Source organism: Paenibacillus sp. J22P218 (assembly GCF_056269195.1).
Genome location: NZ_JBWDNL010000002.1, coordinates 57,672 through 115,342 on the forward strand (window position 1 = coordinate 57,672; position 57,671 = coordinate 115,342).

The 57,671-nt window shown below is 49.1% G+C and carries 55 protein-coding genes and 1 pseudogene (2 of these 56 cut by a window edge); 46 read left to right on the plus strand and 10 right to left on the minus strand.

What is annotated here, in order from left to right:
* The 11 genes from yfkAB to AC0YN0_RS09075 all read left to right on the plus strand — a co-directional run.
* Window positions 1-1,114, plus strand: partial view of a radical SAM/CxCxxxxC motif protein YfkAB gene (gene yfkAB / locus AC0YN0_RS09025; protein WP_475820972.1) — the 3' portion only. Its footprint begins 56 nt before the window's first position; the window shows 1,114 of its 1,170 coding nt (coding positions 57-1,170); its start codon lies beyond the left edge, outside the window; it ends in the stop codon at window positions 1,112-1,114.
* Window positions 1,115-1,217: 103 nt separating this feature from the next.
* Window positions 1,218-2,249 carry a sporulation integral membrane protein YtvI gene (ytvI, locus tag AC0YN0_RS09030; protein ID WP_475820973.1) on the plus strand — a complete coding sequence of 344 codons (1,032 nt, stop codon included), beginning with the start codon at window positions 1,218-1,220 and terminating at the stop codon, window positions 2,247-2,249.
* A 113-nt stretch (window positions 2,250-2,362) separates the two neighbouring features.
* Window positions 2,363-3,526, plus strand: coding sequence for a glycosyltransferase family 4 protein (locus tag AC0YN0_RS09035; protein WP_475820974.1), 1,164 nt, complete (start codon window positions 2,363-2,365; stop codon window positions 3,524-3,526).
* Between the two features lie 206 nt (window positions 3,527-3,732).
* The gene (locus tag AC0YN0_RS09040; protein ID WP_475820975.1) at window positions 3,733-4,773 is read left to right on the plus strand and encodes a FecCD family ABC transporter permease; all 1,041 of its coding nucleotides are present in this window, start codon (window positions 3,733-3,735) and stop codon (window positions 4,771-4,773) included.
* Window positions 4,774-4,775: 2 nt separating this feature from the next.
* A complete protein-coding gene (locus tag AC0YN0_RS09045; protein WP_475820976.1) occupies window positions 4,776-5,807 on the plus strand; it encodes a FecCD family ABC transporter permease in 1,032 nt (343 codons plus the stop codon).
* A 177-nt stretch (window positions 5,808-5,984) separates the two neighbouring features.
* Window positions 5,985-11,870 carry a WIAG-tail domain gene (locus AC0YN0_RS09050; RefSeq protein WP_475820977.1) on the plus strand — a complete coding sequence of 1,962 codons (5,886 nt, stop codon included), beginning with the start codon at window positions 5,985-5,987 and terminating at the stop codon, window positions 11,868-11,870.
* A gap of 171 nt (window positions 11,871-12,041) precedes the next feature.
* Window positions 12,042-13,391, plus strand: coding sequence for a glycosyltransferase family 2 protein (locus tag AC0YN0_RS09055; protein ID WP_475820978.1), 1,350 nt, complete (start codon window positions 12,042-12,044; stop codon window positions 13,389-13,391).
* A 105-nt stretch (window positions 13,392-13,496) separates the two neighbouring features.
* Window positions 13,497-13,787 (plus strand): nucleoside-diphosphate sugar epimerase, encoded by a 291-nt coding sequence (locus tag AC0YN0_RS09060; RefSeq protein WP_442050647.1) that lies wholly within the window; start codon window positions 13,497-13,499, stop codon window positions 13,785-13,787.
* A gap of 22 nt (window positions 13,788-13,809) precedes the next feature.
* Complete coding sequence (locus AC0YN0_RS09065) at window positions 13,810-14,154, plus strand: alpha-helical endospore appendage domain-containing protein (RefSeq protein ID WP_475820979.1); 345 nt, start codon at window positions 13,810-13,812, stop codon at window positions 14,152-14,154.
* Window positions 14,151-14,534 (plus strand): hypothetical protein, encoded by a 384-nt coding sequence (locus AC0YN0_RS09070; RefSeq protein ID WP_475820980.1) that lies wholly within the window; start codon window positions 14,151-14,153, stop codon window positions 14,532-14,534. Before AC0YN0_RS09065 ends, AC0YN0_RS09070 begins: the two co-directional genes overlap by 4 nt.
* Entirely contained in the window at window positions 14,521-14,784 is a 264-nt protein-coding gene (locus tag AC0YN0_RS09075; protein ID WP_475820981.1) for a hypothetical protein, read from the plus strand. The genes AC0YN0_RS09070 and AC0YN0_RS09075 overlap by 14 nt, the downstream gene beginning before the upstream one ends.
* 5 nt (window positions 14,785-14,789) lie before the next feature.
* Here the strand turns inward: AC0YN0_RS09075 and AC0YN0_RS09080 are convergent, their stop codons facing one another.
* Complete coding sequence (locus tag AC0YN0_RS09080; protein WP_475820982.1) at window positions 14,790-15,812, minus strand: beta-ketoacyl-ACP synthase 3; 1,023 nt, start codon at window positions 15,810-15,812, stop codon at window positions 14,790-14,792.
* 162 nt (window positions 15,813-15,974) lie between these two features.
* On the opposite strand from AC0YN0_RS09080, the gene AC0YN0_RS09085 reads away from it, so the two are divergent.
* The 6 genes from AC0YN0_RS09085 to AC0YN0_RS09110 all read left to right on the plus strand — a co-directional run bounded on the left by AC0YN0_RS09085 (window position 15,975) and on the right by AC0YN0_RS09110 (window position 24,144).
* Window positions 15,975-16,703 (plus strand): YhcN/YlaJ family sporulation lipoprotein, encoded by a 729-nt coding sequence (locus tag AC0YN0_RS09085; protein ID WP_475820983.1) that lies wholly within the window; start codon window positions 15,975-15,977, stop codon window positions 16,701-16,703.
* Between the two features lie 178 nt (window positions 16,704-16,881).
* On the plus strand, window positions 16,882-20,706 hold the full coding sequence (locus AC0YN0_RS09090; RefSeq protein ID WP_475820984.1) for a glycosyltransferase family 39 protein: 3,825 nt from the start codon (window positions 16,882-16,884) through the stop codon (window positions 20,704-20,706).
* A gap of 22 nt (window positions 20,707-20,728) precedes the next feature.
* Window positions 20,729-21,745 (plus strand): glycosyltransferase family 2 protein, encoded by a 1,017-nt coding sequence (locus AC0YN0_RS09095; protein ID WP_475820985.1) that lies wholly within the window; start codon window positions 20,729-20,731, stop codon window positions 21,743-21,745.
* Window positions 21,738-22,178, plus strand: coding sequence for a GtrA family protein (locus tag AC0YN0_RS09100; protein WP_475820986.1), 441 nt, complete (start codon window positions 21,738-21,740; stop codon window positions 22,176-22,178). Before AC0YN0_RS09095 ends, AC0YN0_RS09100 begins: the two co-directional genes overlap by 8 nt.
* A gap of 33 nt (window positions 22,179-22,211) precedes the next feature.
* Window positions 22,212-22,901, plus strand: coding sequence for a class D sortase (locus AC0YN0_RS09105; RefSeq protein ID WP_442052946.1), 690 nt, complete (start codon window positions 22,212-22,214; stop codon window positions 22,899-22,901).
* A gap of 127 nt (window positions 22,902-23,028) precedes the next feature.
* Window positions 23,029-24,144: a hypothetical protein gene (locus AC0YN0_RS09110; RefSeq protein WP_475820987.1), complete on the plus strand. Its 1,116-nt coding sequence runs from the start codon at window positions 23,029-23,031 to the stop codon at window positions 24,142-24,144.
* Window positions 24,145-24,282: 138 nt separating this feature from the next.
* Here AC0YN0_RS09110 and AC0YN0_RS09115 read toward each other — a convergent pair whose 3' ends face one another.
* From AC0YN0_RS09115 to AC0YN0_RS09135, 5 genes are all read right to left on the minus strand, one after another.
* Window positions 24,283-25,098 (minus strand): UTP--glucose-1-phosphate uridylyltransferase, encoded by an 816-nt coding sequence (locus AC0YN0_RS09115; protein ID WP_475820988.1) that lies wholly within the window; start codon window positions 25,096-25,098, stop codon window positions 24,283-24,285.
* Between the two features lie 62 nt (window positions 25,099-25,160).
* Window positions 25,161-25,889 carry a glycosyltransferase family 2 protein gene (locus tag AC0YN0_RS09120; protein WP_475820989.1) on the minus strand — a complete coding sequence of 243 codons (729 nt, stop codon included), beginning with the start codon at window positions 25,887-25,889 and terminating at the stop codon, window positions 25,161-25,163.
* Between the two features lie 21 nt (window positions 25,890-25,910).
* Window positions 25,911-26,894: a polysaccharide biosynthesis protein gene (locus tag AC0YN0_RS09125; RefSeq protein WP_475820990.1), complete on the minus strand. Its 984-nt coding sequence runs from the start codon at window positions 26,892-26,894 to the stop codon at window positions 25,911-25,913.
* A 58-nt stretch (window positions 26,895-26,952) separates the two neighbouring features.
* The gene (gene wecB, locus AC0YN0_RS09130; RefSeq protein WP_475820991.1) at window positions 26,953-28,080 is read right to left on the minus strand and encodes a non-hydrolyzing UDP-N-acetylglucosamine 2-epimerase; all 1,128 of its coding nucleotides are present in this window, start codon (window positions 28,078-28,080) and stop codon (window positions 26,953-26,955) included.
* A 1-nt stretch (window position 28,081) separates the two neighbouring features.
* Window positions 28,082-29,251 (minus strand): glycosyltransferase, encoded by a 1,170-nt coding sequence (locus tag AC0YN0_RS09135; protein ID WP_475820992.1) that lies wholly within the window; start codon window positions 29,249-29,251, stop codon window positions 28,082-28,084.
* A 215-nt stretch (window positions 29,252-29,466) separates the two neighbouring features.
* Here AC0YN0_RS09135 and AC0YN0_RS09140 point away from each other — a divergent pair, with 215 nt between their 5' ends.
* Genes AC0YN0_RS09140 through AC0YN0_RS09165 form a run of 6 tightly spaced genes read left to right on the plus strand, consistent with a single transcriptional unit; the run spans window position 29,467 to window position 35,536 of the window.
* Window positions 29,467-30,573 carry a polysaccharide biosynthesis C-terminal domain-containing protein gene (locus tag AC0YN0_RS09140; RefSeq protein WP_475820993.1) on the plus strand — a complete coding sequence of 369 codons (1,107 nt, stop codon included), beginning with the start codon at window positions 29,467-29,469 and terminating at the stop codon, window positions 30,571-30,573.
* Between the two features lie 54 nt (window positions 30,574-30,627).
* Complete coding sequence (rfbF, locus tag AC0YN0_RS09145; RefSeq protein WP_475821878.1) at window positions 30,628-31,401, plus strand: glucose-1-phosphate cytidylyltransferase; 774 nt, start codon at window positions 30,628-30,630, stop codon at window positions 31,399-31,401.
* Between the two features lie 5 nt (window positions 31,402-31,406).
* Entirely contained in the window at window positions 31,407-32,498 is a 1,092-nt protein-coding gene (gene rfbG, locus AC0YN0_RS09150) for a CDP-glucose 4,6-dehydratase (RefSeq protein ID WP_475821879.1), read from the plus strand.
* Window positions 32,499-32,503: 5 nt separating this feature from the next.
* A complete protein-coding gene (locus AC0YN0_RS09155; protein WP_475821880.1) occupies window positions 32,504-33,412 on the plus strand; it encodes an NAD-dependent epimerase/dehydratase family protein in 909 nt (302 codons plus the stop codon).
* Window positions 33,413-33,431: 19 nt separating this feature from the next.
* Window positions 33,432-34,412 (plus strand): hypothetical protein, encoded by a 981-nt coding sequence (locus AC0YN0_RS09160; RefSeq protein ID WP_475820994.1) that lies wholly within the window; start codon window positions 33,432-33,434, stop codon window positions 34,410-34,412.
* A 2-nt stretch (window positions 34,413-34,414) separates the two neighbouring features.
* A complete protein-coding gene (locus AC0YN0_RS09165; RefSeq protein WP_475820995.1) occupies window positions 34,415-35,536 on the plus strand; it encodes a glycosyltransferase family 2 protein in 1,122 nt (373 codons plus the stop codon).
* 21 nt (window positions 35,537-35,557) lie between these two features.
* Here AC0YN0_RS09165 and AC0YN0_RS09170 read toward each other — a convergent pair whose 3' ends face one another.
* Window positions 35,558-36,355 (minus strand): sulfotransferase domain-containing protein, encoded by a 798-nt coding sequence (locus tag AC0YN0_RS09170; RefSeq protein WP_475820996.1) that lies wholly within the window; start codon window positions 36,353-36,355, stop codon window positions 35,558-35,560.
* Window positions 36,356-36,565: 210 nt separating this feature from the next.
* Here AC0YN0_RS09170 and AC0YN0_RS09175 point away from each other — a divergent pair, with 210 nt between their 5' ends.
* A complete protein-coding gene (locus AC0YN0_RS09175; protein ID WP_475821881.1) occupies window positions 36,566-37,309 on the plus strand; it encodes a sulfotransferase in 744 nt (247 codons plus the stop codon).
* Window positions 37,310-37,360: 51 nt separating this feature from the next.
* Here the strand turns inward: AC0YN0_RS09175 and AC0YN0_RS09180 are convergent, their stop codons facing one another.
* A complete protein-coding gene (locus AC0YN0_RS09180) occupies window positions 37,361-38,509 on the minus strand; it encodes a glycosyltransferase family 2 protein (protein WP_475820997.1) in 1,149 nt (382 codons plus the stop codon).
* A gap of 247 nt (window positions 38,510-38,756) precedes the next feature.
* Here AC0YN0_RS09180 and AC0YN0_RS09185 point away from each other — a divergent pair.
* The 4 genes and pseudogenes from AC0YN0_RS09185 to AC0YN0_RS09200 all read left to right on the plus strand — a co-directional run.
* Window positions 38,757-38,903, plus strand: a pseudogene (locus tag AC0YN0_RS09185) (LuxR C-terminal-related transcriptional regulator); the annotation flags it as partial.
* A 276-nt stretch (window positions 38,904-39,179) separates the two neighbouring features.
* Window positions 39,180-40,388, plus strand: a complete 1,209-nt coding sequence (locus AC0YN0_RS09190; RefSeq protein WP_475820998.1) for a Kelch repeat-containing protein — start codon at window positions 39,180-39,182, stop codon at window positions 40,386-40,388.
* A 669-nt stretch (window positions 40,389-41,057) separates the two neighbouring features.
* Window positions 41,058-41,393: a YolD-like family protein gene (locus AC0YN0_RS09195; RefSeq protein ID WP_475820999.1), complete on the plus strand. Its 336-nt coding sequence runs from the start codon at window positions 41,058-41,060 to the stop codon at window positions 41,391-41,393.
* Window positions 41,386-41,571 carry a hypothetical protein gene (locus AC0YN0_RS09200; protein WP_475821000.1) on the plus strand — a complete coding sequence of 62 codons (186 nt, stop codon included), beginning with the start codon at window positions 41,386-41,388 and terminating at the stop codon, window positions 41,569-41,571. Before AC0YN0_RS09195 ends, AC0YN0_RS09200 begins: the two co-directional genes overlap by 8 nt.
* On the opposite strand, the gene AC0YN0_RS09205 is transcribed toward AC0YN0_RS09200, so the two are convergent.
* Both AC0YN0_RS09205 and AC0YN0_RS09210 read right to left on the minus strand, forming a co-directional pair.
* Window positions 41,558-41,752 carry a hypothetical protein gene (locus tag AC0YN0_RS09205; protein WP_475821001.1) on the minus strand — a complete coding sequence of 65 codons (195 nt, stop codon included), beginning with the start codon at window positions 41,750-41,752 and terminating at the stop codon, window positions 41,558-41,560. The genes AC0YN0_RS09200 and AC0YN0_RS09205 overlap by 14 nt on opposite strands.
* Window positions 41,745-41,927, minus strand: coding sequence for a hypothetical protein (locus AC0YN0_RS09210; RefSeq protein ID WP_475821002.1), 183 nt, complete (start codon window positions 41,925-41,927; stop codon window positions 41,745-41,747). The genes AC0YN0_RS09205 and AC0YN0_RS09210 overlap by 8 nt, the downstream gene beginning before the upstream one ends.
* A 113-nt stretch (window positions 41,928-42,040) precedes the next feature.
* On the opposite strand from AC0YN0_RS09210, the gene AC0YN0_RS09215 reads away from it, so the two are divergent.
* The 18 genes from AC0YN0_RS09215 to AC0YN0_RS09300 all read left to right on the plus strand — a co-directional run.
* Entirely contained in the window at window positions 42,041-42,715 is a 675-nt protein-coding gene (locus AC0YN0_RS09215) for a hypothetical protein (RefSeq protein ID WP_475821003.1), read from the plus strand.
* A 431-nt stretch (window positions 42,716-43,146) separates the two neighbouring features.
* Entirely contained in the window at window positions 43,147-44,013 is an 867-nt protein-coding gene (locus AC0YN0_RS09220; RefSeq protein WP_475821004.1) for a discoidin domain-containing protein, read from the plus strand.
* Window positions 44,014-44,267: 254 nt separating this feature from the next.
* On the plus strand, window positions 44,268-44,810 hold the full coding sequence (locus AC0YN0_RS09225) for a hypothetical protein (protein WP_475821005.1): 543 nt from the start codon (window positions 44,268-44,270) through the stop codon (window positions 44,808-44,810).
* Complete coding sequence (locus AC0YN0_RS09230; protein ID WP_475821006.1) at window positions 44,797-46,650, plus strand: phage terminase large subunit family protein; 1,854 nt, start codon at window positions 44,797-44,799, stop codon at window positions 46,648-46,650. Before AC0YN0_RS09225 ends, AC0YN0_RS09230 begins: the two co-directional genes overlap by 14 nt.
* A 16-nt stretch (window positions 46,651-46,666) precedes the next feature.
* Window positions 46,667-46,903: a DUF6148 family protein gene (locus tag AC0YN0_RS09235; protein ID WP_475821007.1), complete on the plus strand. Its 237-nt coding sequence runs from the start codon at window positions 46,667-46,669 to the stop codon at window positions 46,901-46,903.
* A gap of 100 nt (window positions 46,904-47,003) precedes the next feature.
* Window positions 47,004-48,542, plus strand: coding sequence for a phage portal protein (locus AC0YN0_RS09240; RefSeq protein WP_475821008.1), 1,539 nt, complete (start codon window positions 47,004-47,006; stop codon window positions 48,540-48,542).
* Complete coding sequence (locus AC0YN0_RS09245) at window positions 48,535-49,650, plus strand: head maturation protease, ClpP-related (protein ID WP_475821009.1); 1,116 nt, start codon at window positions 48,535-48,537, stop codon at window positions 49,648-49,650. Before AC0YN0_RS09240 ends, AC0YN0_RS09245 begins: the two co-directional genes overlap by 8 nt.
* A 2-nt stretch (window positions 49,651-49,652) precedes the next feature.
* A complete protein-coding gene (locus tag AC0YN0_RS09250) occupies window positions 49,653-50,036 on the plus strand; it encodes a head decoration protein (protein WP_475821010.1) in 384 nt (127 codons plus the stop codon).
* Window positions 50,037-50,051: 15 nt separating this feature from the next.
* Window positions 50,052-51,107 (plus strand): major capsid protein, encoded by a 1,056-nt coding sequence (locus AC0YN0_RS09255; RefSeq protein WP_475821011.1) that lies wholly within the window; start codon window positions 50,052-50,054, stop codon window positions 51,105-51,107.
* A gap of 10 nt (window positions 51,108-51,117) precedes the next feature.
* The gene (locus AC0YN0_RS09260; RefSeq protein ID WP_475821012.1) at window positions 51,118-51,423 is read left to right on the plus strand and encodes a hypothetical protein; all 306 of its coding nucleotides are present in this window, start codon (window positions 51,118-51,120) and stop codon (window positions 51,421-51,423) included.
* 2 nt (window positions 51,424-51,425) lie between these two features.
* A complete protein-coding gene (locus AC0YN0_RS09265; RefSeq protein WP_475821013.1) occupies window positions 51,426-51,740 on the plus strand; it encodes a hypothetical protein in 315 nt (104 codons plus the stop codon).
* Window positions 51,737-52,333, plus strand: a complete 597-nt coding sequence (locus AC0YN0_RS09270; RefSeq protein ID WP_475821014.1) for a phage tail protein — start codon at window positions 51,737-51,739, stop codon at window positions 52,331-52,333. The genes AC0YN0_RS09265 and AC0YN0_RS09270 overlap by 4 nt, the downstream gene beginning before the upstream one ends.
* On the plus strand, window positions 52,330-52,764 hold the full coding sequence (locus AC0YN0_RS09275; RefSeq protein WP_475821015.1) for a hypothetical protein: 435 nt from the start codon (window positions 52,330-52,332) through the stop codon (window positions 52,762-52,764). Before AC0YN0_RS09270 ends, AC0YN0_RS09275 begins: the two co-directional genes overlap by 4 nt.
* On the plus strand, window positions 52,761-53,054 hold the full coding sequence (locus tag AC0YN0_RS09280; protein WP_475821016.1) for a hypothetical protein: 294 nt from the start codon (window positions 52,761-52,763) through the stop codon (window positions 53,052-53,054). Before AC0YN0_RS09275 ends, AC0YN0_RS09280 begins: the two co-directional genes overlap by 4 nt.
* Before the next feature lie 12 nt (window positions 53,055-53,066).
* Window positions 53,067-54,527 (plus strand): phage tail sheath family protein, encoded by a 1,461-nt coding sequence (locus AC0YN0_RS09285; RefSeq protein WP_475821017.1) that lies wholly within the window; start codon window positions 53,067-53,069, stop codon window positions 54,525-54,527.
* A 16-nt stretch (window positions 54,528-54,543) separates the two neighbouring features.
* Window positions 54,544-55,059 carry a phage major tail tube protein gene (locus AC0YN0_RS09290; RefSeq protein WP_475821018.1) on the plus strand — a complete coding sequence of 172 codons (516 nt, stop codon included), beginning with the start codon at window positions 54,544-54,546 and terminating at the stop codon, window positions 55,057-55,059.
* 15 nt (window positions 55,060-55,074) lie between these two features.
* The gene (locus AC0YN0_RS09295) at window positions 55,075-55,365 is read left to right on the plus strand and encodes a phage tail assembly protein (RefSeq protein ID WP_475821019.1); all 291 of its coding nucleotides are present in this window, start codon (window positions 55,075-55,077) and stop codon (window positions 55,363-55,365) included.
* A 156-nt stretch (window positions 55,366-55,521) separates the two neighbouring features.
* Window positions 55,522-57,671, plus strand: the 5' portion of a protein-coding gene (locus tag AC0YN0_RS09300; protein ID WP_475821020.1) for a phage tail tape measure protein. It continues 193 nt past the right edge of the window; only the first 2,150 of its 2,343 coding nucleotides appear in the window; its start codon is at window positions 55,522-55,524; the stop codon falls past the right edge of the window.

Genomic DNA, 57,671 nt, shown 5'->3' on the forward strand with positions numbered 1-57,671 from the left:
GTTAGCTGTTTTGCCTCCCTTGTCCCCGGTCAATGATCCGTGGGATCCGATCCGTTCCTTACGCCAGCATGGCCGCCATCGATTGACGAGCGTTGAGATGACGGTATCGAATTTATGCAATATGCGCTGCGAGCATTGCGCCGTTGGCGATACGCTTGTTATGGCGGAGCCGCAGAAGCTGCCGCTTAAGCAGATGCTGGAGAGGCTCGATGAGGTCGAGCATCTCGAGACCATAAGCATTACAGGCGGCGAGCCTTCCTTCTCCGACCGTACGGTTCGCGATTATATGGTGCCGCTGCTTCAATATGCGCGCAGCCGCGGCATTCGGTCCCAAATCAATTCCAATGTTACTTTGCCTTATAGCAGATATGAGCAGCTTGCGCCATATTTGGACGTTATGCACATTTCCTTCAACTATACGAATGCAGACGAATTTCACCAGATCGGCTTCGCCAAGGCGGGGCATGCTGTATCAAGGGAAGCTGCATCGAAGCTGTACGATCGTATGATTGACAACGCGCGTCGTCTAAGCGAGACGGGCGTACTCGTATCCGCGGAGTCGATGATAAATTATCGGACCTTCGATAAGATCGATGAAATTCATAGACTAATCGTTGAAATGGGCTGCAAGCGCCACGAGGTTCATCCGATGTATCCAAGCGCGTTCGCGAAGGATCTGCCTGTCATTACAAGAGAGCAGATGCGCCAATCGATCGAGCTGCTGCTTAGCAAGCGTGATCCATCGATATGGATGCTATTCGGCACTTTGCCCTTCTACCAATGCAGCGATAACCAAGAAGAACGCAAGCTGCTTGCGAGACTAGCCTCTGAGCCGAATGTTACGGTTAGGAACGATCCTGACGGACGCAACCGGTTGAATGTCAATCTATTCACGGGCGACGTTTTCGTAACGGACTTCTCCGACGTTCCAGCCTTCGGCAACATAGCTTCGTCCAAGCTGGATGACTTGTTCGACCGCTGGCTCGATCATTCGCTTGCGCGCAGCGTCGATTGCCATTGTCCGGCAGCCAGCTGCTGTGGTCCGAATCTGCTCGTCAAGGATATGTATTATAAGGATACAGACTTTCATACGAAGACGGCTTTGTTCGATTAAGGGACAATTTTTATATATTCCGATCGATATCGTAAAGCTAAAAGCTGAAACCCGCTCGTATACTATCCGTATAGAAGTTCAGACATCGGAGAGGAGGTAACATATGTCCATAAAAACGCTCGTATTTATAGCAGTAGGTCTATTGCTGCTGTATCTGTTATTTACAGTAGGCGCTCCTTTTCTGCTCGCGTTAATCGTAGCGATCTTCCTAGAGCCGCTTAATCAATTGTTTATGACGAAGTTCCGGATGAATCGGCTTGTTGCGGCTACGATATCCAGTACCATCTTCTCGGTCGGATTGATCGGGCTGATCGCGCTTCTTGGCGTTAAGATTGTAGCCGAGATTATCGCTTTTTTCAAAAAAGTGCCCAAATATTTCGAAGATGCGAACGGCATCGTACAGGAACTCATGGATCAAGCAGATTCGATCTATCAGCATTTGTCTCCTGACGCCGTATCGCAGGTCGAAAGCTGGCTGAAGGGGCTGACGGACAATTTGACGAGCATGGTTGGCTCTTTGTCCAACACCGTCATTTCGTTTGCGTCCAGCATTCCGGGCATGTTCATCTTTTTCATCGTCTTTTTGGTGGCGGTATACATGTTCAGCTTCAGCCTCAATACGATGAAGGCTTCGGTCTTGTCGTTGTTCGAGGAGAAGTCAAGACAACAAGTCGATGACGTGTTAGGCAATTTGCGCAAGTCGATATTCGGCTTTTTACGCTCGCAAATTATTTTAAGTGCCCTGACTTATGTCATATCGTTGATTGGCTTGCTTATTCTTGGCATCAAATACCCGCTTGCAATCGCGCTTTTGATTATTGTTGTTGATATTTTGCCGATACTCGGCACGGGCTCGGTTCTCGTTCCTTGGGGTACATACTTGGCGGTAACCGGCGATCTTTATACGGGGATCGGTCTATTCATCCTGTTCCTGGTCATTACTGTATTCCGTCGTATAGTAGAACCAAAAATACTTGGCGATGCGGTCGGCATCGGCTCGTTGTCTGCGCTCATTAGCTTGTATGTGGGCTTTAAGCTTGTTGGTGTAATCGGCGTTTTCTTAGGCCCGCTCGTTATCATCATCTATATGGCGGCGCGTAAGGCTGGCTTATTCCAAACGAAGCTAAAGCTTTGAATCCGATAGGCAGTAGAGAATACTTCTTGTTCTAGGTCACTTGTATAGGTCATCGATTCGTCCAAAGGCGTATAATACTGCATCATGCGTATGAGCAGGAGGCAGACGTACCAATGGCATCGATGAAAGTAGCGATCGTTACACCCGGATCTTACTCTATTCCTTCACCTATGAGCAGCTCCGTTGAGCGAGTCATAGAGAAGTTTGCTCCGCTGCTGCAGCCGCAGGCGGAACCACGAATATATGGCAAGCTATCCAAGAGGCTCCCCCGCAAGGGGGAGCTTCATGGCGTTGTGTACGAGCGTTTCTCCAAAACAAGCACAACTCGTTACCTTCGTTCCATCGGCAAGTCGATTAAACGATTCAATCCAGATGTCATCGATGTGGAGAATCGTCCTAAATATGTGCTCTCAATGAGACGTTCAAACCCGGGAAAGCGAGTCTGGCTATATTTGCATTCCTCCACGTTTATAAGTCCAAGGCGTATTGCGCCTCGCAACCTGCGCCACTGCCTGCGTGCCGCAGATCGAATAATCGTTAACAGCGATTATTTGCGGGTTGTTGTCGCAACTAAAGTGCCGGATATAGCAGCCAAGCTGCGAGTTATTTATCCCGGAGTCGATACAACTCGCTTCCTATCCCAGTATTCTCCAGAGGGAATGGTCCATCGAGAAGCGCTGCGCCAGAGAGAAGGGGTCGCTCACAGAAGCGTTGTACTCTTTATGGGCAGGCTCATTCCGCTTAAGGGAGTTCACCATCTGCTCAGAATCGTCCCCCAGCTTGCGCTGAGCAACCCTGAGGTGCTGGTCGTTATCGTCGGCAGTCCGTTCTACGGCTCTCACCGCAAGACGAGGTACGCGCTTGAACTCGAGAGACTTGGACGGTTATGCCCCGAGCATGTTCGGTTCGTCCCTTACGTCCCCTACACGGAGGTGGCGGATTGGAATCTGCTTGCGGATGTCGCAGTCGTCCCGTCCGTCGAGCGTGAAGCTTTTGGACTCGTGAATGTCGAGGCAATGTCATGCGGAGTACCCGTTGTGGCAACCAATGTAGGCGGCATGAGGGAAATTATTGAGCATGGCAGCACGGGCTTTTTGGTCGACCCTGCACGGGTTGAGGCGGAGTTGCTCGAGATGCTGCAATTGCTGCTAAGCAACCATGAGCTTCGCCTAGAATACGGTATGCGTAGCCGGGAGCGTGTAGAGCAGATGTTCACCTGGCAGCATACGGCAGACAGGTGGCTGCAGCTTCTTGAGACGGAGGGACAAATGCGCTAACGAATAACGAGAAAAGGCTCGACCAATTCTTCCATTGAAAAAAACGATCATTTCTGATATATTGAAAACGAGAATCGTTATCACTGTATCGGGTTTGTCGTTTTTTTTTTGCTGAAAATATGGTTTATACCATTTGTTAACGATTATAATGATCATCGTTATGTTGTCGGCAGTACAAAAGTTTACATACAGAGAGGTAGTTTCAGATGTCTTCCAAGTCGCAAACCAACGAGCAGCAAGCAGTATCGCTGCGCACGAGGCCGCTGGCGGCCACCGTAATCTTTTTTGGCGGAATAGCCGTATTGCTGTTCTCGCTGGCACTGTCCATCTCTGTTGGCGCCGCCGATATTAATCTATCGACGGTATGGGATTCTATCTTCCACTTTGATGGGGAAAACGTGCAACATCTTATTATTAATGAGCTTCGCATGCCGCGTGCTCTCGCTGGCGCACTGGTAGGAGCTGCGTTTGCCGTTGCCGGAGCAGTCATGCAAGGAATGACACGCAATCCGCTAGCTGATTCAAGCTTGGTCGGCCTTAATGCCGGCGCTGGCTTAATGCTCGCGATTTGCTTTGCGTTCATCCCTGGGCTTTCTTACTTGGAAATTATGTTCATGTGCTTCGCTGGCGCGGCTGTTGCCCTTGGTATCGTATATGGTATCGGATCGATTGCCAAAGGCGGATTGACGCCGGTCAGGCTGACACTCGCAGGCGCTGCTGTTGGCGCGTTGCTGCTTGCCATTACTGAAGGAATTGCGATCTATTATCGGATTGGTCAGGATATGGCTTTCTGGTATGCCGGAGGCGTTGCAGGCACGAAGTGGGTGCAGATCAAAATTATCGCTCCTTGGATTATCGGCGGATTGCTCGGAGCAATCGCGATTTCCCGTCAGATTACAGTGCTTAGTATGGGCGACGAGGTTGCTCAAGGACTGGGCCAACGCACGGGCTGGGTTAAAGCGATATCGATTATTATCGTGCTGCTGCTTGCCGGAGCCGCCGTATCCGTGGTTGGAGCAGTCGGCTTCGTGGGGCTTGTCATTCCGCATATCGCGCGAATTCTCGTAGGCGTCGATTATCGATTCATTATTCCGTGCTCGGCGATATTAGGCGGTCTGCTTATGGTCGTTGCCGATATTGGCGCCCGGATGATTAATCCGCCGGTGGAGACGCCAGTCGGTGCGATTATTGCGTTAATCGGTGTTCCTTACTTCTTATATCTCGTGACGAAGATGAGGAGGGAATAACGATGAACGAATTGTATATTACCGCAACGGAGAAGAACAGGAGAAATCGAGCGATCATCGTCATGACCGTTCTCGGCATTCTCATTATTTCTTCCTTTATTATTAGTATGAACACAGGCTATATCCGATTATCGCCCCTCGATGTGCTGAAGACGGTGTTTGGCTCGGGAACGAGCAAGCAAGAGCTTATTTTGTTCGACTTCCGTCTGCCGCGGATCGTAATATCGGTATTGATCGGTGCAGGCTTCGCTGTATCGGGTGCGATTATTCAAGGCATATCGCGCAATCCGCTCTCTGATCCCGGGCTGCTCGGCATTAACGCCGGAGCGGGTCTAGCCGTTGTTCTCTATATTAGCTTCTACCCGGTCAATGAAGCGGCCCCCTTGTTCTTCATGCCATTCCTTGCGCTTGTAGGGGCTGGGGCGACAGCGCTGCTTATTTACTCGCTATCCTATAGAAGGCATTACGGCCTCATGCCGACTCGGATGATTCTGGTCGGTATCGCAGTTGCCGCAGGCATTAGCGCAGCGATGCTCGTGCTGACGATCAGACTAGATCCGAACGATTATCAATTCGTTTCGGTATGGCTGGCGGGCAGCATCTGGGGAACGAACTGGAAGTTCGTGCTTGCGCTGCTGCCATGGATTCTTATTTTGCTGCCGTATTCCTTCGCGAAGGCGAAGGTGCTCAATGCGCTTAATCTTGGCGACCAGCTAGCAATCGGTCTTGGCGCACGCGTGAACAGAGAGCGATTAGGTCTTATTGCTGCTGCTGTTGGACTAGCCGGCGCGTGTGTAGCGGTTGGCGGCGGCATCGGTTTCGTTGGCTTGATCGCGCCGCATCTGGCGCGTAGACTTGTAGGACCGCAGCATCAGTATTTACTGCCGGCATCGGCACTTATCGGAGCATTGCTGCTTATTGTAGCAGATACGCTTGCGAGATGGGCTTTCCAGCCTACCGATATTCCGACGGGTATTGTTGTAGCGGTTATCGGCGCGCCATACTTCCTTTACCTGTTGGCCAAAACGCGATAAATTACTCTTTTAAAATATAAGAAAGTATAAATTTCGCTGCTTAAACTGTTCTTATATTTCACGGCGATACCGCGGAGACAATTTGTCTCTGCGGTTTTTTGTCGTGTGCCGTGTAGCCAGCCCATGGGTAGTTGCATATATTACCTAAGACATTTCAGGTGGAAGAAGGAGAGGGCAATGGCAAAAAGCAGATCAGGGAAGAGCCCGAAGGGGCGAAAGCCGCTTTTTTATGTTGATAATCCGAATACTTCCGAATTAAAGTGGCTCGATGAGGCGGGAAGGCGCAAGGAAGCAGAGAGAACCTCGCCGTTCAAGCAAGTTGTTCCGGTTGCGAACACGGACGAGGATCAGGAACATGATCAGGATCAGGATGCGGTGAAAATAGCCGCAATGGAATCACCTGTACTGGAGCTTGAGGCAGAAGAAGCAACTGCTATCGATGCTGATCTCATAACGGAAATTGAAGCAAGCGCTAACGATGAAGCAGGCGAGCAATCGGAACAATTGGAGCAATTGGAAGAGTTGATTGATCAAATAAACGAAATCAGCTATGAAGATAAGCTGGAGAAGATTGAAGAGAAGAAAGGGCCAGAAGGTCCGCTGCCATTCATCTACACCGATGATTTGGCCGATCAGTCGATTACCGAAAGCAAGATTGCACCCGGCTCTATTAATAATTCCAAGATTCAAGCGGGCAGCATTGGTTCCGAGCTGCTTGCAGACTTCGCCATCAAAAACATTCATATTGCCGATGGTTCAGTTACTTCGACGAAGCTTTCTCCGGAATCGGTAACAGGTACGCATCTTGCTAACGGCTCCATCTCCGGCGCTAAGCTGCTCGACCATTCCATTGACGGCAGCAAGCTGCAGGACGGCAGCATCAGCTCTGAGAAACTTGCCGATCGCACGATAAGCGCTTATAAGCTCGCCGATCATTCCATCGAAGCGAAGCATCTGAAAGAGCTTATTATTACGACCGAGCTGCTAGGCGATCAATCCGTTACGGCGGATAAGATCGCGAGCGGCTCCATTCAAGCAGAGAACATTGCCAATGAAGCGATTAATAATTCCAAACTTGCCGAAGGGGCGATTACAAGCTCAAAGCTTCGCGATGGCTCCGTAACAGAAGATAAGATCGCTGAGCAAGCAGTTAGTTCAGCTCATGTGAAGCATGGCAGCATACAATCCGAGCATTTGTCCGATGGTATGATTGAAGGTCGCCATATCCTTGAAGCCTCTATTCAATCGCAGCACATTGCCATAGGGACGATTGGCTCCAGAGAGCTTCAAACCGGCGCTGTCAATTCGGGGCAAATCGCCGAGTCGGCTGTCGGCCCAACCCATCTGCAAGCGGGCGGCGTAACAAGTGCTCATATCGGGATTGGCCAAATTATGAGCGAGCATCTATCCGATCAATCGGTAACGACTACCAAGCTATCCGACCAATCGGTAACGACAATGAAGATCGTCGATCAATCGATCACCTTATCGAAGCTGTCTGATCAAAGCGTCAACGCTCAGAAGCTTTCTAATGAAGCTGTACTCAATCGCCATCTCGGGCGCTTCAGTGTTACGTCTGACAAAATTGCCGAATCGCAAGTGTTGCAATCCCATCTCGCTGCCGATTCCGTTTCTTCCAAGCAGGTTTCCGCACAGGCGATTGCGAGAAATCATCTGCAGAACGGCATCATTAATGATGAGAAGCTTGCAGCCAAATCCGTCCGCTTCGGGCATATCGATACAGCTGCCGTAGGGACGGGTCAACTCATCGACGCCTCCGTAACGACAGGAAAGCTGTTGGACCATGCAGTAACTTCCGCCAAGCTTGCCGCAGATGCTGTAGAAACGAAGCACCTGAACGATGATTCGGTAACATTCCAGAAGATCGCCCCTGGCTCTCTAAGAGCTTTCCATCTATCGAAGCAGGCTGTAACCGAGGAAGCGATAGCGCCGGGCTCTGTGAATGGAAGCCATTTGAAACCAGGTGTTGTTGACGTCTCCCATCTGGCAGACAATGTCATAACAACGGATAAGCTGCAGGATGGCTCCGTTACAAGCGGCAAGCTTGCGTTCGGTTCGATAACGGAGCGTTATATCGGGCCAGGCGTCGTACTCTCGCATCACTTGGCCGATCATATTGTGAACTCGCTTAAGCTATCGCCGGAAGCGGTAACGTCCGATAAGCTAGCTGACCTTAGCGTAACGGGAGCTAAGCTTGCGGACGGGAGTGTAACCCATTCCAAGATCGCGCCTGGGACATTGTTGCCCGAACATTTCGCTGACAACTCGGTGGAAGGAAAGCATATTCAACACGGAACGATTCACGCCAGCCATTTGCAACACCGCTCGATTGCTGCGGAGCATTTGTCAATCAAGTCGATCTCGGCAGAGGCGCTGCAGGATGGTGTCGTTACGAAGTCGAAGTTGGCGCAAGGCGCCGTTCACAGCGCGCATATCGTGGAAGAAGCGATAGCCAGCCGGCATTTGGCAGGCCAATCGGTACTCGGCATTCACTTAGGCGAGAACAGCGTTCATGGCTTTCATATGACCGATGGTTCGGTAACGAAGACGAAGCTGGCTGCTGGCAGTGTTGGGGAAGCCCATCTGATGGCGCGCTCAGTCGGAGCGGAAACGGTGCAAAAGGGCGCAATCGCTGGGGAGCACCTCGGACTAAACGTAGTCGCTTACGAGCATCTAACGAAATTATCCGTTGGCCCTGAGCATCTTCGCCCGCAGGCTGTTGAAGCCGAGCATTTGGCGCTCGCAAGCGTAGGCGCCGATGCCATTCAAGATGGGGCAATCGTCAGCGTGAAGCTGGCGCACGGCGCGATTGCCGGTGAGCATGTGCAGCTCGAGACGCTGGCCGGGAAACATCTGAAGGCTGATACGCTTCAAGGCTATCATATTCGCAAGGGAACGATTACAAACGCCCATCTAGCCGGAGACGTGCTCGCGTTCGACAAGATGGCTGACGATATCATTCCAGGCAGCAAGATTAAGATAGGTTCGATTGGATCGAGGCAGCTTGGGATTGACAGCATCGGCAGCGCACAGCTCATGGCAGGTTCCGTTATAAGCACGAAGCTCGCAAATGAAGCTGTTCTCGGCGGTCATATTAAATCGCAAGCAGTCGGAACGGAACAATTGGCGGATAACGGCGTAACGAGAGAGAAGCTTGCTCCGGGAAGCGTCGGAGAGGAACAATTAGCGGCAGGAAGCGTGACCGCACATATTCTGTCGCCCGGAAGTGTCGGATCCGAGCAGCTGCTGGCAGGCAGCATTGTGTCGAGCAAGCTTGCTTATGGCAGTATTCAGGCTGAGCATATCGCCGCAGGCAGCATTAGAACGGAGCAGCTTGCAAGCGAAAGCGTGACAAGAAGCAAGCTCGCTAACGGCAGCGTCGGAACGGAGCAATTGAACGAAGGCTGTGTCACAGCCGAGAAGCTGGCTGCGGGCAGTGTAGGCGAGAAACAGCTAGCGAGTGGCGGCGTAACGCAGGAGAAGCTGTCGCTTGGCAGCGTCGGAACGGAGCAATTGAGCGAAAGCAGTGTGACGGCAGAGAAGCTGGCAGCGGGCAGTGTAGGCGAGGTGCAGCTTGCGAGCGGCGGCGTGACGCAGGAGAAGCTGGCGACCGGCAGCGTCGGAACGGAGCAGCTGTTGAACGGCAGCGTCACATTGGAGAAAATCGCTTTGTCCAGCGTTCGAGAGGAACATCTTGCTAATGGCAGCGTAACGTCAAGTAAAGTTGCCCGCAGCAGCATTGGATCGGAACAATTGGCCGAAGGCGGCGTGACGACAGGGAAGCTGGCGCTTGGCAGTGTCGGAACAGCCCAACTGGCTGAAGGCAGCGTGACGTTGAATAAGCTTGCCGCAGATAGCGTCGGGACGGAGCAATTGCTGGCAGGCAGCGTTGATTCGAGCATACTTGCTTCCGAAAGCGTAAGAGCCGAGCATATTTTGAATGGCACTATCGGAAGCGATAAGCTTGCATACGGCAGCGTGACAACGAACAAACTTGCCTCTGGCAGTGTCGGAACGGATCAATTAGGCGAAGGCAGTGTAACGAATGAGAAGCTGTCGATTGCAAGCGTCGGAACGGAGCAATTGGCGAACCGCGGCGTGACGATGGAGAAGCTGGCAGCAGGCAGCGTAGGGCCAGAACAGCTCCTAGCGGGCAGCATTGTATCCAGTAAGCTGGCATACGGCAGCGTGGGAACGGAGCATATCGTACCCTACAGCATCATCGGGGCGGACCATATCGCGGCTGGAAGCATCGGAGCGGAGCAGCTTGCCAGCGGAAGCGTGACGGCGAGCAAGCTGGCATACAGCAGCGTGGGAACGGAGCACATCGCGCCAGACAGCATCTTTGGAACGGAGCATATCGTTGCCGGCAGCATTGGCGAGGATCAGCTCTCGGATAACAGTGTGACGATGAGCAAGCTGGCATACGGCAGTATCGGAGCGGAGCATATCTTACCGGAAAGTATCGTTGGAACAAAGCATATTGTCGCTGGCACTATTGATTCGGATCAGCTTGCCAAATTCAGTGTGACGACGAGCAAGCTGGCATACAGCATCATCGGAGCGGAGCATATCGTACCCGACAGCATCATTGGAACGGAGCATATCGTCGCCGGCAGTATAGGCGAGGACCAACTGGCAAGCGGGATTGTGACGGCGAGCAAGCTGGCATCCGGAAGTGTCGAAACGGAGCATATCGCCCAAGGCAGCATCATTGGAACCGAGCATATCGTGCCAGGCAGCATTGGATCGGAGCAGCTCGCAAGCAGCAGCGTTGGTACGGATCAATTAAGCCAGAGCAGCGTGACGAACGAGAAACTGGCGTTTGGCAGCGTAGGGCGAGAACAATTAATTAATTACAGCGTTACGACGGAGAAGCTTGCAGCAAGCAGCGTTGGAGCAGAGCAGCTCGCGGGCGGCAGTGTCGGATCGGAACAACTAAGCGATGGCAGTGTCACGATAGAGAAGCTGGCTTCCGCGAGCGTCGGAACAGAGCAATTAACTTATCACAGCGTCACGACGGAGAAGCTTGCTCCAGGCAGCATCGGCTCGGAGCAGCTTGCGGGCGGCAGTGTAACGACGAGTAAGCTGGCGCACGGAAGTGTAGAAGCCGAGCACATCGCAGAAGGCAGCATTATCGGAACTGTGCATATCGCAAGCGGCAGTATTGGATCGGAGCAGCTGGCAAATGGAAGCGTGACGACGAGCAAGCTGGCGCAACGAAGCGTAGGAGCCGAGCATATCGCGGCGGGCGGCATCATTGGCTCCGTGCATATCGCGAAGGGAACTATTGAATCGGAGCAGCTTGCGAGCGGCAGTGTAACGACGAGCAAGCTTGCCAACGGCAGCGTTGGGACGCAGCACTTGTATATAGCCAGCGTGACGTCGGAGAAGCTGGCGCCCGGAAGCGTAGGCGCCGAGCAGATTGCGAACGGCGGTGTAACGCTGAAGAAGCTTGCACTTGGCAGCGTCGGAACAGGGCAATTGCTGTACGCCAGCGTAACGACGGATAAGATTGCGCGCGGCAGCGTGGACACCGAGCAGTTGGCGGACGGCAGCGTTACGTTCGAGAAGCTGGCAGCCGAGAGCGTCGGAACGGAACATCTGGCTCCTGGCAGCATAACAGCCGATAAGCTTGCCCCGGGACTTTTCTTGGAAAGCGGCAGTCGAACATCAGCTCTGAAGCCGGAGGATATCGCCGATCATTCCATCGCAAGCCAGCACCTGCAGGCCGGTTCGGTCGGACTTTCCGCACTCAGCTTCACGCCGATTGTAGCGCCGAACAGCACGGGCATAACGAAGCAGCAATTCGGTCTTGAGCCTTACAGCTTCTCGATGCAAGAAGAGCAGATTGAAGTCACGATTACGTTCGATGAGCCTTTCGCAGGCGACAATTATGTGCTTGTTGCATCAACGGATAATACGGCTTGTTATGCGATTATCCAAGCAAAGACCGAAGAGCAAGCGATGATTACGATCGTTCGTACGCGATTCAGCCGAGTATTGAAAGGCAATATCAACTGGATAGCGATTGGGAAATAATCGTAAATGAATGAGAAGAGACGGTGCAGGTCTACCTGCATCGTCTCTATTTCTATTGCGAGAAAGGAAAGGGCGAACAGGTAGTTGTACAAATGCCGTTGCAGAGCGCTTCCCCGTACATACAATAACGTGTTACCCCTATCATAACTTGACGAATTGGAGAGAGTGCCGATGAGGCGCAAGAAAGATCAGTCCCGTCGTCCTAAACGCCGCCCTGATGCAAGAGGGTCGGTCGCTTCACCGAAAGAAAAGTACAGGCTGGGCTTGGCTAACGGCTATAAAGAAGGCTTGAAAGCGGGCTATGACAGCTACGGAAACTATTTTGACGGAACCAGTATTATCATTGCCTGTCGCAATGAAGCTGAATATTTGAAGCGGTGCATCGAAAGTATTATGGAGCATACGGAATTGCCCTATGAAGTAATCGTTATTGATAGCGGTTCTACCGATCACACGCAACAATACTTGAAGGGGTTGGATGGCCAAGTGAGATATTGTCTTCTTGGCAACGACGCTGGTTTTGTGATGTCTGCCAATCGCGGACTGATGATGGCGAAGGGAACGACAATGCTGCTGCTTAGCAATCGGATCATCGCAACCGAATATTGGCTGGAAAATATGTTGAATTGTTTGAATAGCGACAGCTCGATCGGTATGGTCGGTCCCGTGTCGAATGGCTGGCAAGGCAATCAGCATAAGGTTCTGCGCTGCGAGAAGCTGGAAGATATGCATGAGCAAGCAAGAATCAACAATGTCATAGATGCTGGTACTAGGAAGCGGACGGAGCGGCTGTCCAAGGAGTGTCTGCTGTTTAGACGCGAGCTGCTGGAGAAAACAGGTTACCTGGATGAGGCGCTTGAGCATGAAGCATTCTGCGAAGAGGATTATAGTCTGCGAGTGAGGCTGCAAGGATACACGCTCTTGTACACGGAAGAGGCCTATGTACATTTCGAGCCTATCTATTCTGATCTGACAGAGCTGGTAGAGCACTATGAAGTGACGAGCGAGGCGAGCACGTCGTCGATGCTTTATTTTATGGACAAATGGTTGAATCCGAATCAAATAATGCGCTATCGAGAAGAACTCGGGTGGACGACGAACCTCGGAGAGGCTGCTTATTACCCCTTGCAGGCCGTGGTCAAAGGAACCGGCAATCGAATCTACTGGATCGAGGATCAGAAGAGACGGCTGATTGAGGGAGAGTGGGAGCGGGACGCTGTGCAGCTGTCGCAGCTCGATGTTAGACGATGGCAGTCAGGTGAAGCAATAACGGCAGAGGAGGCGGCCAAACGCCTTGATATTGTGCCTGGGGCGGCTTTGCACGGATTGGTCATACGCAGCAGCGAAGGGATACTCTATTATTTGGAAAATGGCAATAAACGAGAGGTGGCGGGTCCTGTTGCCGAGCAGGCTTGGCTCTTGCATCTATATCCGACCGCCAATCTATCGGAACAGCAAATAGAGGATCTGCCGTCTGGATTGCCGATTATTGCTCCATGCTCGCTTCGGCAAGCGCTGTAGCCTATAGAAGGTTCTCCGGCTGGAAAGCAAGGAGAGGTTGTGGCACTGCCGGGATCAGCGCATATGATGTAAGCAAAGTGAGTGGTTAGAGAGAGGTGACCTTTTGTGCAAAATTATATAAACGAAATGGTTGAGCATATGGCCCAGTCGAGCGCGGAACTGGCGCGCATCCTTGAGGCGGAAAAGCATGTCGCCGTTCGAATGTCGGATATCGTTCAGGTTATTCCAGATCTGAGGCCGAGCTTCGACGGCGGAGTATCGGCAATCGTAGAAAACTCGCTAGCGGTATCCCAAAATCTTGTCGCTTATTTGAACAGCATTGCGGATTTGCAAGAAACGATAGCTTCACATTTATCAATCATTATTCGAGAGCTTAAGGTAGCTGAAGAAGAATGATTAGCGGGGGCGGGGCGACTATATGAATCGTGAAGAAGCCTATTTAAAAATGGTTAGCTCGGCAGCCAGCATGCAGTGGAGCATTGCCTTCATTCTCCAGGCTAAGGCGACTGAAGCGGAGAAGCAGCAAGCTTGGGTCTTGAATCATGTCGAGAGCCGCATCTTTGACAGCCAACAGTCGCAATTGAATCAGTCTGTCCAATATCATGAGATGGTGCTGGAGACGATCGAGGGGATTACGAAGGTAAATCAGAGTATGGTTTCCATCCTGAAGGCAGTCCTCGATAAAGAAGAGGCAAGCGAAGGCTTCGCGGGTATGGAGGGCGGCTTCGGGAACAATTTAGCGTTCGGGGATAAAAGAAGATGAGTACATTATTGACGGAACAAGCGGCCAGAGCGTCTCTCATTAGTTCGATTGCAAAAAGCCAGCATGCCTTGGCGCGAATTTTGGATAGCATAGCGAACGTTGCCGAGCAATCACCCGAAACAGCCAAGCTGCTTCGGGATAATATTCGTATGCTGACCGATATGCAAAGAGCTATGGCAGAAGCAATATTAAGGACAGAGCAAAGCAATCGGGGTAAAAGCCGCAATACCGGTAATAGCCACTCCGGCAAGGCCGGGAAATCAACGGAATCAGAGATGAACCGGAGGAAGACGCTCTGGTCTCCGCACCCTGCTAGCCGCCGTGGAGCGAAGACAGGCAGCTCTCCAAGGAAGGCAGGCAGCCATCATGATAAGAAATAAACGCAAAGCTGCCGGCACTGGCAGAAAAACGTCGAGCCCGGCCTCCTCAGCTAAGCGGACCGGCTACGGAATGAAGGGCAGCCAACGAAAAAAGACGCTTCTACGACGCGCTACGGTGCGACGGAAGCGTCTATCTAGCGATGACAAGGAGTTAACGAGCCAAAAGCACTTCTATAATGAAGGATACAATTCCGGCTTCGCGAAAGGCTTCGAGGACGGTCATTTGAAGGCTTATGATGAGAAGCAGTAGCGATCCTACTGCATGGACCAGCGAATAAGTACGCCCGCCTGCGTCAGTCCTCCGCCGAATCCATACAGCAGCACGAGTTGGCCTGGTTTAACAAGGCCTTCTCGAACGGCGCTATCGAGCGCAAGAGGGATCGAAGCGGCTGATGTATTGCCGTAATCGCCCATGCTCGTAAGCGCGCGCTCCTTAGCAATGCCAGTTCTATCACAGATTGCATCTACAATTCGCATATTTGCGCTATGCGGCACGAACCAGTCGATGTCGTCTGGCTGCAGGCCATATTGGGTAAGCATATTCGTAATGCCTTCCGACACTTGTGTAATCGCCCACTTGTAAACTTCTTGACCGTTCTGCACCAATCTGCCGCTCTGCTGTAGCGGATGCTCACCAATCGAAGGTGCCAGTCCGCTTAAATAGACCTGATGCCCGAGCGAGCCGTCTGTAGTGGAATACATGGCGGTAACGTTACCGCTCCCCGCGGAGTCTTTCTCCATAAGAATAGCGCCAGCACCATCGCCGAACAGAATGCACGTCGCTCTGTCTGTGTAATCCGTTACTTTAGACAATGTTTCTCCGCCGATAACCAAAATTTTGCGGCACATCCCGGATAGGATGAGGCCGTTGGCAAGTTGAATCGACGAGGCGAAGCCTGCGCAAGCCGCTTGCACGTCCACCGCGCCGCAGCTGACGATACCGAACCTCGTTTGGACAAGCGAAGCGACACCGGGAACGACGGCATTAGGTGTCGTGGTCGCCACAATAATGTAGTCTACATCATCAACACTTACGCCGTACCGGTCAATCATATCTTGAACGGCAGCAATACATAAGTCGCTCGTGAATTCATGTTCGGCCGCTATCCGACGCTCATGAATACCCGTACGCCGAACAATCCATTCATCATTCGTATCCACCAATTTCTCCAAATCACTGTTCGTCATTCTGCGTTCTGGCACATAAGAGCCTATGGCCGTTATGGCGGCATTCGACTGAATTTGATTCGGAGCATGATACGCAGCAGCAGTGCTCATAGCTTAACCCTTCTTTCGGTTTAGTATCAGGTACTAATACTTGATACCAATTTATATTACCAATGAGATTTTGTCAACGGCAAGAATAGGTGTCGTCCGAAATGCTTATCCTAAAAATCGGGCCAACAGTGCTCGAAACTACAGGTTTGGGGGCGAATAAGCATGCGCAGCAAAATGGCAGCTTTGGCAGCCAGCGTTCTGCTCGGCACAATGCTGGCTGGTTGCGGTCAATATCAAGGCGATGTCGGCAACAAAAATATACGGCCTAATAGTGTTCGCTATGATGCAAACGGCAACCTTATAAAGGACAAGCGGTTCGCAAACGATCAAATGAATGAAATGAACCGGGTGAATGGCCGCAGGTTAAATAGCAATAATGTAGTCGGATCGCATAAAGTGTATCGGATGGAAATGAGCGACAAGATCGCTGAACGCATTACTTCTATGGATGCCGTCAAGTCATCGTATGTCATGCTTACGGATTCTAATGCGTATGTTGCCGTTTCGCTTGATGAAAGCGAGCCGAAAGGCAACTCCAAACTGATGAGCCGTTCGAATTACGGGTATATCGGCAAGGACGGAATTAAAATGAGTAAACGAATGAGCAGCCTGTCGACCGGAGAGGATAAGCTTACTGACGAGATCAAGGATCAGATCGCCAATGAGGTCAAGCGGTTGAGCCCAACGGTGGAGCATGTGTACGTATCCGCCAATCCGGACTTTGTCGGCAGGATGAATGGCTATATGAATGATGTGAGACTGGGACATCCTATCCAAGGTTTCGTAGCCGAGTTTAACGCGATGGCCGAGAGGATCTTTCCAGCGAAATCCGGAGACAGCAACGTACTGAACCTTAAAGGAACGAAGCCCAAAACAATCATTTACGATTAAGTTGCGCAATATGCGTTGACAGCCATAAGCCGGTTGAAGGGAAGCTCACCTTCGCCGGTTTATTTTTCAGTTGGATTGAAGTTTTTTTATTTGACCGAGCCGGCAATATCCGATAGAGTTAAACTGTATTTTCATGTAAAAAAAAGCGCTTATTTATCCCTATGAGGTGGAATATATAATGATTAGAACTCAGTCGCGTCGTGTCCTTATCGCTCTCTTTATGCTGCTTGCACTATTGCCTGTGACAACAGGTTATGCTGCGGACAATCTTCTCAAAAATGGCGGCTTCGAACAATTGTCTTCACTCAAGCCTGAAGGGTGGGATCAAGCTCAATATGTAACGGAGAGCGGGGTTACCGATTATGGCATTGCCGATGTAGGCGCCAAATCAGGCCAAGTTGCTGCTGTTATCGAGAACAAAGAAGAGAATCATTCCCGCTGGACGCAGCGCGTAGCTGTCGAAGCAGGGAAAACGTATAAGTTCTCGGGATATGTGAAGACAGAGGGTTTAATGCAGGACCGAACCGGCGCACATTTCTTCGTGGACGGAGTGGCCGCCCAGTACCCAAATAAGTCGGAAACGAATGGTCAATGGGAGTACTTGGAGTTCTATGGCAAGACGGGCAAGGATCAGAAAGAGATTATATTCGGCGCAAGTCTCGGCGGTTATGGAAGCTTGAACGCCGGCAAAGCGTACTTCGATGATGTTAGCATAGAAAAGGTTGACGCTGCTCCTAATGGATCGCAGGTGTTCGATCTGGTTGCGACCGCCCCAGCCCAGCCTGATGATGAGGCTGCGAAAGCCGAGCATCATGTATCCATTATGCCGCTCTTAATCTATTCCTTATTGTTCACGCTGTTGTTCATATTTATTTACAAAACGGTATTCCGTAACGATAAGCTAGACTTGAAAGGAAATTCACCTTACATATTGCTGTCGTTGCTTCTTATCTCCGCATTTGCTTTACGGGCGGCTATTGCGGTATCGACAAGCGGCTATGGAACGGATATTGCCTTATTTATCGCTTGGGCTGACCATGCCGTGTCGCAAGGCTTATCGGGGTTTTATAATTCCGGCGTATTCGTCGATTATCCGCCAGGCTATATTTATGTCCTGTACATGCTGGGTACACTCAAATCTTTGCTTGGCATTCAAGCTGGGACAGATGCAGCGCTGCTGTTGTTCAAGCTGCCTGCAATTCTCGCCGATCTTGGCGCTGCTTACTTTATTTTCCAGATTGCAAGAAAGAAGCTAAGCCCGGGGTTCGCGCTTGGACTAGCTGTTCTATATGCCTTCAATCCGGCAGTCATCGTAGATTCCGCTGCATGGGGGCAGGTCGATTCGATCTTTACGTTAGTTCTTGTGCTCTCGTTCTATAATCTGAGTGAAAGCAAAATCGAGCGGGCTTCTGTATGGTTCGCGATAGCGGCGCTTATCAAGCCGCAAGCGTTCATCTTCATGCCTGTACTGCTGCTGTACTTCATTCACCGCAGAGCATGGAAGCAGGTTCCGATCAGCGCTTTCTTCGGTTTCACTACATTCGGATTGCTCGCTGTTCCTTACTTCTGGGGCAATGGAGGCCTCAGCGCGCTTCTGGATTTGTATTCAGGCACTTTATCGTCTTATCCGTATGCTTCGCTTAATGCGTTCAATCTCTATACGCTGATCGGCGCGAACTGGAAAGCGCTTGACCAACAATGGATGCTGCTTCCATTCAAAACATGGGGCAATCTGTTCATTATTGCTGCGGTAGCTCTTGCCGTATACTTCTCATTCAGGAAAAAGAAGGACAATGGGGAGACGTCTGATCATTCTTTCTATCTCGCAGCGCTTCTCATTACCGTTGTATTTATGCTTGTAACGAAGATGCATGAACGATACTTGTTCCCTGTATTGTTGCTGAGCCTCGTATCGTTCATGCAGTCATTCGATCGAAGAATGCTTTATTTATATTTTGGCTTCAGTCTGACCAGCTTCATTAATGTCGCTTATGTGCTCGATTTCAGCAAAGCAGGCACTTTCGTACCGATGAACGGTATCCTGATGCTTACTTCCATGGCCAATATCGGATTACTGCTATACATGCTTTATATCGGATATGATATGTATAAGAGGGGAAGAACCGTCGGTATTGTTCCGTTTACTGAAGCAGATGCCAAGGCATCTGACTATGCCGCTGTAGCCGAGTTCAAACAACAGGCGGCAGAAGCAGGCGCTAAGACGTCGAAGCTTGCTTGGCTATCGCGGCGGGATTGGATATGGATGGGCGCCATCACCCTAATCTATGCTGTAGTTGCATTGGTTAATCTAGGCTCACATCATGCCCCTGTAACCGTGTGGCAGCCGAGTTCGTCCGGACAAAGCTTCTACGTCGACCTTGGAGAGAGCAAGCAGCTCACGATGATTAACAGCTTCGGAGGCGTTGGGACCGGCAAGTACAAATACGAGTTCAGCGACACGGCTGACGATTGGAGCGGCGCCGTAGAGGTCGAGAGCAGTCATGTGGCCGTATTCAAGTGGAATAGCCAACAGGTTGATGTTGCAGCCCGTTATGTTCGTCTAACGGCTGTTAATACCGGATTCTCGATGCATGAGCTTGCCTTCTTCGAGCAAGGCAGTGAGAAGCCGCTCCCTATCGCGGCAGTCCATGCGGAAGAAGCCGTTGATGCAAAGCGCGGCAGCGTACAGCAGCTGTTCGACGAGCAAGACGAAGTGAAGGTTAAGGAAACCTTCACGAACAGCTCTTACTTCGATGAAATCTATCATGCGAGAACAGCATACGAGCATCTGGAGCATATTGTGGCTTATGAAAATACGCATCCGCCGCTGGGTAAGCTCTTGATCGCGCTCGGAATCAAGCTGTTCGGTCTTAATCCGTTCGGCTGGCGCATAGCCGGCACACTCGTGGGAATCGCAATGCTTCCGCTTATGTATTTGATCGCAAGACGTTTGCTGGGCAGAACGACCTACGCGGCGACGGCAACGATATTGCTGGCTGCTGATTTCATGCATTTTACACAGACGCGGATTGCTACGATTGACGTTTATGGCGTATTTTTCATTATGTTAATGTTTTATTTCATGCATCGCTACAATGCGCTTAGCTTCTATAAGGTTAAGCTGCAAACGACGCTGCTGCCGCTGTTCCTTGCAGGACTTTTCTTCGGAATCGGCGTAGCATCGAAGTGGATCGTCTTGTACGGAGGCATCGGACTTGCCGTTATGCTTGCCCTGTCGTTATATGATCGGTACAGACAATATGCCGCAGCTAAGCGGCTGCTTGCGGCGAATCGTACAGAGGACTTGGATAAGGAACAATTGACGTTAATTGTGAAGGTGTTCCCGAAATATACGATCGTGACACTGGCCAGCTGCATCGGTTTCTATATTGTCATTCCGTTGCTTATTTACGCTCTAAGCTATATTCCAGTGCTTAACGTGATGGACAAAGGGTATACGGTTCAAAGCTTTATTGATTATCAGAAAAATATGTTCAACTACCACAGCAACTTAGTGTCAACGCATCCGTTCTCCTCGTCGTGGTGGGAATGGCCGTTCATGAAGCGTCCAGTCTGGTATTACTCGGGAGATGATATGACGGCCGGAATGGCATCGTCCATTGCTGCGCTAGGCAATCCGCTCATATGGTGGACGGGGATCTTTGCGATGGCAGGAGCGTTCTGGCTTAGCATTAAGCGCGGCGATCGGTCGGCTTTTATGATATGGATCGCCTTCCTGGCGCAATACGTGCCGTGGATGCTCGTCACCAGGCTGACCTTCCTGTATCATTATTTTGCAATGGTGCCGTTCATCATCCTGAGCATCGTCTACATCTTCAAAGCGATCGAAGAGAAGAAGCCAAACTTCAGTCGCATCAGAGCTATATTCACTGCGGTATCTGTTGCTTTGTTTATCATGTTCTACCCGGTTTTGTCCGGAATGACCGTAAGCAGCGATTACATTAGACATTGGCTGCGTTGGTTCAGTAGTTGGGTATTCTAGATCGTTCAATGGAGGCGAATGAATGAAAGCCGCTAAAGTCAAATACAGCATTATTATACCGATGTACAATGAACAGGAGGTCATCGAGCATACGTATGACCGTCTCAAGCAAGTTATGGACACCACTGACGAGGCCTATGAGCTTATCTTCGTCAATGACGGTAGCCGTGATCGGACTGTCGAGCTTATTAGCATGATTAGCGAATTCGATCCAAATGTCCGTCTGATCGACTTCTCGCGCAACTTCGGCCATCAGATTGCGATATCCGCAGGGATGGATTACGCGCAAGGCGATGCGATTGTCGTGATCGATGCCGATTTGCAGGATCCGCCAGAGGTCATTCTCGATATGATCACGAAGTGGAAGGAAGGCTACGAGGTCGTTTATGGCAAGCGTCTGAAGCGTAAAGGGGAAACCTTATTCAAGAAAGTGACAGCTAAGGTGTTCTACCGAATCTTGCGCAGCATGACGAGCTTCGATATTCCGATCGATACAGGCGACTTCCGTCTGATTGACCGCAAAGTGTGCGACGTATTGCGCGGATTGAAGGAGAAAAACCGTTTCGTGCGCGGACTTGTCAGCTGGATCGGTTTCCGACAAACGATGGTCGAATACGTTCGCGAGGAACGTTTCGCAGGCGAGACTAAATATCCGCTTAAGAAGATGATCGGCTTCGCGCTTGATGGCATTACGTCCTTTTCCTATAAGCCTTTAAAGATTGCGACATATGTCGGCTTCACGCTATCGATCGGCAGCTTCCTGTATTTGCTGGTCGTAGTGTTCCAAAAGCTGTTCTCGGGATTCCCTGTACAAGGCTGGGCATCCATAGTCGCTGTCAATTTGCTGTTTAACGGAATTATTCTCATGATTCTAGGCGTTATTGGTGAATACATTGGTCGAATCTATGACGAGTCGAAGGGACGTCCGTTGTATATCGTCCGTGACGTGCAGGGTTATTCGAGCGGCGCTGGCAGTGAAGCGGATGAAGATGGGGAAAGTACAGGCAAGAGTCGAGATCGGGATAAACAATATGTCTAGCAACGGCCGCAGCCGAAAGGCGTTAGCCATTCAATTCTTAACGTTCAATGCAGTGGGGTTGCTAAATACGGCAATTGATATTGTTCTATTTGCACTGCTCGTATGGCTAGGCATTCACTTTGCGATCGCGCAGGTGATATCTTACGGTGCGGGAATGGTTAACAGCTACATACTGAACAGCAAATTCACATTTGGCGGAGAGACCGGAGGAACAGCTGTGTCCCACAAGCCGGGACGCTTGCGGAAGTTGATTCGCTTCGTTGTATGGAACGGTGTTATACTAGCAGTCTCAATTCTATTATTGGCTCTGCTGACGAAGCTTGCCGGTATGGAGGAGCTATACGCAAAGCTAATTGCAACGGCGGTGACGGTAGTCATTAATTTCTATGGCAGCAAGCGCTGGGTATTCGCAGGCGCGCGTGTCAATGGATAGGTGAATAAGCTCTAGAAACAAGAGGTGAGCAGAATGAGAAAAATATTGTCTTATACGTTAGTCATACTTGGCATATTAGTGCTTCTCTACCCGAAGGCCAGCGAATGGTACGAAACGAAGCAACAGGATCGGCTGATGGCCGAATGGGAAGATGCGAGCTTCGACCAAACCGCAGAGGATGAGGCGCAGGCGCAGTACGAGGATCTGACGAACCTATTCGGCGAAGAGCCGGGTAATTCAGTCGAGACTGTCGATACCGCAGCCGTAACGACGGATGCGCCAACGGCCACAATTGCGCCTACCGATAAGCCGAAGGCGGAGACGCCGAAGCTGCAAGCAATCGCCACGATCAAGATTCCGAGCATCAAGCTAAGTCTGCCCGTTCTGGAAGGGGCGACGCAGAAAAATATGAAGTATGCGGCTGCTCATCTGAAGGAGACGGCTAAGGTCGGACAGGTAGGAAATGCCGCAATCGCTGCCCACCGGATGAGAGCGAAGGGAAAGCTGTTCAATCGGCTAGGGGAAGTGAAGGTCGGCGATAAAATAACGGTCGAGACGAAGGATGAGACGTTCACCTATACGGTCTATGACGTTTCCATTGTCGAGCCTACCGATGTATCTGTCTTGAACTACAATAATAAGGATAAGCTGCTTACGCTTATTACATGTGACCCGATCGTAAAGCCGACCCATCGTCTTATTGTTCATGCTAAGTTAAGCTAGACTCGCAAAGATAGACTTTTAGCAGGGAGTCATATGATCGGGGACAATCATATACTAAAGGAAGAGAGGAGAGATCTGCAAAAGTGAATGCGCATCGACTATCTTCCTATCGTATAGTGAGCCCTGAATGATTATTGGGACGGTTGCTTCAGCTCGTGATTTGCCGAATGCGATTGTATTGGCTAAGTCGGTTAAGGAACATATGCCCGGAACGACAATTGTCGTGGGGATTGTGGAAAGTACACTGCCTGCCCATGTATCCCAGTGTCCGTATTTTGATGAGGTTATTTTGATGAATAACGTGCTGCAGTACCCGAATCTATCGAAGTTCTGGTTTCAATATGATGAACAGGAAGCGAAAAATGCAAGCAAAGCTCCGCTTATGAGCTATATTTACGATCGTTATGTTCAAGAGCAGCTGCTCGTTTATTTGGATTCGAATACTAGGATTTACTCCCCGCTCAGCGAGCTTACCGAAATTCCGAAGCAGCATCCCATTGTAATTGCCGGACATCATACGAACTCTGACTTCATGGAATGGGATTGGCAAATGGAAGCAGGCAAGGCAGGCATATACAGCTCAGGTATGGTAGCCTTAACAAGGCATTCCGAGGCCAAACGTTTCTTGGCTTGGTGGAGTAAAATATCGGAGCGTTACGCAGGCAACGAATATTCGTATCTGGATTTGGCGCCGATCTACTTCGATAATGTTCATACGCTTCGTCATAACGGCTATGGCATAGAGCATCGAAATCTAGTAGAGCGATGGAATATTGAACAGAATGCCAAAGACGCTTATACGGTTAATGGCAAACCGCTTCGCTTCATCCACTTCTCGCCAGAGCTTGCTACGGCTGCAAGGTGGCTGGACGATAACAAAGCTTGGCAGTATAGTCAGATTTATCAAAATTACGCCCTTGAGGTGGCCGAGGCGGCTAATGGTCTCGGAACCGCTATGTCCTGGAGCTTCGGCAGCTTTGCAAGCGGAGAGATCATCGGCAAGGAAGCCAAGCAAGCGTTCCGCAGCAATTACTACGATAATCCGGTCATTGATAATCCGTTCCAGCTTAACAACGGGTTCTTCCAGCCTGGAGCCTCCTACTACAGATCGTCCTCTAATGTTGACTTACGTCCCACACGCAAACCGCTAAGAAAGAAAAACCGACTGAAGGCAGGCAGCAGAAGAGCTGTCCCATCCTTTAAGAGAAGGATCTCTAAGCCGCTTTTAAAAACGCGTTATTGATATCCACCTGATGTAAGGCAACGATCCGTTTTCGGTGTCAGCAGCTTAGCGCCTGCTCGAAGCCGTTAACGGATTTTTGCTTTAACAGAATAAAGCGATAGGCAGAACAGCTCCCTGAAATCGAGAGCCATTCTGCCTCTATTTATTATTTCTTGTTTTTAGTTGAAGCGCCCTATGCTGCAGCTTTATATATTGTTCTTCGATGCTTGTATCGTACCAACGTTCGTTGTACGCATAACCGATCATCCTGCTCGATTGGCAAGCGTTGTTGAGCGCATCGGTTAATTGAATTTCACCATTAACGCCGGGCTTTGTCTGGCGCAGCTTGTCGAAAATGCTCGGTTTGACGATATAGCGGCCCATCACGGCTAGCTGAGAAGGAGGGACGCTTGGCTTCTCGACGATCGAGTCGATGTCGTACGTGCGCGCTTTAATACGCGAAGCCGATACAACGCCGTAATTGATCAGCAGCTCCTGCTTCATACTCTGCAGTCCGATGACATTGGCACGGTATTGCTCAAAACATTTGATTAGTGGTGAAAGCATCGATGTCCGGCTTAAACTAATCTGGTCAGGAAGCATGATGGCAAACGGCTCGCCGGCCGCGAAAGACTCGCCAAGCTGAATCGCGTGACCGAGGCCGAGTGGATCCTGCTGCCGGACGTATTGGATGCGGAGCGTGGTCGGAGCGATAAGCGGAAGCAAGCTCTCCTTCTGGCGTTCTATCAAGTAGGATTCCAGCTCTGGAGAACGATCGAAGTAATTCATCACTTCCGTCTTGTTCCGGGACAGGACAATGAGAATATCCGTAACTCCCGCTTGTACCGCTTCGGCAACGACGTAATCAATCGCAGGCTTGTTGCCGATCGGAAATAACTCCTTTGGAATGACCTTTGTTGCCGGCAGATTGCGTATTCCGTAGCCTGCTGCCGGAATAATCGCTTTGCGAATCAAGCGGAATCACCCCTCGACGATAAGCGCGCCGGGCCGCCTTCAGGCAGCGCGGTCGTGTGCGGTTATCTTTTTTTAAGCGCATATTTGCGAATGTTTGTTGTCCGGGCGATGAATCTTCCCGTCTTCATCAAGTAGGATTTCAACGGCTTCCACGTATGCATGCCCGGATCGGACTTACGCATGTAGACGTAATTATGACGGCTTGTCGCATACGTTCTGTAGCCCTGGCGCCGGAAGCGGGTCATGAAATCGACGTCTTCGCCAAGCGATATGGCACCGAACCGCACGCGCTGGAAAGCACTCTTGCGAATGACCATCGTGCCTCCGGCGACATAATTTTGATAGCTGTTTTCGTGTCCAGGAAAACGAAGGATGAGCGTCTTGTCATCCACGAAGTAAGTGAGTACCGAGCGCTTTCCGACCATATCGACGTTTTTGAGCCGCATGGCACGCAAGGAAGACGTCAAATAATATTTCGTATAGAAGTCGTCATCATCGAATTTGGCAATGACGTTGTACCCGCTTCGATCGGCGGCAAAGTTGAGACATTCCCCAAGCGAAACGGATTCGGGCAACTGATAGACATGGACGTCCGGGTACGCCTTCGCTTTCTCAACCCAAGGGCCTGAATCGATCACGCTGCTGTTCAATACAATGATCAGCTGTTTGTTAGGAAGCAGCTGGCGGATGTAATTGTCGAATACATTATTCATGTATTGGGGCTTGTTCGTGCTCGTAATGATGGTTACGCCGTTGATCGTCCTATTGGAGAGGTTAGCTTCCTTTATCATATGATCACCTCGTCGATAGGATTAAATGAATTTTCCTTTCTGAAGCAGCAGCTTGATTTCTTCATGAGACATCAGCTCCTGATCAGATTGGAAGTAGGGGAAGCTGATTTTGTTTAGATGGTTGTACTGGTTCAATAGCTTTTCGGCGGAATGGGAGGGTAAAATAACGTAATATTGTTTGTCATATTGATAGGTCGTCTGCGACTCGGTGCGGGAGATGAGCACTTCGTGCAGCTTCTCGCCTTCCCGCATCCCGATTTCCTTGACGGGGAGGCTCGTTTGGCCGAAGACCGACTTCAGCACTTCAATGAGATCGGTGATTTTGCAAGCCGGCATCTTCATTACGAACGTCTCTCCGCCGATGGCTGCGGAAGCGGCTTTGATAAGAAGCTCGATCGCCTCAGGAATTGTAAGGAAGAAGCGGGTCATCTCCTTATCCGTAAGGGTGAGAGGCTTGCCTTCCAAAATTTGCTGTTTGAATAAAGGGACGACGCTGCCATTTGTTCCAAGGACGTTGCCGCCTCGAATGCATACGAAACGAGTGTGCTCGCTAAGATCATTCGCTTTGATGATCAGCTTCTCTCCGATCGCCTTCGTCAAGCCGTAGAAGTTGATCGGGTCAACCGCCTTATCGGTCGAGACGTCGATCACTTTGTCTACGCCATTCTCGATGCTGGCGCGAATAATGTTCTGCGTGCCGTTGACGTTCGTCTTGAGCGCTTCCAGCGGCTGATATTCACAAATCGGAACATGCTTGAGCGCTGCCAGATGGAACACATAATCGACGTTCTGACAAGCGTCGGATACGGCCTCGTAATCACGAATATCGCCGATCAGGAAGTTTAGAACGGGGCTGTTGAACTTTCGTTTCATCTCGACTTGCGTAAATTCGTTACGGGAGAAAATTCTAATTTCCTTCGGCTTCTCGATCAGCAGCTTCCGCGTCAACTCTTGCCCCCAAGAGCCCGTACCTCCAGTAACGAGTATCGTTTTGTTCGTAAACATGGTGAATCCTCCTTGTATGCCTTCAAGTCTTAGCGCTGAACGATGGCGCGGCAAGCATTTATTTATTCCAGATCACTTTGTTAATGATCGGGGTATAGCTCTGAATGAGTTTGACGACTTTAATGGAAACGTTCGTGTCGGCGTAATCCGGCGGCGTTGGTAAATTGACCGCTTTCTGGGCATGAATGCCGACTGCGAGCGTAATGGACTTCACCAAATGCTCTCCCGTAACGCCGCCGATTACGATCGTCCCCTTGTCGAGCACTTCGGGACGTTCGGTACTTGTGCGAATCAAGACGCCAGGAAAATTCAGAATGGCGGACTCCTCGCTTAATGTGCCGCTGTCGGACAATACGCAAAAGGCGTGCTGCTGAAGCTGGTTGTAGTCCAGAAAGCCGAAGGGCTGATGAATCTGCACGAGCGGATGAAGAACGATCTGCTTCGCTTCCAACTTTTTGAGCGACCTCGGGTGGGCGGTGTAAACAATGGGAAAACCGAATTGCTCGGCCACGTCGTTCACGGCATTCATAAGCGAGAAAAGCTGAGCGTCGATATCTAGATTTTCTTCGCGGTGAGCGCTAAGTACGATATATTTGTTCCGCTCAAGGCCGAGTTTATCGATAATATCCCGCTCATCGATCTCTTTCTGGAAATCGCGTATCACTTCAGTCATCGGCGAACCGGTTACGAAAATATGTTCCTTGCGTATGCCCTCGGCCAACAGATACCGTCTGCTATGCTCCGTATAGGGCAGGTTAACGTCGCTGATATGGTCAACGATCCGTCGGTTTGTCTCCTCCGGCACGTTCTGGTCGAAGCAGCGGTTGCCGGCCTCCATGTGGAAAATCGGTATTTTGAGCCGTTTGGCGGCAATGGCGCCAAGCGCGCTGTTCGTATCGCCGAGAAGCAACACGGCATCCGGCTTCTCGCGCTCCATTAGCTCATAGGAGCGGGCAATGACGTTGCCAATGGTTTCGCCGAGATGCTGGCCGACGACGTTCAAATAATAATCGGGCTTGCGGAGCCGAAGATCTTCAAAAAAGATGTCGTTCAGCTTAGGATCCCAGTTTTGTCCGGTGTGCACGAAGACGTGATCGAAATATATGTCGCACGCTTTGATTACGGCAGACAACCGGATAATCTCCGGTCGTGTACCTAGCACCGTCATCACTTTCAATTTTTTCACGTTATACCGCCTCCGGATATAAATGGTTAACCATGAGTTCAAACAAACGGTCACTCAGATGAAGCTGGTTGAACAAAGGCTTCGCAGGATCGTCATAGCCGGATTGCAGTTGGCCGTACAACGACCAGACCGCGCTTCGCATGAAGTCTTTCGGAAGCGGAGCAGCGTCTCTGTAAAACAGCAAGTAGGGAGATGTCGTTAGTTCCCGGGCTTTCAAGAAGACGTCTTGATCGGAAGCCATTGGCATGCTGATATAGTGGACTCTTGGATCCGGCAATTTTATGACCGGTGGATGCAGCTCCTGATTCGGCGATTGATCGATGACGATGCAGAGGAAATTGAAGTAGCTCTGCTCTAGCAGCTGGTTTAATCTTTCGAGCTGGTTAGGTGTGCCCGAGTACGTGAGGATGATCGTCGTTTCGAGCGGGATTTGGCGTCTTTGGCGGGCTTCCAAGCGAATTAGCTGGGAAATATATCGTTTGCTTCGATATAGAAGGGTTGAACTTGCTAGTTTTCTAGACATGCTGAAGGTGGAATGAACGCGATACTTCATCAATTCGACGGGAAGGAAGACCGTGCCGCACTGCTCGGTCAGCCGAAGCCAGTAATCGTAATCCTCCACGGGCGTATACCGATACTCGCCGACGGCGTTTGCCACTGAGGCGCGATACATGAAAGAGGCACCGATAAAACAAGATTCGATCAGGTTCTCGATGGGCTGTCCTCTCCACTGGCGCAGTAGCGCCTGCCGGGCAGGAGAGTGGAGGGTTTTGCCAAGGTTGTTGATATGATAGCAGCTGCTGTATGCGAAGCCTACGTGCTCGGGAGCTTCCAAGAGGCTTTGGCGCAATGTGCCGACATATTGAGGGAAATAAATATTGTCGCTAGATACCCAAGTAAGATACTGAATGCCGGGATCGCCCATAAGCATGCCGAAGCCTGTATTCAACGCATGGCTTGTTCCCCTATTGACCCGATACGAGACTACTTTCACGCGTGAATCTCTTCGAGTCTCTCTACGCACCGTTCTTACCACATTGGCAGTTATACCGTCTATTACGATAATAAGTCTGAAGTTTCTATACCTTTGTTTCAATACGGAACGAATGGCAGCCTGCAGAAAACTCGTTTTTTGCTTATATACAGGCATAACAATGCCTACATCCGCCATGAAATTGCCTCCTCTCTGACGAATTAATGGATATTCTCCAAGTTATTCGCTGTCTTTGCCGACTGCTATCGGCTATGATCTATTTCTTTGAATATAGTTTTTCAACCAGCCGATAGTAGCCTTATTTTTCTAGCATCAATCGCAATCTAGCCGATGCAACATATACTAGACAGAGCAATAGGGGATGCAAGTATAACGGAAAGGAGAATGTCCAGGTGAATGTATTGGTCACAGGAGCAAACGGATTTCTGGGGAGAAATCTGCTGGAAGGGCTTAGCCGGTCGAGCGATGCCCGGATCCATTCCTATGGAAGGGAAAACAGCATCGAGGAGCTCGAGCAGCTCTTGGTCAAGGCTGATGTCGTGTATCATCTGGCAGGAATCAATCGTACAGAGCGGGAAGCCGACTTTTATATGAATGAGGAATTAATGAACGCGATCACGGGCTTGTTGCGAAAACACGATAGATCGCCAAAAGTCGTCTATGCGTCAACGATTCAAGCTTCGAATGCGAATGCTTACGGCAGAAGCAAGAAAGCAGCTGAAGATGCGTTGCTTCGGTTCGGGGAGGAAACCGACGCGCCCATCTATATTTTCAGGCTGCCGAATCTATTCGGCAAATGGAGCAAGCCGAATTACAACTCGGTCGTCTCCACGTTCTGCCACAATATTGCCAGAGGTTTACCCATTACGATTAGCGATCCGAACAAGCAACTGGAGCTCGCTTATGTCGACGATGTCGTCGGCCGATTCATAGGGCTGCTAGGCGAGAACGAGAGAGCCGACGGCCCCTATTCCGCAATATCCCCTACCTTTGCCGTTACGCTGGGAGAGCTGGCGCATACAATAACGGCATTTAAACAACTCCGCGAGACAGGAATACTACCGCTTCTAAACGATCCTTTGACGAAAAATTTGTATTCGACCTACCTTTCCTACTTGCCGCGAGACGACTTTTCCTACGAAATCAAATCTTTCCACGACCATAGAGGCAGCTTATTCGAAGTCATCAAATCCGAAGCCGCTGGACAAATATTCGTCTCCACATCCTTTAGAGGGGTAGAGCGGGGGCATCATTACCACAATTCGAAAGTGGAGAAGTTCTGCGTCATCAAGGGCAAGGCGATCGTAAAATTCAGGCATATTTTTGAGGATTCCGTATTCTCCTATGAACTATCGGAAGACAAGAGAGTCGTTCTCGACATTCCTCCCGGATATACGCATTCGATCGAGAACGCCTCGGAGGAAGAGCTGATCGTATTGTTTTGGGCAAATGAAATCTTTCAAGCGGATAGGCCGGACACGTATCCAAGCAAGGTGTAGCCGCTTGAACAACAGGAGGGAACAACAATGACTGAGCATGCTCCCGTTACGAATATGAAGGTTGTTATCCTTGCGGGCGGCTACGGTACGAGAATTAGCGAAGAATCCGTATTGACGCCCAAGCCGATGATCGAGATCGGCGGCAAACCGATACTATGGCATATTCTCAAAATCTATTCCTCATACGGATTCAATGATTTCATTGTTTGCCTAGGATATAAGGGAGACAAAATCAAGCAATATTTCGCCAATTACGCGCTTCACAACTCGGACGTCACTTTCGATTTCAGCAATGAAGGACTCATGAAGACGCATCATTACGTTGCCGAGCCATGGCGGGTTACGCTCGTAGAGACGGGCAAGGATACGTTGACGGGTGGAAGGGTGAAGCGGGTCAAAGACTATATCGGCGACGAGCCCTTCATGCTGACCTACGGCGACGGCGTGGCGGATATCAACATCAGCGAGCTGGTGCGCTACCATCAGGAACATGGCAAAGCGGCAACGGTAACAGCGGTGCAGCCTCCGGGACGGTTCGGTTCCTTGAAGATTGACGGGAAGCAAAAGGTAGAGGGCTTTACCGAGAAAATGAAAGGTGACGGCGGGTGGATTAATGCGGGCTTCTTCGTTATGCAGCCGGAGGTTCTGGATTACATTGAAGGCGATCACTCCATTCTGGAGCGGGAGACGCTCGAAAGGCTGGCGGCAGAAGGAAATCTGATGGCTTATCCGCACGCAGGCTTCTGGCATCCGATGGATACGCTCAGGGACAAAACGTATTTGGATGAGCTGTGCAAAAACAAAAAAGCGCCATGGGGCAAATGGTGATTGCGATGAACGGAGCAAACTTCTGGAATGGAAAAAAAGTATTCATTACCGGACATACGGGATTCAAGGGTTCGTGGCTCAGTATTTGGTTAGACTCGCTAGGCGCTAAAGTGACGGGTTATGCGCTGGATGCACCTACGACGCCTTCCTTGTTTCGTTTAAGCCGTCTCGATTCGCGGATCCATTCCGTTATAGGGGATATAAGAGACAGGACGAAGCTGCGCGAGGCATTGTTCTCGGCCGAGCCGGACATTGTGTTCCATATGGCCGCTCAGCCGCTTGTGCGAGAATCGTACAATCTTCCCGTAGAGACGTATGAAGTGAACGTGCTTGGCACCGTTTATCTGCTTGATTCGGTGAAGCAATTGAGCGAGGCCGGCAAGCCTGTCAAGGCAGTCGTGAACGTGACGACGGACAAATGCTACGAGAACAAGGAATGGATATGGGGCTATCGGGAGACCGACGTTCTCGGCGGCTATGATCCTTACTCCAACAGCAAGGCTTGCTCGGAGCTCGTGACGAACAGCTATTGGAATTCCTTCTTCAAGAATCGCGGCGGCACGTCGATAGCAACAGCCAGAGCAGGCAATGTAATCGGCGGAGGCGATTGGGCAAGCGACAGGCTTATACCGGACGTTCTGCGCGCCATCGATGCAGGAGAGGCGATCACGCTTCGCAACCGGCATGCCGTTCGTCCTTGGCAGCACGTACTGGAGCCGCTTAGCGGATATATGCGGCTGGCCGAGAAGCTGGCGATGGAGGGCTCCCGCTACAGCGGCTCATGGAACTTCGGACCCGACGATGACTCCGTGCAACCCGTTGAGTGGGTCGTCGGCCAGCTTGGCGAGAAATGGGGGGAAGGAGTAGATCTTCAATTCGAAGTGCAGCCTCAGCCCCACGAAGCGACCTTGCTTAAACTTGATTGCTCCAAAGCCAAGACGATATTGGGGTGGAAGCCGAAATGGGACCTGTCGGAGGCAGTCGGCAAGATCGTAGAGTGGCATAAGCGGTATCAGGGTTTAGAGAATGTCACGGAACTATGCTTGGAGCAAATTCACGAATACGAGACGTTGGACCGAAGCGGGCGATTGCCGTGAGCGAGATGCCTTCCTTCTTGCTGACGGGCGCGACCGGTTACATCGGTTCCCGTCTGGCGAGACGGCTGGTGCAATGCGGATATCGCGTCCACATCGTTGCACGGCCGCAATCGAAGCTCGATTTGTTAGGCGCTGCGCAAGGAGCCGTCCGCGTTCATCCTTATGACGGAACGACGGCCAGCCTGCTCAAACTGTTCGCGGAATCGCATATCGACATTGTCGTGCATCTGGCCTCGCTCGCTACCGTCACGCATGACCTGACGAACTTGGAGCCGATGCTGCAGAGCAACATCATATTCGGAACACAGCTTGCAGAGGCCATGACGAAGCATGGCGTTCCGTATCTCGTCAATACGGGGACGTACTCGCAGCACTACGACAACGAAGCGTACAATCCGCAAAGCCTATACGCGGCTACGAAACAAGCTTTTGACGATATTCTCGTTTATTACACGGAAACGGCATCGTTATGCTGCACAACGCTTGAGCTGTACGACAGTTACGGGCCAGACGATCCGCGTCCCAAAATCGTTCCTCTGCTTATCGCCGCTTATCATAGCGGCAGTAGACTTACGATGTCGCCAGGCGAGCAGCTGCTCGATTTGGTCTATGTTGAAGACATCGTGGACGCTTATGCAGCGGCAGCGGCTAGATTGCTGGACGGGCGCGCGGCGAAGAGCGAGCGGTTCGTTGTCGCCACCGGCAAGCCTCTCACGTTGAGAGAGCTGGTAGAGAAGCTGGAAGACGTAACGCGGACAAAGCTGCCAATCGGGTGGGGCGAGCGCGGCTATCGCAGCCGGGAGATCATGGTGCCCTGGAGCAAAGGGATCCTGCTGCCTGGCTGGCAAGCGGCCACCCCGATCGAGAAGGGACTTGCGTTATGCCTTCGCGCTGCCGTCCGCGATCAAGAATAGAGTAGATAGGAGAGAGCATATGATTTTTTGCAGCGTTACGACGAATAACCATCTTGGGTTAGCCGTTATGATGGCATGCTCCATTAAACAATATTATCCCGGAGCGAAAATCGTATTATGTCTGGTAGAAGAAAATAAATCCGTGCTGGCGCCTTATATGTCGCTTTTCGACGATGTCGTATTGGCTAAAAACCTCGGCTTTCCCCAATTCTACCGCCATATTTTCAAGCATAGCGAAATTGAAGGTCCGTGCTCTTGCAAGGCGAGATTGATGCAATATGCCTTTAATCGGTTTCCGCAAGAGAGCAAATATGTTTACACGGATACGGATCTGATGCTGTACGGCGATATTTCAGAACTTCTCGACGCATTGGACTATTATCCGATCATACTAACGCCGCATAACTTCCAACCGAAGCCGGCCGTTATCCGTCACGGGGTATTCAATGCAGGTTTGTTCGCCTTGCGCAAATCGCCTGCAGCCAATCGTTTTTTAAAGTGGTGGGCTCATAAGCTGGATACAAGTTGTTATTTGGATGTTGATAAAGGGCTGAATGCGGACCAGAAGTGGCTCGATTACGTACCACAATTATTCGGCGGCTATATATTTCCGCATCCAGGCTATAACGTGGGGCCTTGGAATTTGAATGAGCGCATCATTAGCATTTCGGATACGGGCACGTTTCTTGTGAACAGCCAGCCGCTCAAAGTGTTTCATTACTCCAGCGTCCTTAGGAATCCTGATTACGTAAGCTTCTTGCAGGAAGGGTACGAGAAAGCGCCGATCAGCGATGCAACGGTAATGCTCGTCAACGGGTATCTGCATGAGATTAGCCCGCTCAGAGGATATTATCAATTGCCTTGGAGCTATTCGTTTTTCCATTCCGGCAGGTCGGTCATGCTGAAAGCAAGGCATAAATTCAGATACCGTACTCGCCTTTTCCCCAAAGTGAAAAATCCTTATGCGAAATCAAACATGTTCTTTTTGAGGAGGAAATAACCGTGCCTGATGTAGGAATCGTTCTTCCGGTATACGTGCAAAGAAGAGATTATCTGCGCGCCGCCATTCGTTCGATCCGTAACCAGCTATACCGCAATTATAGGCTTGTCATCGTCATTGACGGGGTTACCCCAGCGGTGCAGCAAGTCGTGCGCATGGAGGCGAGACGGGATAAGCGGATTCACGTCATCGCCTACGCGCAAAATAGAGGCACCGAGCATGCCCTGAACGTCGGGTTCGACTACTTAAACCGAGTTCCGGGCATCCGGTACTTGACTTGGGTTGCCAGCGATAACATTTACCATAACAATTTCATTAAAGTGCTCAGAAGAAACTTGCGGCTTAGCCCGGATCATGTAGGGTTGGTCTACAGCAGCATGAAACTCATTCAAGGCACAGGCCAGTTTCTTGCCTATACGAATACTTGGCAGAATCAACCAAAGGAGAAGCTGCTCGACTATAACTTCATCTACGGATCGTTCATGTACAAGAAGAAGTATGCGGCAATGGCCGGCGTCTATGAGCATACACCGGTCGAGGACTACGATTTCTGGCTGAAGTTGGCGGAACATTGCAGCATTAAGTATGTGCCGAGGGCTTTGGTCACGTACCGGATGTTCGCTCCTCTCAGCAATTCGTTGAAGATTAAGACCGACCCTGCTTCATTCCGGTACAATCGTTACAAATATCAACTGGTCAAACATCTTGCGCGCATGAGGCGAGGAATCGCTCCCGAGACGAGCATCATCTATTCGGTGAACGGCTTTTCCGAACAAATGGTCAATAGGCTGGAAGAGCTGTTGAATCAGAATTATTCCAACTACCGCATTTACTTGATCGATACTTCTCCTGATGGAAGCGCGGCTCAAGCCTTAAGACTGATTCCGGATACTAGAATCGATTACGTGTCCATCCCGTCGGCCGGCGAGCACGAGGTACGGCAAGCGGCCATCAACTACGCGATTACTCCGTTCGTGCTGTTCTATTCGCTGGATGGAGCGACTTTGGAAGCGGGATATTTGGAGAACATGGCAGCCAATCTGCGATCTATGCCGTATATGGCAAGGGCAGATCAGATAGCCAACAACCAGCTTTATATGTCAGCCGCTCTTGCGGCAGTATAATTCGCAACAAGCCGCTTCCTGTCAGGAGCGGCTATCCTCATCGTCTGCGGGCATGTCGCTTTCGTATCCAAGATCTTGCAGCGTCTGCCCGTATCGAACCGTTAGCATTTTCATTTGTTCGTTCGTCAATCGCTGCTTCCATTCATGAACGATTCCTTTTCGCATAAAAGCGATATTTTTGTTCGTATCCTTATATTCTTCCCACTGATCCTGTTGGGCAAGCTCCAGCTTCTTCATATTGTCGAACGAAGACCAACGAATGGCGCGATAGATGTCTAATGCGCTTTTTTTGATGCCGAGAAACTTCATGATCTTCCTCGTTGTCCTGCCGGTATGCGAGTGAAGGTCTTCGTATTTTATGATAAGAACGCCGTTCTTGATCTCATCCTTGCGGTTAAGCCAGCCGTTCACGTGCTCGTCCCAATTGCCCGGCCATATTCCGCCCGCGCAGAAATGCTGCAGAAATTGATCAAAGCTTAAATCGTATTCCGGAACGGTTTTCTTATGATAGAAATAGAACGATATAGCCACATCGCGGACATCCCGAACGATATAAATCACTTTTGCGTATCTGCCGTCGAATTCGGAATGGCTTTTTACAATATAGGGATTACTGCTCTGGCTGGCTTTCTCCAGGTTGAAATCCGGATAATAAATAGATGTGGTCGTCCTATGGAAGTTGGTCCAATCCGTCGCCTGATCGAACAATAAGGATGAGAGCAGGAATCTGACCCAGGTGTTGCCCGATTTCGGATAGGATACGAGCATGACGACATTATCCGGAGAAAATTGATTGTTGGCATATTGATTGCTACTCATAGAATGAACCTCCTCTCTGATTCATATCTCAATCTATTATTTATTAAATGCTAGATTTGCCGTTCGGTGCTCGTCATGCCGTCCATTTTCGCTAAAGTGAGGCATTGAACACGGAAGCGGCGACTGCGCCGTTTCCCGGGGCATTTCATCTGCATAATATATCTGTAGAACAAGCATGAACATGTAGGAGAGGAGACAGCGGAATTGAACGTGATATTATCGGCGGCTACGCATCGATCGGGATCCACGCTCGTACAGCGCATACTGAACGCGAGGCCGCAGACATTGATTTGGGGAGAGCATCTGGGCGTTCTAAGCCAGTTTCACGCGATATACCAGAAAGTGCAGACGTTATCGGAGAAAGGGAAGTCGAGCCGGCAAGCCTACTTCCAAAGCGGAGAAAATCCGAACCAATGGCTAGCCTTAATGGCGCCGTCGCCAGAGTTCATTGAGAATGCGACGATTTCGTCGGTGCGGACATTCTTGGATCAGCTTTATCAACAAAACAAAGAAGGCCATGATATGATCGGCTTCAAGGAAGTCCGTTACGGCGCCAAGGAACTGACGATTCTGCAAAAATGTTATCCCGAGGCGAAGCTGCTCCTGCTCGTCCGCAATCCGCTCAAGGCATGGGAGAGCTATCCGAAATCATGGGGAGAATACAGCGGCGCGCTTCAATTCGCCAGACAGTGGAACAACAACGTGAACGATTATTTGGCAATGTCGAGAAGCAATCCGCAAGCCTTATTTATTCAATACGAGAAGCTGATTGCCAAGGAAGCGGATACCGTTGGCCGATTGACGGAGCTGGCTCAAATTACCAAAGAAGAGCTCAACGGGGTGCTCGCGCAGAAGATCCGAGGCTCGGTGCGCAAAAAAACGATTACGCCGAAGCAGGCTGCCGTCATTAGGCGAGTGTGTCGGAGGAATATGAAATTGCTTGGTTACTTGTAGCATAACGACGGAAAGGCCGCCCCTTGGGGGCGGCCTTTCCGTCGTTATGCGCTATCGCGAATTCCGGTAAAACGTCTGGAAGGAAATTTCGGCAAGCGATTGAATGGGGCGGGCATACGGAACATGGACCATCTGGCGGATGAGCTTGATCGTTTCTTCGAAATAGTCGATTTCGGCGGAGTAGTCGCCTCGGCCGTAGAATACAACATAAGGCGTCTGCACAAGCTCTAGTCCGCGATTGATTGCCTCGACGTACGATAAACCAGGATACGCGATGTAATCGATACGGGGATCGGGCATCTCCCCGAGTACGGGCATGGCGCTTGTGTCCGGCGTCAAGTCGAGAAGATAAATTTTTTGGTTCAAATAAACCTGCTCCAACAAGCTGTCGAGGCGATGCAGCGTTTCTTCGGAGGCGTCCTCGACCGGGAAGATAACGCTTGTTTCATACGGAATATTCCGCCTTGCCCGAGCTTCTTGCACGCATAGGTTAAGCAAGTATCGCTTCAAATAGTATTTTTTCTTCGAATTGCGCAATTCGAGGGAGTTGCTATGGGGCGACCGGACTCGGAAGTCCATCAGAATTCGCGGCACAAATATCATATCGGATACTTCGGTTAGCCGCAGGAAATAATCGTAATCTTCGACGGGAGTATAACGGTACTCGCCAACCTGCTTGGCATAACTTTTCTTGTAGAGGAACGCGTAACCGATGAAATAGGATTCGAGCAGCTTCTCTTTCGTTTGCTGGCTTTGCCATTGGACATACCCTTTCATCTTCTCGACGTCGACGGGAACTCTTTGGTAATGCATGACGAAGCGAAAGCTGGAGTGAACGAAGCCGACATTCGGAGGCGCGTTCTTCAAGTTTCGGCGGAGGATGCGGATGCAATTGGGGTAATAGTAGTTATCACTGGATACCCATGTCAAATATTTGATGCTGCGCATCTGTTTCAAGACGTTGAAGCCGACATTAAGCGCCGTGTCCGTACCTTGGTTCTGAGGTCTCGGGATAACTTGAACTCTGGCATCTCTTCGTGCAAAGTTTCTTGCAATCCGCAGCACGTTGGGCGTAACGCCGTCAATGACGATAATGAGCTTTATGTTCCGGTAGGTTTGTTTAAGAATGGAGCGTATTGCTTGCCTGAACAGCATACTGTCCTGCGTGTATACAGGCATGACTATCCCAACATCAGCCATAATGAAGAAGCACTCCCTCGTATCTTTTGATAGCATAGTATATTCGGTAGATTCTTATATGACACGGCATTATCCCAGTACGGCCGCTAGCCGCGGTACTCCTTTTCCACTCCAAATGCCTTGGAATGTCGACCGCCCATTTTATTTGATTGCCGCACCAATAAGACCCACCATTCATAAGATAAGTTGACTGTATCCCTTAACCTTGTTAAACCATAAAAACCCGAGCAAGGAGGGGTGACAAACTTTGAAGGGTAGCGACCATAAGAGCAAGTTTTTATTGACGCATCGTGAACGCGAGGTATTCGAGCTGTTGGTACAGGATAAGACAACGAGGGATATTGCACAGCAATTATTCATCAGCGAGAAAACCGTTCGCAACCATATTTCGAATGTAACGCGTTTTCAAACGCGTAAGATTTTCTTCATGAGTTTAGTTTGATGCAATTTTGATGCAAATGAAAAAAGAGCAGCGAGGATTAGTCCTCCTGCTTTTTTTATGTTCCGGTACTCAAAAACTTACTTGATATTTTATGGATGTCATTTTTCCATAAAATAAAAATTGGTTAATATTTCATTGTACTTTAAATGGAAATTTAATATAAGTCTATTAAATTTCTTTAAAAATAAATATGATTATATAACTAAATGATTGAGGGGAAGTATGTGTATGAAAAAAGTATTATTGATTATTATGGTAGCAACACTTTTTGTAGTTTTTAATCCTTTTTCTAAAGACAAAGTGAATGCAAGCTCAACGCATGTGTGGGAGATCCAAAATGATATGCCTATTAATCGAGCTGAATCAGGTGTAGTCGAAATAAATGGAAAACTGTATGTATTAGGTGGGTCAAATGGGTCAGGATCTTTTAGTGAAGTAGATGAGTACAATTTTAGTACTGGTTTATGGTCAAGAAAAACAAATATGCCTACAGCTAAATCAGCATTTGCAACAGCAGTTCATAACGGAAAAATCTATACTTTTGGCGGAATTACAGGAGGCCCCATTGTCAATTCAGGAACCCGATTGGATAAAGTAGAAGTATATGATCCTACTACGGATACATGGACAACGAAAACAAATATGCCTTCTGCAAGATATTGGACTAATGCTGCTACATTAGGTGATTTTATTTATGTAGTTGGCGGCATGACATCTAATGAAGGCCAAACGTCAGTAGTGTATAGATATAATCCTATTGAAGATTCTTGGGCAACTGTTGCTAATCTTACAACTCCATTACATGCTGCTGGTGTTACTGCTATAAATGGAAAGTTGTATGTGATTGGGGGAGGAGATATGACGAAATTATTTGATTACGTCCAAATTTATGACCCAATCGCTAATAGTTGGTCGGCAGGTGCACCAATGCCGACCAAAAGAGATATACTTGCTACCGCTGTTTATGAAAATAAGATATATGCGATTGGTGGATTAGAGGTACCAGATTCGTTATCGCCATCAACAACTGTAGAAGTCTATAACCCTGATTCAAATACTTGGTCTACTGAGGTTAGTTTAAATGTTGCAAGGTTTGATCAAACAGCAGTAACTTATAATAATAGTATTTATGTTTTTGGTGGAGCCGGTACGAATAAAGTTGAAAAATTAAGTCTTAAATCAAATAGTGGTAATGAAGATGGTGGCAATCGAGTACTTCTAACCATTTATCTTTCTGGTGGTTTAGTAAAAGAATATGATTTATCTTATTTGGAGTATGAAGGTTTTATTGCTTGGTATGATGGTTTTACTGAAGGTCAGGGGCAGTCAAGATATGGTTTTCAAAAAACTTGGAATATAGGGCCATTTAAACAACGCACCGAATTCGTTATCTATCATAAGATTGAGTCATTTGATGTTGATGAATATGAGGCATAAATACGTTTCTGAAATTGCGGTTTTTTGTATGGCGATTGCCAACTAAGAGTAGAAGGACAAAACGACATCGCATGTAGTTGATGCAATCGATGCCGGAGGTGATCCATCTATCTCGTCGCCTTACGCGCAGAATTCGCCCCAAACATACGTTTGTGCACTCCGTCGAATGTTCGGGTGCAAAAACCTACGAAGCGTTACAGAGAATTCTGGCGCGTCTGACGATGCAAGCTGGCCCCGCACTCTCGGATGGCAACCGAACAACAGTAGAGGAGGCAGTTGCCTTCGTCCTGGTGACACAGTTTGCGGCGCTTAATTGGGAATGGCCGTTGAGGACGATAGTCCGAGGCCGACGAAAGCCTCATTCCGAGGATGGCGCATTAGCGGTACGCGCATTGTATAAATTACTGCTCAATAAACTATTCCCAAGGAAGCCAACACATTGCGAGTGTGCTGAGCTTCCTTTTTCGTTACGCCGCTTCTGGCGATATGCGGAATTGTCATTTGACCGCATGTTGTTTCGGATTATCTCCTTCCAACTTCGACTACTGGGGCTAAGATGACGGCTCGTAGCGGCTGTGGCATGCCGAAGTAAATGTCACTTTTTATTCCTTGAATATCGAACGAATGTTCGCATATAATAAGGGCATCAATCTCGGAAGGTGATGTTCAATGGCGACACAGAGGAAGAAGCTTCACGGTAACGGAATGTGGGAATCATCGCGCATGATGCTGCCTGAACACGTCAATGAAATACGAACGCATGCGCACGAACGGAACCGGCGGCAGCGCATTGTTTTGGATGAACAGGAATGGGAAGACATTTCTCGAGTGATCGGGGAATCGCTGGAACAACGAACGCTAGTATCGATTCGGCTCTATCATCCGTTTGAAGAATTGGTGGTCGAGGGCGTTGTCGATCGAGTTGATCAAATGCGCCGGCGCTTTATGGTTGACGGAGAATGGTTCGAGATACGGGATGTCGAGGGCGCGCAGATCAGTGATTGATCGGGATCGCCTGCTAGCGGATCTCGAGGGAAGAGCGGAGCGGCTGCGGCGCAGAATCATTGCCGATGCGGAAAGCGAGCTGCTGCTCATGTGGGTAGCGAAGTGGACCGTGATCGTCGATTTGATTGACGAGCTCGAAGCTGGAGAATACGAAGAAAAGCCGCCTAGCGAACCTTGAATTCGCAGGCGGTTTTTACGTAGTGCATTCCGTTTATTGTTACGGTTAACTCGTCCTGCTGCTCAATCAGACCGCCATAGTCGATGATCTCGCCGTCTTGCCAAGCCATAACAGGCGTTTTGTTGAACATGGCGGCCGAGAGATGGGCGTCGGTGGATAAGGTGAAGCCGGATTTAAACATGATCAGGTTTCCAATCTTTTTGGAAATCCCATATAACATCAACAGCTGTGGATTTTTCTTCGATAACTCTTTCACAGGTTGGACATTTCGTGCTGAATTTTTCTTTCATAGGAAATTTACCTTCATAGGTTTTGGTGTAAGGATGACCGCAAGCACAGTTGCTTTGGTACTTCATTCCTATCTATCTCCCTTCTTTTGTTGTCTGATGTGTTTATTCTACAAAGTCAGAGGAATTTCCTTCCTATTGTCGAATTAATGCTATCAGCAAAAATCAGTAGGAGGGTTAGAATGAAATCATACTTACAAGGACTTTTTTACATCGCGATTTTCTTTGTTCCGTTGATGTATTTTGGTATCAATGATCAACCGACAGAAATGGGTATCGCACTTGCAGCGAGTGCTTTAGTGATCTTCTTTTTGAATTTAGAAAAGTTTTCACGGTTTAAAGCTGCAGGTATTGAAGCTGAGATGAAAGAAGTTCAAAAAGTAGTAGACGAGGCTCAAGCGACGTTGGAGCAATTAAAGGCTGTATCAATTCCATTGATTATCACGGTTTTAAGCAATTTGACAAATGAAGGGCGAATTTTCGGTGGGGGTATGGGGGATTCTTTTAAGCTAGAAATGGTTGATGAATTGGAAAAAGTGGCAAAGATGCTTGAACTTGATGACGAGAAACTAAACGAAGTACAACAAATGTTCTTTCAGATGCATATTTGGGATGAATATGATACTTTTAGCTATTCTTTTTCAAATTATCCTGAAGTTTCAGTTGCTCTTCGAAATTTATGTGTTAGAACATCGAGCGATTACCCGACGAGGGAACATTTACTTCAAATTTTACAGCCAATCATCGACGAAATTCCACATGAACTTGAGTTAATGGAGGATTATCTATTCTTTAAAGATGAGCATCGATATAGGCGGCCAGTATTAAGACCAAGAAGAAGAGCAGCGGGCGCATAGTGTAGAATAATTAGTATGCGGGCACGCTAGAATGAGTGAGAACGTATGTTTGGTTAGATAGATGGCTGAATTTGCCCTACATACGCATTTGACGCCTTTATATGGCAATCAGTATAATGGGCTTGTTCTTCCTCTATAGTAACTAAGTACGTATGCCTTTAAATACGTGCCCAGCACGAGGCGCATGAGCGAAGCGTTTATGCGTGTCCTCATCTTTACTGGTGGGGTTTTTAAATAACGATCGATGCATCATACGTGCTCTACATATACATGCAGCAGGCCACTCAAATATTGGGTGGCTTTTTATTATGGGAATATTTACATCAATGACTTTAACCTCTAATCATAATGTAAATATTTGTCGAATTACAGACTGTTTATTGCGGATAAGCCTTCGTATAATTGGCTTATTACAAATAGGAGATGATTTCATGAAGAAAAAGAGTTTTATTTTAGTATTTACAAGTTTGATTTTAGCGCTAGGGTTAATTTTGATTCCTTTTAAAAGTGAGGCAGCAATTCAATATTCGGACAACCTAATTCCTAATATGACATCTAGTACGACTCCATCCGGTGTTGCAAGCTCTAATATTGAACTGTCATATGGTTATTCACTACCGTTCACAGCATTCGACGGAAATTATTCCAATACAGTTGCTAGCGCTTGGACCTCAACTGAGATGAAAGCTTGGTTAAGATATGATTTTCCTATTCCAGAAATTGTAGCTCAATATGTTCTTTATTCACAAAATTCTGTTCCTCTACGCGCTCCCAAAAGCTGGACTTTCGAAGGATCAAATGATGGGACTAACTGGAGTGTGTTAGATACTCAATCGGATATAACTGGATGGGAAGATGGAAGTCCTAAAAAATTCGCCATTTCAAATACAACGTCTTACAATTATTATCGAATTAATATTACAGCTAACAATGGTGATCCAAGCTATCTATCTGTCGGTGAACTTCAGATGATGTCTAAAACTACAACGGATCCAGAGCCAACTCTAACACCGACGCCAACACTAGCACCTACATCGACACCGACACCCACGCAAGAGCCAAGTGGAGATCGTGCTATTGTGGTGATTACAATGGATACAGGTCTTGAAAAAGAATTTGATCTATCCATGATTGAAGTGAACGACTTCATCGCTTGGTACGAAACCAAGCAGCAAGCAGGAACTGGAACGGCATCATATGCTATTGATAAGCATGATAATAATAAGGGGCCGTTTAAAAGCCGTAAGGATTACGTGATCTTCGATAAGATTTTAACGTTCGAAGTAAGCGAATATTAATTAAGCAAACCCTTTAGATGAGTCACTCTTATTGAGTGGCTCTTTTTATATGGCTAAAACTTTTAATTTGGGTCCTTCTGAGCCCTGGGATAACTGCGGGTGCGCGTGAGCCCGAAATTTGCGCAGATTTATTTCAAAAAAATTACTTCCGCTTCCGATTCTGAGGCGCCATATATGTAGACTTTCATTTTTCGGCTTCATTAAATCCCGTGAAAAACGATTATCGAAAATAATATATAAAAAGCGGAAGTGAGGTGCTGGCGATAGCGAAGAAGAAAACGGAAGTAGATTTGATACAGGATCGTATTGTTCAAACCGGTGAATTGGCTGCTATCGTTGGTAAATCAGATCGTTGGATCAGGCAAATGACTACTGATGGCGTATTGAAACAAATCAGTAGAGGGAAATACAAGCTTGCTGAGGCGGTTCAGGCGTATATTGAGCACGCTTCTGGGGGCAAAGAGGACGATGGAAAGCCTCGTTTGGTCGATCATAAGACCGAGCATGAGCGCATTAAGACGGAGAAAGCGGCTCTGCAGCTCGCTCAAATGCGTGGAGAATTGCATGCAGCTGAGGATGTTGAGGCTGTTATGTCGGATATGCTTACTGCTTTCCGTCAAAAGATCCTAGCGATCCCAACTAAATTATCGCCGCAGCTGGTCGGGATCGAGGAAATCAACGTATTAAAAGGCCTCCTAACAAAAGAACTTCATGAAGCGCTATCCGAATTGTCCGATTATGATCCGGAAGCATTCCAAGAGGGCGGCGGGGGAGCTGATCCGCATGGCGAAGCCTAATCAGCGAACAATCCAATTATTTCGGTCGATCGTTTCGGTCGTTGCCCCTCCTCCAGTCCTTAAGGTTTCAGAATGGGCAGATGAACATCGCAGATTGTCCTCTGAATCCTCAGCAGAGCCGGGGCAATGGAGGACAGATCGAGCTCCTTACATGCGAGTAATCATGGACTGCATGAGTGATGAAGAGGTCGAGACGATCGTCATGCAGTCCTCCGCGCAAGTCGGGAAGACGGAGTTGCTGCTGAACATAGTTGGCTATCATATCCATCAAGATCCAGCGCCGACAATGCTAGTTCAACCAACGCTGGATTTAGCTGAGGCATTCAGCAAGGATAGGTTGGCTCCGATGTTGCGAGATACGCCGGCCTTAAGAGACAAGGTCCGAACGAAGTCAAGAGACGGCGGGAATACTTTACTCTACAAATCGTTTCCAGGTGGACACATTACTTTATCTGGTGCGAATTCACCTTCATCCCTTGCGAGCCGCCCTATTCGGATTGTGCTTGCGGATGAAATCGACCGATATCCAGTGTCGGCAGGAACTGAAGGCGATCCCGTCGAGCTGGTAACGAAGCGGACAACAACCTTCTTCAATCGAAAACGTATCCTCGTGAGCACGCCAACGATCAAAGGACTATCGCGAATCGAGGAATTTTACGAGGATAGCAGTAAGGAGCAGTGGTGCTTGCCTTGCCCGAGCTGCTATGAGAGGCAACCGCTATCGTGGCCGCAGGTTAGATATGATTATGACAAAAGCGTCAAGCGTTGCATCTCGGTTAATATGGCCTGTAAGAATTGTGGAGTACTCCATAGTGAACGCGAATGGAAAGCCGGCCAAGGCGAATGGATTGCTCGAAACGAGAATAAGAAGGTCCGCGGCTTCCATCTAAACGAGCTCGCTTCACCTTGGAAACGTTGGAATCAAATCGTTGAGGAGTTTGTAACTGCCGATCGTGGAGGACCTGAGAAACTTAAGGTTTGGGTTAACACTTCACTAGGGGAAACGTGGGAGGAGCGCGGCACAGGTGTTGATGCGGACGATCTTGTTAAACGTCGAGAACGTTATGAGGCTGAGGTTCCGGATGATGTGTTGCTTCTTACTTGCGGCGTTGACGTGCAGGATAATCGGCTTGAATATGAAATCGTAGGTTGGGGCGCTGAAGCCGAAAGCTGGGGCGTCCGTTATGGTGTGATAATGGGTAATCCCGGGCAAAGTCACGTTTGGGATATGCTCGACGAACGGGTTATTAACGCAAGTTTCAAGCGTGCTGACGGCGAAGAAATGCGTGTTATTTCAACTGCTATCGATACCGGTGGCCATTACACGAAGGAAGTCTATAAATACTGCAGGAAGCGTGAGCTCCAGCGAGTGTGGGCGATCAAGGGTAAAGGCGGCAGCGGTATCCCGTTAATCATCAAGCCTAAACGGAAGAACGACGCGGGGGTATGGCTATTCAATATCGGTGTCGACGTTGGAAAGGACACGTTATCCTCGCGCCTCTCCATTCAATATCACGGCGCCGGCTTCTGCCATTTCCCTGAAGACGATAAAACAGGATACGATGAAGCTTATTTCCCAGGCTTGACCTCAGAACATCGCGTTATGCGGTATATGAAGGGTCGGCCTTCTTTTCATTGGGAGAAGAAACTGGCCGGCAGCCGGAACGAACCGCTCGACTGCCGCAATTACGCAGGTGTCGCACTCGAGATAATAGGCGGAGAGCCAACGATTGAAGCCTTGTTTCAACGGCGGGAGCGGCTGCTGGGAACTGCACCTGCAGAGAACAACAACAAGTCTGCTGCACGACGTAAAGGTGTCGTTAATAAAGGAATCGGTTGAGAAGGGGGAACATTCATTGTCTGATAAATTGCTCGAACTGAAGCAACGCCGGCTCTTATATTTGGAATGTGAGACTGCAATTCTGACCGGCGCACAAAGCTATGCGATCGGCGGACGTAACATGACGAGAGCAAATCTCGCTGAGATCACAGGGATGCTGAAACAATTGGAGAAAGACATTGCCGCTGAAGAGGGACGGTTGACGGGCCGTGGACGTAACCGAGTTTTTGGAGTGATTCCGCGTGACTTCTAAACGCGATGGATGAGGGGAGGTGTTTCTAATTAATTTGACGGATAGAGTCATAAGTTTTTTTAATCCCGAGGCTGGAATGCGGCGTGTAGCGGCTCGCGAAGTGACAAAGGTTTTAAACGGGTATGATCAAGGCGGCGCCAGCCATCAGAAGAAAAGCATGCGCGGATGGATCGCAAACCCGTTGAACCCCAAAGACGACATTGATCGTAGTCTTGATACGCTTCGCGGTCGTGCGCGGGATCTGTTTATGAACAGCCCGATAGGAGCTGCAGCTTTGAGAACGGCTAGGACTAATGTAATTGGTCCAGGTCTCCGGCTTAAATCGAGAATCGATGCTGATGCTTTAGGGCTTTCTGAAGAGAAAGCCGATGAATGGTGCGGCAAAGTAGAAAAGGAATTCGCTCTGTGGGCCGAATCAAAGCACTCGGACGCAATTCGAATGAATGATTTCTATGATCAGCAAGGAATCGCCTTCCTTGGGATGCTGATGAACGGTGATTCCTTCGCATTGTTCCGACAAAGCAAACGAGAACCGTGGATGCCTTACGGCTTACGATTGCATCTGATCGAAGCTGATAGAATCAGTACACCGATGACACGGGGAGTACTTGGTGATTCCGTAGAAGGTAAGGCTGCTAATGGGAATCGGATTATCTCCGGTGTCGAGGTCGATGCTAACGGGGCGCTGGTTGCCTATCACATCGCTAATAGCTATGCAACAGACCTAACTGCTAATCAATTACGTGATTGGGTCAGGATCGAGGCGTATGGGGCTCGTACGGGCAGTCCGAACATTCTCCATCTTATGGACACGGAGCGCGCTGAACAGCGGAGAGGAGTCCCATTCCTTGCGCCTGTTATCGAGACGTTGAAACAAATCACGAGGTACACAGAAGCGGAGCTGATGGCAAGCGTAATTGCCGGCATGTTCACCGTATTCATCAAGTCACAAGGTCCAACATCTGATAATCCCTTTGGGTCAATGATTGCCCCTGAACAGCAGGTTGCGGCAAGTGATCCTAATGCTTATGAGTTGGGAGTCGGCGCGATAAATGTTCTTGAGCCAGGCGAGGAGGTTGAGATCGCTAACCCCGGTCGCCCGAACGCTAACTTTGATCCATTCGTTAGCGCACTGTGCCGCTATATTGGAGCAGCATTAGAGATTCCGTATGAGTTGCTGCTAAAGTCGTTTCAGTCGTCTTATTCTGCTTCTCGCGCCGCTCTATTGGAGGCGTGGAAAATGTTCCGCATGCGTCGTCAATGGACGGCGAAAGAATTCTGTCAGCCAATCTACGAGGAATGGTTGGCTGAAGCTATAGCACTCGGTCGCATCCGCGCACCGGGTTATTTTAATGACCCAGCTATTCGTAAAGCGTGGTCGAAAGCTGAGTGGAATGGTCCTGCACCTGGTCAACTTGATCCTGTTAAGGAAGCTAATGCGGCAGGTTTGCGAATTGATCTTGGACTAAGCACTCATGAGCGTGAAGCGATCGAGACCAATGGCAGCGACTTCTGGACGAATGTCCAGCAACTTAAGGTAGAGAAGAAAGTTCTTTCGGATGCTGGCGTTTCAGCAGTTCCGGCACAAGAGCCCAAACCGGTAGACCCTGAAGAGGAGGTGAAAAAAGAAGATGAATAAGTTTTGGCAGTTTAATAGCTTAGGCCCACTTTCGGGCGAGCTCGTTTTATATGGCGATATTCGTTCCGAAAAGCCTTGGTGGAGCGAAGGTGACGACGGCATTTACTCTCGTCAGTTTAGTAAGGATCTCAAGGATCTTGGCGCCGTGAGTGACTTAACCGTCCGTGTTAATTCTAGGGGCGGTGATGTTTCAGCTGCCACAGCTATTTATTCGCAGCTAAAGAGTCACGCAGCCAACGTCACCGTTATTATCGATGGCATGGCAGCAAGCGCTGCGACAATTATTATGATGGCGGCGGATACTGTTAAGGCTCCGGCAGCTGCGCAAGTCATGATTCATGATCCATTGTTAATGCTCTATGGAATGTACAATGCCGAGGATATGGACAAGATGAAAGCCATCCTCGAGACATCCAAGAATAGCATCATGAATGCCTACGTTAACAAGACTGGCCGCGATCGAGCGGAATTGTCGGCGATGATGACGCAAGAAAAGTGGATGACGGCGGAAGAGGCAAAGGCTGAAGGCTTTGTCGATGAGATTATGTTCGAGGAGAAGGTCGAGGCATCCATAACCAACGATAATCGATTCTTGGTTGTCAACTCGGTCGCTCACGACATGTCACAATTTTCAAGTCGTCCGAATCTAGGGGCTAAGACAGCTCCTGCAATTTCATTTCCCGTAATCCCATTAATTCAGAACAAACCGAAGGAGCGTGAAACAGCTTTGGAAATCAAAAACGTTGAAGACTTAAAGAAACACTACCCTGACATTTACAATCAGGTAGTTGCGGCTGCCACTACTGCAGAGCGAGATCGAATGAAGTCAATCGAGGAAATCTCGGCAAACATAGCTGATGAACTGGTAGCATCTGCGAAGTACGAACAACCAATCAATGCTGCAGAACTTGCGTTAGCCGCGATGAAGTCGGATGCTGGCAAGGGAATTAAGCACTTGGAGAACCGTCAGCAAGAGCTTCAGCAGAACACGACGGTCAATTCGCAAACTCCTCCAGGTGAGGAAGAGAAGAAAAAACAAGAAGAAGCGCAAAACATCGATCTTATTGCAGCAGCAATCAATGCGGGCCGCGGAACGGAGGGTAAGTAATCATGGGAAATTTTTTCAATGATAACGTAGGAAGTACGACGCCGGATAAGTTGTTCGCCGGCACGACGCACCCAGTCGATATTAAGGGTATTACAATACTAACCGGCCAAGGTATTCTAGCGCGTGGTACTGTTATCGGTGTCGTTACAGCGAACAGCAAGGGAAAGATCGTCAATAGCGCCAATAGCGACGGCAGCCAAACAGCGGATTGCATCTTAACAGACGTTATTGATACAACCGCCGGCGATGTGGTTACAACTGCCTACATTACAGGGCAGTTTAACCGAGAAGCTCTTGTCTTTGGTGGCGCTGATACTTCTGCTAATCATGAAAACGCACTGCGTCAAAAGGGTATTTTCCTTAAAGACGTTCAGGCATACGAATAGGAGGCTGATTGACTAATGGATCTGAATTTATATAAAACAACAACAATGTTGCAGGCAGTTCGTAAGATGATGCCACTTCGCAAGTTCTTCACAAGCACGTTCTTCTCAACAAGCGGACCGACGTTCGTCACTGAAGACGTGCTTTTTGATTACAAAAAAGGTAAGCGCAAGATGGCACCTTTCGTTGCTCCACGAGTTGGAGGTATTACGGTGGCTCGTGATGGATATAAAACGAAAAAATACACGGCACCTAAGATTGCACCGCAAAGAATACTGACGCTTGATGACCTCGTTACTCGCGGCCCAGGCGAGAACCTGTTTAGCCAACAAACTCCAGCGCAACGTCAAGCGCAATTACTTGGAACTGACTTGAGTGAATTGGACGAAATGGTTTCGCGTCGTCTCGAATGGATGGCTCGCGAGTTGTTTCTCGGTAAACCGATCGTTGTGAAGGGTTTCATCGATCGTAACGATACAAACTACGTCGAAGATGAAATCGACTTTGGGTTCACTAACAAAATCACCTTAACTGGAACGGCAAAATGGACGGATGCTGGTTCGGCTCGCACTAAATATGCACAGCTTGAACAATGGCGCTTGAACGTCATTAAATCGTCCGGCTCTGCACCTACCATGGTCATCTTCGGCAGAGATGCATGGAAAGAGTTCCGTAAAGACCCTGAGATTATGGAACTCATGGATCAACAAAATGCAACGCTAGCCTTGATGAATCCGTCCGTTATTGATGAAGCGTTGACGTACTGTGGAAAGCTTCCAGGCTTGGGATTAGAGCTTTACACATACGACGATTGGTTCCTTGACGATGAAGATGTGGAGCAACCATACATCCCGAGTAACACGCTTATTATGTGCCGCCCTAAACTAGGGAAGTTTTCTTATGGTGCAGTTACACAAATGGAAGCTGATGGTCAGTTCCACACTTATGAAGGAGCTCGCGTCCCTAAATCGTGGTCAGATCAAAACTCAGATGCACGAATGATTCGCCTGACCTCCCGACCTATTCCTATTCCTGAAGATGTAGACGGCTGGCTTGTAGCCGTTGTGCTCTAGGGAGGCTGCTATGAGTGTAATTGTTAAGCAAGGACAAGTTGATGATGGCGTAAAAACCTACAAAGTCGGTGACGTAATCGAAGGACTGAGTGAAAAGGACGAGCAGGAACTGGTTGAGGCGGAGGTAGCGGCATATCATGTGCTTATGGATGGGCCTGTTGAAGAGGAATCTGTAGAAGACACTCCGCCAGCTGGAGAAAACGACACTGACAAAGAAGAGGCTAAGCAGGAAGATGAGCCTATTGCCGATGTAAGTGGACCAGACACTTCTATTCCGGGATTGGATGCTGATCCAAAGCCTGGTAAGAGACGGTAGTTATGGGATCGTTCAAGGATCAAATCGCTAAGGATGTTGGCGAGTTCTTGAATCCGCATGAATTTGCCGACATCCATACTGTCGACGGCAGAGAAATCCGGGCTGTTATAACTGAAGATACAGACAACGAACACCCTCTTAATTATGCGGAGGGTGTTTCTGTTGTCAGCATAATTGCGTATTTCGATGCTATTGAGCTTGGTGTCCGGCCAAAAAAAGGCATCACGATGAAGATTGATGGCACTGATTACGAAGTGGTTCGGGTGTCGGACGAAATCGGGATCTATGTTGTCACGCTGGAGGCGAATGCCGATTGAGGATCGAGGGAATACGTGAAGCGCTGAAGGGGGCCAAGGCTCTCAAAGACAAGATGCAGGCTACATCAGCTCTTGCACTTAATCGTGTTGGCGAAGGTGTAGTGACAGAAGCCGACAGAAAGATACGCAAAACGTATTTGATTAAAGCTTCTGAAATCAAATCCAAAATAGAGCTCGTCAAATCGTCTGAAGCATCAGGCTTAGCAATTGTCAAATCTGAGGGAGCGAACCTTCCGCTGACGCGCTTCAAGTACAGCCCAAAAGACTGGAATCCTCGGAAACCAAAAGCAGTTAAAGTCCAGGTGCGAAGAGGTGCGTCTAAGCTAATCAAGTCGGCTTATATACGAAATACAGGATCGAAAGTCATGGTAATGAAGCGTAAATTTCCTACTGGGCAGAGCGGGGTAAAGAGGAAAAAGAATCTTCAAGGCAATTACCCCGAATTGCCTGTTGAACAACTGCGCAGCCCTGCTATTCCAGTAATGATGAACTCTACTGAGGTCATCAAACATATTGAGGAACAAGCAGAAGAGCGGATGTATAAGCGGATGGATCACGAAGTCAAACGACTCCTTGGAGGTTTTGATTCATGACACCGACACTTTTGTCAGTAGCCATCAAAGAATATATCGAAAAGCTGTTTATCGATGCGGTTACGGTACGGCCGACGGTATATGAGGGCTATTTGCCTAAGAGGACCACGGAGAACCAGGATGAAGAGGACTATCCGTTCGTACTGGTCCGACTGATTAAAGGGAAACAGAACGAGGATGAACATCAAGTAGCGGTAAAGCTGATTATTGGTGTGAAGACGGTTGATGAACAAGGTTTCTTGGATGCGATGAATATCATGGATCGGATTCGTATCGCTTTTTCTCGTCAGCGGGTCCTTATCGAGCAGTTTCGGCATGAGCTGCCGCTTGATTGGGAGTTATTCGAAGAGCAGCCACAACCGGAATATCTCGGTCAGATAATTATGAACTGGACGCTTCCAAGCGTCACAGAGGAGGTCGAAGGCATTTGAGTGATAAAGAAGAAGGACAGCCGGTAACTCCGAAGGAAAAGAGGAGTGCGCAGAAGCAGAAAGCAGCAGAGCAGTTGATTTACGCAGGTCCTACTCTGTCAGGCGGACTGCTGGCGCAATACACGGTATTTCGGGGAGGCATTTCAGCGCATCTGCAAGAACAGATTGAGCAAATGCCGGCTATTCGGGTTCTGATTGTTCCTGTAGGGGAATTTGCATCGATAAACAAAAAAATAAAGCAAGTGGGAGCAGCCGAACAGATTGCATTCGCGCAGCTCACTGCGAAGTAGGAGGCTATTTTCATGACATACGCTCATGGTGTTACAGTAAGCGAGCAGTCGCGCTCCGTACTTGCTCCGACTCAAATCGCATCGGCGATTCCGGTCGTCTTCGGCACTGCGCCGGTCAACCTATCGACGGCAAGCGATCTTCCAGTTAACGTGCCTATTCTCGCTTATACCTTTGCGGAGGCTGTAGCGGCTCTCGGTTACTCCGATGATTTCGCCTCCTATACCCTTTGCGAAGTTATGGACAGCCATTTTAGGCACTTTGGGCTTTCTCCTGTTGTGTTTATCAACGTATTGGATCCAGCCGAGCATAAGACAACGGTTGCTCCTGCTAGCGTTCCGGTGGACTCGGGTGTTCTTAAGCTTGAAGAGCAAGGTGTTCTGCTTGGTACGGTCGTCGTTAAGTCCTCTGACGGCACAACGACCTATGTGAAGGATACCGACTACACGGCAGCCTTTAACGAAGCTGGCGAGGTCATCGTTACACGTAAATCGACAGGCGCAATTCCTGCTAACGCGACGGCGCTGCAGGTCGGTTACAACAAGCTGAACCCAACAGCAGTCGAAGCGAGCGATGTTATCGGCGGCGTTGATGTCGGCAGCGGCAAACTAACGGGACTAGAGCTGATTAATCAAGTTTTCCCGCGCTTCGGGATTGTTCCTAATCTCCTGCTTGCACCAGGCTTTTCGACTGATCCAACAATCGCGGCGGTTATGGTTGCGAAGGCGACCAATATTAATGGACACTTCAAGGCGTTCGCCCTTACGGACTTGCCTACGGGATCGGGTGGAGTAGAGGTTTATACCGATGCTCGAGCTTGGAAGTCGGAGAATAACTACGTGTCGCCCCAGCAAGCTGCACTATGGCCGAAGGTTACTTATAAAGGCAGTCGATATCACCTTTCGACTCGATTGGCCGGTGCGATCGGCGCCACGGATGCGGCTTTTGGCGGTATTCCGTACGCATCGCCTTCGAATAAGGACCTCAAGATCGACGGAACGGTTCTTGAAGATGGAACTGAAGTGTTTCTCGGCCCTGACCAAGCAGCATACCTCAATTCCAAAGGCATTGTTACTGCTCTTAACTTTGTGGGCGGGTGGAAAGCTTGGGGGAATTATACCGGTGGTTACGACGAAGGTGTTGAGCCAAAGGATTCCTTTATCTCTGTGCGCCGTATGTTCGATTGGGTAGCGAATACGATCATTTTGACTTATTGGAGTAAGGTCGATGATCCCATGAACAAAAGATTAATTGAAGCGTTGACGGATTCGGTCGGCATCTGGCTTAATGGCTTGACCGCAGGCGGGGCTATACTCGGCGGCCGTATTGAATTCAACGCTTCGGAAAATCCTGAGTCGGATCTGCTCGCAGGTAAGCTTCGATTCCACCTCTATTTAACCCCGCCATCGCCGGCTCAAGAAATAAACTTCATCCTCGAGTATGATCCGAGCTATCTCGGCTCTCTCTTGAGCTAAGGAGGCATAATCAATTATGAAAATTTCAGAGAAGATCATAGGTTTTAATGCATACCTCAATGGCTCGACATTCCTCGGCGTTGTTGACGTCGAACTCCCGAGCCTTGAAGCATTGAGCGAAACAATTAAAGGAGCAGGTATTGCTGGTGAAATTGATTCGCCGACCATCGGCCATTTTGGAAGCATGACCTGCAGGTTAAACTGGCGAACTATCGATCCGGCTGCAATTAAGATAGCGGCGCCAAAGTCGCATGCAATTGATTTTCGAGCAGCTCAGCAGACGCTCGATTCCTCGAACGGGTCATACAGCAGTTCGCCGACTAAGGTTTCTGTTCGTGCCACGCCTAAGAATTTGTCGTTGGGCAAATTCGAGGTTGGAACAACCACGGACACAGCGAACGAGTTCGAGGTCACCTACCTGAAGGTTGTTATCGACGCGAAGGTTTTGGTTGAAATCGATAAATTGAATTCTATCTGCATTATTGATGGTGTAGATTATCTCGCAGCACAGCGCGCTGCGCTTGGAGAATAAGGGGGCTCATATAAAGTGGACAATTACATTCTTACGAAACCAATCAATGACGGTGATGAAGTGATTTCTGAACTGAATCTTGATTTTGAAAGTCTCTCTGCGGACGATATTCTTGCAGCTGAGCGGCAGTACATCTTGGAAGCTTCGAAACATGGCAGTGCCTCGAACGTTAAGGAATTCTCCAAGCAGTATCAAGCAATCATTGCCGCAAAAGCTGCCAAACTGCCGGTTGATTTGATATTCAAGCTCAATGCTAAGGATTTCACAGGTTTGACCATAAGAGCACAAAATTTTTTGCTCGGCTAGGATTGGCTGAGGACGAAGGGGGGCGATTGCTGCGAAAGCTGATCGCCTCCCTTTCTTCGGCTTTAAGTACGCCAATCCCCTACTTTCTTAGTTTGCCGATCGAGGAATTGTACGAGTGGATGGAGGCTGCTCAGAAGCCAAAGTGAGGTGATGTGATTGTCAAATAAAAAGATTTATAAAATAGCATTTGAACTGGCTGCTAAATTGGAGGGCAGCTATACAAGTAATATGACCAAAGCGTTGCATGACCTCGAGGAAATCGAGACGAAGGCACGATCGATTAACGCCATTCGTCTATCTGGCGATCTGGTTCGGCCGTTACGTGAAGGTCTTCAGCATCTTGAGCGAGACTTCCGCGAGATTCGGAATAATCCAATTCCAAACGGTATGTTTGGTGACATGATCACCCAGCTGCGCGAAGCTGTTCAAAGCTCGCGGGCTTTGCTCCAAAACCTTCGGCAGGTCGCTACAACTCGCATGCCGGGCAACATGTTCGGTAACGACATGACTCGGTATTTGCGCGAAGTCGAGGAACTCGAACGGCGCATGCGCGCACTGCAAAATGCTGGCGGCCCGAACGGAGGCGGTGGGGGTGGTGGAGGCAACGGCGGAAGCGGAGGCGGTGGCTTAGGAAAATTCGGCTTAGCGGGGATGCTCGGCGGTCCGGCTATGCTTGCTGGCGGAGCTGTTTTAGCTGTCGGTGTTGGAGCTGGAGTGGCCGGGAAGGCCGTCTACAACTTCGCTGATGAATATCAAACCGCAATGGCTCAAGTGGCCGCTGCTACCGGGTCCACGGAATCCGAAATGAAAGAGTTTAGTCAAATCACTAAAAACCTTTACACCAAAGGGATTGGTGAAAATGTTTATGATATTGCCGAGTCAATGAGTTTGGTCGAACAGGTGACGAAGCATACCGGTAAGGCTTTGGAGAGCACGACAATGAACGCAATGGCGTTCCGCGATACATTTGGTGAAGATATACCGGAGTCTGTTAAAACTGCTGACACAATGTTCAAGAACTTCGGAACGACAAGTGAACAAGCTTATAACTTGCTTGCTCAAGGCGCTCAGAAAGGATTGAACAAATCGAATGAACTCCTTGATAGTGCGAACGAATATGCCCCACACTTCGCTTCTCTCGGGTTTACGGCCGACCAAATGTTTGATACTTTCGGCGCCGGTCTTGAAGCAGGCGCTTTTAACCTCGACAAAGTCGGTGACGCGATTAAGGAGTTTAACATTCGCTCGAAGGACATGTCGAAAACATCGGTGAGTGCTTTTGAAGCAATCAATATGGATGCAGAGGAAATGAGCCGAATCTTTGCTGAAGGCGGGCCAGAAGCGCAGAAGGCCTTCAAAAAGGTAGTAAAAGCAATTTCCAGCATCGAGGACCCTGTCAAGAAAAATACTCTTGGCGTTGAGTTGTTCGGAACGCAATTTGAGGACCTGGAAAAAGACGTCGTTAAGGCAATGGGCGAGGCCAGAAAGCAGTTCGATAAGACCTTAAATACGATGGAAAAGGTTTCAGACGTCAAATACAATACGATCGGCGAGGCGTGGCAAGGAATAGGTCGAACCATTCAAACGGAGTTGCTGCTACCGATAGGCGAAAAGTTGTTGCCGTATATGGAGGATTTCACCGATGCTACGAAAGTTTTTGCCGAGAAGTACGCTCCGATGATTGCCGATGGCGTGACGAATGCAATTGACAAGGTGAACGAGTACATTCACACCAATTTCATTAACAATCCTGATTTCCAAAAGCTTGAAAGCTTCGAAAGTAAAGTTGCATTCGTCTTCAATGATATAGAGCAATCTTTCAAAACCTGGTGGTCAACATCCGGCGAGGATGGATTTAAGAGCTTCACCAAAAAAATTGTATTCACGATCGCAGATACAATCGAAGCTAATTCGGATGTTATCGGTACTGCGTTGTGGAATATGATGAATACTGTTGATGCTACGATGGTCGATATGGCCGAGAAGTCTAAGTGGGGCTGGCTTCTTAAATTGAATGCTGGTTTTCAAATCGGTAATGCTTTGAAGGGCAAGCCGGAAGAGTATGTTCCGACAGGTGGATACAAACCTACGAGTGACCTCAGCCAAAATCAATTTGGTCAGTACTCAGTAACGAATAGAGAGTCATTTCCCTCTGGTAAGAAAGATTATTACAAGCCCTTGAATGGCTATGCAACTGGCGGATATGTCACGCAGCCGGAGCTGGCTTGGGTCGGTGAAGGGCGTAGTAATGAATGGATCATTCCCGAGAATAACAGCAAAAGGTCGCATAACCTGCTGGCCGCTGC

Coding starts and splice junctions, on each gene's coding strand:
- ytvI (WP_475820973.1), top strand. CDS start 1,218: ATGTCCATAAAAACGCTCGTATTTATAGCAGTAGGTCTATTGCTGCTG.
- AC0YN0_RS09035 (WP_475820974.1), top strand. CDS start 2,363: ATGGCATCGATGAAAGTAGCGATCGTTACACCCGGATCTTACTCTATT.
- AC0YN0_RS09040 (WP_475820975.1), top strand. CDS start 3,733: ATGTCTTCCAAGTCGCAAACCAACGAGCAGCAAGCAGTATCGCTGCGC.
- AC0YN0_RS09045 (WP_475820976.1), top strand. CDS start 4,776: ATGAACGAATTGTATATTACCGCAACGGAGAAGAACAGGAGAAATCGA.
- AC0YN0_RS09050 (WP_475820977.1), top strand. CDS start 5,985: ATGGCAAAAAGCAGATCAGGGAAGAGCCCGAAGGGGCGAAAGCCGCTT.
- AC0YN0_RS09055 (WP_475820978.1), top strand. CDS start 12,042: ATGAGGCGCAAGAAAGATCAGTCCCGTCGTCCTAAACGCCGCCCTGAT.
- AC0YN0_RS09065 (WP_475820979.1), top strand. CDS start 13,810: ATGAATCGTGAAGAAGCCTATTTAAAAATGGTTAGCTCGGCAGCCAGC.
- AC0YN0_RS09070 (WP_475820980.1), top strand. CDS start 14,151: ATGAGTACATTATTGACGGAACAAGCGGCCAGAGCGTCTCTCATTAGT.
- AC0YN0_RS09075 (WP_475820981.1), top strand. CDS start 14,521: ATGATAAGAAATAAACGCAAAGCTGCCGGCACTGGCAGAAAAACGTCG.
- AC0YN0_RS09080 (WP_475820982.1), bottom strand. CDS start 15,812: ATGAGCACTGCTGCTGCGTATCATGCTCCGAATCAAATTCAGTCGAAT.
- AC0YN0_RS09085 (WP_475820983.1), top strand. CDS start 15,975: ATGCGCAGCAAAATGGCAGCTTTGGCAGCCAGCGTTCTGCTCGGCACA.
- AC0YN0_RS09090 (WP_475820984.1), top strand. CDS start 16,882: ATGATTAGAACTCAGTCGCGTCGTGTCCTTATCGCTCTCTTTATGCTG.
- AC0YN0_RS09095 (WP_475820985.1), top strand. CDS start 20,729: ATGAAAGCCGCTAAAGTCAAATACAGCATTATTATACCGATGTACAAT.
- AC0YN0_RS09100 (WP_475820986.1), top strand. CDS start 21,738: ATGTCTAGCAACGGCCGCAGCCGAAAGGCGTTAGCCATTCAATTCTTA.
- AC0YN0_RS09105 (WP_442052946.1), top strand. CDS start 22,212: ATGAGAAAAATATTGTCTTATACGTTAGTCATACTTGGCATATTAGTG.
- AC0YN0_RS09110 (WP_475820987.1), top strand. CDS start 23,029: ATGATTATTGGGACGGTTGCTTCAGCTCGTGATTTGCCGAATGCGATT.
- AC0YN0_RS09120 (WP_475820989.1), bottom strand. CDS start 25,889: ATGATAAAGGAAGCTAACCTCTCCAATAGGACGATCAACGGCGTAACC.
- AC0YN0_RS09125 (WP_475820990.1), bottom strand. CDS start 26,894: ATGTTTACGAACAAAACGATACTCGTTACTGGAGGTACGGGCTCTTGG.
- AC0YN0_RS09135 (WP_475820992.1), bottom strand. CDS start 29,251: ATGGCGGATGTAGGCATTGTTATGCCTGTATATAAGCAAAAAACGAGT.
- rfbF (WP_475821878.1), top strand. CDS start 30,628: ATGAAGGTTGTTATCCTTGCGGGCGGCTACGGTACGAGAATTAGCGAA.
- rfbG (WP_475821879.1), top strand. CDS start 31,407: ATGAACGGAGCAAACTTCTGGAATGGAAAAAAAGTATTCATTACCGGA.
- AC0YN0_RS09155 (WP_475821880.1), top strand. CDS start 32,504: ATGCCTTCCTTCTTGCTGACGGGCGCGACCGGTTACATCGGTTCCCGT.
- AC0YN0_RS09160 (WP_475820994.1), top strand. CDS start 33,432: ATGATTTTTTGCAGCGTTACGACGAATAACCATCTTGGGTTAGCCGTT.
- AC0YN0_RS09170 (WP_475820996.1), bottom strand. CDS start 36,355: ATGAGTAGCAATCAATATGCCAACAATCAATTTTCTCCGGATAATGTC.
- AC0YN0_RS09180 (WP_475820997.1), bottom strand. CDS start 38,509: ATGGCTGATGTTGGGATAGTCATGCCTGTATACACGCAGGACAGTATG.
- AC0YN0_RS09190 (WP_475820998.1), top strand. CDS start 39,180: ATGAAAAAAGTATTATTGATTATTATGGTAGCAACACTTTTTGTAGTT.
- AC0YN0_RS09195 (WP_475820999.1), top strand. CDS start 41,058: ATGGCGACACAGAGGAAGAAGCTTCACGGTAACGGAATGTGGGAATCA.
- AC0YN0_RS09205 (WP_475821001.1), bottom strand. CDS start 41,752: ATGTTTAAATCCGGCTTCACCTTATCCACCGACGCCCATCTCTCGGCC.
- AC0YN0_RS09210 (WP_475821002.1), bottom strand. CDS start 41,927: ATGAAGTACCAAAGCAACTGTGCTTGCGGTCATCCTTACACCAAAACC.
- AC0YN0_RS09215 (WP_475821003.1), top strand. CDS start 42,041: ATGAAATCATACTTACAAGGACTTTTTTACATCGCGATTTTCTTTGTT.
- AC0YN0_RS09220 (WP_475821004.1), top strand. CDS start 43,147: ATGAAGAAAAAGAGTTTTATTTTAGTATTTACAAGTTTGATTTTAGCG.
- AC0YN0_RS09230 (WP_475821006.1), top strand. CDS start 44,797: ATGGCGAAGCCTAATCAGCGAACAATCCAATTATTTCGGTCGATCGTT.
- AC0YN0_RS09245 (WP_475821009.1), top strand. CDS start 48,535: ATGAATAAGTTTTGGCAGTTTAATAGCTTAGGCCCACTTTCGGGCGAG.
- AC0YN0_RS09250 (WP_475821010.1), top strand. CDS start 49,653: ATGGGAAATTTTTTCAATGATAACGTAGGAAGTACGACGCCGGATAAG.
- AC0YN0_RS09255 (WP_475821011.1), top strand. CDS start 50,052: ATGGATCTGAATTTATATAAAACAACAACAATGTTGCAGGCAGTTCGT.
- AC0YN0_RS09260 (WP_475821012.1), top strand. CDS start 51,118: ATGAGTGTAATTGTTAAGCAAGGACAAGTTGATGATGGCGTAAAAACC.
- AC0YN0_RS09265 (WP_475821013.1), top strand. CDS start 51,426: ATGGGATCGTTCAAGGATCAAATCGCTAAGGATGTTGGCGAGTTCTTG.
- AC0YN0_RS09275 (WP_475821015.1), top strand. CDS start 52,330: ATGACACCGACACTTTTGTCAGTAGCCATCAAAGAATATATCGAAAAG.
- AC0YN0_RS09285 (WP_475821017.1), top strand. CDS start 53,067: ATGACATACGCTCATGGTGTTACAGTAAGCGAGCAGTCGCGCTCCGTA.
- AC0YN0_RS09290 (WP_475821018.1), top strand. CDS start 54,544: ATGAAAATTTCAGAGAAGATCATAGGTTTTAATGCATACCTCAATGGC.